Here is a 51,855-nt window from a genome sequence, read left to right on the forward strand (position 1 = left end):
GTAAACGTATTACCATCCAATGCCTCACCACTCTTGGTTTTTACAATAATCACCCCGAATGCAGCCCTAGAACCATAAATAGCGGAAGAGGCAGCATCTTTAAGAACGGATATATTATCTATATCATTAGGGTTGATATTGTTAAGGTCATTAGGGTTATCCAAAGGGATATCATCTACAATAACTAGAGGAGAACCGGTTCCTTGTAAGTTTCCAACTCCACGAATACTAATATTCATATTAGCACCTGGCTCACCTCCAGAGTTACCTACAGTTAGGGAAAGCCCTGGAGCAGCACCTTGCAGTCCCTGCATAACGTTGTTTACAGGTCTACTTTCTAGTTGCTCACCTGATACAGTACTTACAGATCCTGTTAAGTTCTCCTTTTTCTGCGTTCCATACCCAACTAGTACCACTTCTCCTAGCTCTTCTGCCTGTGGCTCTAAGGAAATATTTATTTGAGTTCTTCCATTTACGGCTATATTTCCTGTTGCATAGCCCAAATAGCTCACCACAAGGGTTGCATTCCTATCCACTTTAATCTCAAAGTCACCATCAAAGTCGCTCACCACTCCTCTGGTAGTCCCTTTTTCTACTACACTGGCCCCTGGAACGGGATCCCCGGTTTCCGCGTCAGACACCGTACCTCTTACGGTAATCGTTGGCTGCTGTGCAAATAGGTGCGCTTGCACCAATAATAAACAGCAATAAAATAAGATTTTCTTCATTTGAATTGTTTAGGTTAATTAATTAGTTAATCAAATAAAACTTCTTAAGCAGGAGCTAAAAAGTCATATTTCTGATTGCCAAATTAGCCAACGTTAAATGTATCTTAAAGTTTTAAGGGTATAAATTTAGGTTACATGGGGTTACAAACAGGTTACATGCACTCTTTATTTATTTGGTGAAAATCTTTGAAACCATCATGTTAATTAGGATGATTGAGGATATTTCCCTTTATTTGTTCCTCATAATATTAAGTTAACATATGAATAAATTTAAGTTAACATCTACGATTGTTTTATTAATACTCCATGTACTTGCATACACTCAAGAAAGAATACTCCCATTCCAAAATCTATCCTTTCAGGATGGGTTATCGGACAATAACGTGAGCACCATTCTACAGGATAGTGATGGTTTTATATGGTTGGGAACCAAATTAGGAATAGACAAATACGACGGACAAAACATAAAGACCTATTTCCTCCCCAATGAGAACAACCAAGTAAACTCCTTAGTACAGGATCATAGCGGTAGACTTTGGGCAACAACTACGGAAGGGTTATATTATTTTAATATAAAAAGCGATCAATTTGAACGCTATATCTCCTCACATCCCTCCATTGACAGCAGTTTGCAGGGATACATTCCCAATGTACTGGTACTGCAATCCGGAGCCCTGTGGTGCACCACCACCAATAATGAAATTGTTTCCCTATTTCCTTATGAGGACAAGGCCGATGAAATCATAAAAATGCCTGTGGAAGATGGTGAAGAGAATGCAGGTAGTGCAACGGACCTTTTACAGGATAATAATGGTGTTATATGGATAGGCACAAGTAACGGTAAGCTTTATAAGTATTTGGACTCCAAATTTACCCAGACTAACTTTCGAGGAAACGAGGCCCATATCAACTCCCTATCCATGGACCCATATGGCCTCTTATGGATTGGAACCAACGGCAATGGCTTGTTTAGCTACCACCCTAAAATCCAAACAACCCAACATTACGCTACCCAAGTAGAGGAATTAGACAAGCGCATATCCAATAATATTGTTCTGGATGTTATGGCAGATAGGGATAACAATATTTGGATAGGAACAGATGGAGGCGGACTAATTCTCTATGAATCCAAGAACAACAGATTCATTACTTTTAAACAAAACTCATATACCAATTACCCTATTGCGGACAATTCTATCTTGAGCATCCATCAGGGAGAAGACAACGTAATTTGGGTAGGTACAGTGCACGGTGGTGCCAGCTATTTTAAATATTATGCCACCATAAGTCATATTCCCGCTTCGGATTTAGCTTTTGACCAGATAGATGAGCAGAGCTCGCAAATATTAGAGGCTTCCAATGGAGATATATGGATTACGGCCGGTAGAAATGGATTGCGAAGATACAATCCAAGTAGTGGAAAAGTCACTGTATTTAAGGACGATCCTTCAAAGGACAACGACCTTAACGGAAATAATATTGTGTCCTTGCTTCAAGACAACCGAGATAGGATTTGGATTGGGACTTACAATGGTGGATTAAATATTTATGACCCCTACAACAATAGGTTTTTAGAGGCTGAGGATCGATTTAACAGCATTGCTATTTTTGCTATGGAGCAAGATTCCGAAGGAAATGTCTGGGTAGGAACCAATAATGGCATTCGGGTATATAATTCCGATTTAAAGATTGTGAATCACTTTAATTTAGACAATACCCCTAATCTCAACTCTAACTTTATTACCAGTTTATACGAAGATATAAAGGGCGATATGTGGGTAGGCACCAATTTAGGGCTGAACGTTTTTAAGCAAAATAAAGTACTCTCCTATATTTCAGATAAAAACAATCCCAACTCTCTTAGTGGCAATCGAATTAGATCTATCACGGAAGACGATGATCTTTCAGTACTTATTGGCACTTATGGCCATGGATTAAATAGGTATCATAGAACCAAGGATACGTTTACTAGGATTGGTAAGAAAGATGGATTGGAAGCCAGCATCATTGGGGGAATATTTTTAGATAAGGACAAAAACATATGGTGTAGCACCAACTTAGGGCTCAGCAAAATTTCTCCGGATGGTACCACAGCAAATTTTGGCCTTCGTCACGGAATCCAGGCTTATAGCGGTGGAAGTGCCATTATCAGCAAGGACAACCAAATACTAATGGGAGGCAGACTAGGGCTCACCTATTTAAATGCATCTGAATTTAAGGAAAACAATTCAGACGAACCTAAAAAAGTGTTTTTTACCACAGCAACCGTAGTTGGGGAAAACGGAACAGAGGAAATCAATTTGGCATCCAATGCAAGCAAGCATATTACGCTCTCCCCCCAAGACAAGCTTTTATCCATCCATTTTTCCAGTTCGGATTACTGGAGTCCCCAAAATAATAAATATGCCTATAAGTTGGTAGGATTAAATAACGAATGGCAAACCATTGGGAACCAACAAGTACTAACTTTTTCCAATTTAGATCCAGGCAAGTACTCTCTAATGGTTAAATGTGCAGATGCCATTTCTAACGAAGAAAGGTCTTTGGCTTCTATTTCCATAACTGTACTCCCCTCCTTCTGGCAAAAAGCCTGGGTAAGGGCATTGATTGTACTAATTGGCATCCTTCTTATACTGTTATTTATAAGGTGGCGGATATCGTCCATTAAAAAACAGCAGGAACAATTGGAATTGTTGGTTGCATCCAAAACCAAAGAGGTAAAGGCGCAGCAAGAGAAAGCGTATCAGAGTGAAATTGCTCTCTTAAACGTAGAAAAAGAAAATCAGAAGCTAAATCAGCAAAAACTGAGGGAAGAACTTAATTTTAAAACGGAGGAACTCACTAATTACACTTTACGAACCGTTCACAAAAACAACCTCTTGACCCAAATAAAGGATAGTTTGATCCATGAGACCAAAGCAAGTACCCCCAAAAAAGGTAATCTAAAAAAAATAGTACATCTTATTGACGACAGCTTAATACTAGATGAGGATTGGGATAATTTCTATCACCTTTTCAATCAGATCCACACCACCTTTATCAATAGCCTAAAAGATTATTGCCCTCAACTTAGCGATCGGGAAATTAGATTATGCGCTTTAATCAAGCTCAACTTTACTTCGCAACATATAGCCACCCTCTTTGGAATTTCATTGAGTTCTGTAAAGGTTGCGCGACATCGTCTACGGAAAAAATTGAATATTGCGGAAAACCAAAGTTATGAGGACTTTTTTGAAACCCTTACCTAATAAGGAGAAGACTCCCCTCTACGGTATTTGTTTAATAAGAATCACTAGGGCACTTCAACCAAAGGAAACAAAAAAACCTGCTTTAATTCAATAGGAATAAAGCAGGCCTTTAAAAATTACCTAACCAACGGTATGCACTCTAAATTTAATCTATTTCTCCTTGGGATTACTGTTTTTGAATATCAAACTAAACAGGTATCCAAAACCAAAACAGGAGGCCACCCCAATAAAGGAGTACATTAAAAAGTTAATGGAGGTGTATACGCTGATATACCATAATAATATACCACTCACCACTAATCCTAGCAGGGTCCCGGTGCTATTTGCACGTTTAGTTAGCATTCCCAAAAGGAACATTCCTCCCAAACCACCTGTAAACAAGCCTAAGAATCTATAAAACTGATCCCACAGCGATTTAATATTGGAATTCGCCATCCAAAGGGCCAACAAAACTCCAAATACTCCAACAAAAACGGTGACGATACGAGCTACTTTAAGCATTCCCACATCGTTTAATCTAGGATTGTACCGTTTGTACAAGTCATTACAGAAAGCCGTGGAGACCGAATTTAAGCTACTACTGATACTAGACATGGCTGCAGAAAAGATTCCCGCAATAAGCAATCCAGAAACTCCTACGGGCAATTCCTTAACAATATACCAAGGGAACAGGGAGTCGTTATTGGAAATGGCCGGCGAAAGTCGGTCTGGCATTTCAGTATAAAAAATATAAAGCAACGTACCTATACCAAAGAAAATGATAGTAGCTGGTAGTGTTAACAAGGCGTTGGTATATAAAGTCTTTTGAGAATTTTTCACACTAGTACTAGTTAGATACCGCTGCACAATGGTCTGATCCGTACCTTGGGTTACCATAGCCGATGCCAAACCTCCTATAAACACCACCCAGAAGGTAGAGTCTGTGAAATTAAAATTGAAATTTATGATATTAAACTTTTCATTTTCCGAAGCGTAGGCCATCATTTCCGGAACTGGGGTCTCTGTATGCAAGAGAACCCAAACAATGGCAACAATACTACCTCCCATTAGCACAACTACCTGTAATACATCCGTCCAAATAACAGCCTCTATACCACCAAATGCCGTATAGAGTACGCAGAGAATCCCCATCATCAGAATACAGGTTTCCACAGAAATACCGGTTACAATGGAAATTGCCAGCGAGGGCAGTAATAATACAATACCGATCCGACCTAACTGGAAAAGGATAAAAGAGATACTCCCAATAGCTCTAGCCAAGTAATTAAAACGTTTTTCCAAGTACTCATAGGCCGTGGAAATATGCAGCTTGTTAAAGAAAGGAATAAACAAAAATGCAATTAAGGGGGTAATTGCTATAGCCGCAATATTCAACATAAAGAACGACCAATCCGTTATAAATGCCTTTGCTGGGATAGCCATAAAAGTAATGGCACTCAATAAGGTCCCAAACACACTAAGACCTGATGCCCACCATGGAATACGACCACCTCCAATAAAATAATCGTCCGTAGACTTTTGTTTTCTGGCAAAATAAACTCCAATCAAAAGTGAAACCAAAAGATACAAGGCTAATACCGTATAGTTTAGAAATCCAAAGGAATGAGTAGGTTCGTCCACGCTAAATTGAAATACCTCTGGTGTTCTAATTCCTGGAGAGATTTCTCCGGAAACAATTACAAAGTCTTGATCTTTTTTTATTCCAAGGGTAGTAACCGGTAGCCCTTGGTCTAAGGTATCGTATACATACCACTGATCGGTTATGGTGTTAAACGCCAGGATTTCCTTGCTAAATCCAGGGTGATTGTTAAGAATAGAATCGCGCTTAGCTGTTAATTGCTTAACAATACTATCATTTTGGGCCTCGCTAATTTGCTTACCGAAGGTCTCCAACTGGGTAAAAAGCACTTCATCCGATCCGCCGTAGAGCATCACGTGCATGGACCCCATTGGTTCCGCAACCGCTCCCATGATTACTCTAGGCGTTCCATTGATGGTTAAATCCCCTTTATCTATCCATATCTTTTTATTGAGATCATAGGAAAGAAATTGAGATATGGGAGTGGATATACTTCCTTTAGTTTGGTTTCTTCCTCCAATCAGAAAAATATTCCTGGAATGGGGAGTATCCTGAACCACCATCGCATGAAGGGCTCGGGGTTCTCCTGGGAAATCTTCCAGTTTTTCCCAAGCTTTTCTTTCGCTTAAATTTAAACGATAAAATGAGTTGCTACTTTTTTCGGAATTCATCCCCCCAGCCACATAGACATAGTCATCTTCCACTACGGCCGAGGTATAGGCCAAGGCTTCTGGAAGATCTGGGTAGCTAACAATATCGATATCTTTCTTGGACTGATTGTAAGAAAGTAAGATAACGCTCTTACTTACCGTGTCTTTGTTATCACCACCAATAATTAAAACCCCTTTATCCGTAGAAACGGATGCTCCATAGCCCAAGGGCATTGGCAAGGTTTGGGCAGACAGTCTCCAACTGTTGTTTTCTAATATATAAATAGAATTATGCCACACTTTGGCACCCCCTTCCCATGGTAACCCATTAGGGAAATTAGCACCGCCGGCAACGATAAGCACCCCGTTGTGCACACCACCCATCATTCCAGCAAATCCCAGGGATTTGCCCCCTTGCTCTTGAGCTGGCAAGGAAGGTAGTTTGGACATTTTTATATTAGAGACATCTTGCCCTTGAAGCGCAGTGGTTAATAAAAATAACCAAACAAAATAGGAGAGAACTTTACGTATTTTCATTATACTACCGTTTATCAATACATTAAGGGCCACAAGATAACAAATCAAGTATTATGTATAACATATAGCCTTCTTTTTTATTACCAAAACCTCGAATTTAACATTATCAATCTGGACAGCCAAAAAAGAATCATACCTTAGATTAGCGGAAAGGAGTTACTGAGCGTACACATAGAAGGCTGACTTACAGTAGAGAAGACAAATACCCTTCATCTAAAAGCTATCCATGCTCCCCTTGCTTGGCGTATATAAAAATAATAGTGAAGTAGCGGCCATACACTACCCAGTCTTACTAGAAAACAAGCAACGCCTATCCAATATCCTTCTACATCGAATAACTAGGCATGAGAATCGCCAATAACCAATTAAACTTAGAGGGGATGTTTATTAGTCCCTAACCTATTGGAAATTGAAAAGAGGAGCTACATAGAAAAGCATCCTACACCAGGTTGAAACCCTCGGTATAGGACACTAAGTCCCATAAAAATAGCCCATACTTAATATTCAGTGAGGACTTTTTTAATGGCTGTTGCCATATTTTCAGCTCTTTCTCTCACCACTTCCTCTGTCCACCCCAGTTTTATAAGACAAGATATAGTACGCCCCACCCAATGATCCGATTGGGCAAAGTTGGTAGTGTTATAATCTAGCACCCCATCTTTAATATGGTCCGATACGGGGCTCAGGGATTTTAAATCTTTAAGATGCTCCCACTTCCTATGGTAGTGCCAATTATTATCATACCAATAAAAACAGGCATCCACTCCGTGTTCTGTTAAGGAGGTGATGGCTTTGCGGGCCAACTCTTCCGTAGGCAAGAAAAAACTGAGGAAGGAATAATTTTCCACCCCATTTGTTGGCACCCTTCTAAACGTTATTTCTGGAATGGATTCTAGGGCCGTACGCAGGATGGTGTAATGTTTTTTCTGAATATCTAAAAATTGATCTAACCTAGCAATCTGTGCCAGACCTACTGCAGCATGCAATTCTGAAATTCGATAGTTATACCCAAGGAAGGGGTGACTCTCTGCTCCCCTATCGTTCCCGATATGATCATGACCGTGATCGGAAAACTGATGGGCTGTGGTATAAAACTCCTCATTATTGGTGATAAGGGCACCTCCTTCACCACAGGTAATGGTTTTTACATAGTCGAAAGAAAAACATCCCAGATCCCCATAACTTCCCAAAGGCTTCCCTTCATAACTACCCCCTATGGCCTGGCAGGCATCCTCTATCATTAGTAGGCCATGTTGGTCACAAACAGCCTTAAGAGAAGCTAAATTGGCCATGGAGCCACACATATGCACGGGCATCACCACCTTAGTTTTCTCTGTGATCGCTTGTTCTACTGCTTTAGGGTCTAAGGTAAGGGTATCATCCACATCCACTAAAATTGGAGTGGCCCCTACGGATAGGACAGCTTCAAAACTAGCCACAAAGGTAAAAGTAGGTAGTATCACTTCGTCCCCTGCCCCAACCTTGGCACAGGCCAAAGCTACAGTGAGCGCTGCGGTACCACTACTTACCAAATGAGCGTGATTCACCTGCATTCGATTCTCGAGCGCTTTCTCTAGCTCCTTGGCTTTCCAATGTCCATTTCTCATTCCGTCAAAACCATAGCGCATAAGCACTCCTGATTCCAACACTTCATTCACCTGCGCTTTTTCTTGATCACCAAATAGTTCAAAACCTGGCATAAATCTATATTTTGTTTAGTTGAAATTAATTGTAATGGTAGTTAGGTAATATGCACTACACTATCCTTAAGGTTTTTGCGGACTTTTTTAAGGCTTGCAAACATATCATCATGGGCCCTATATCCAACGGGAAGTACCAGAACGGAGGTAAGCTTATCTTTTTCTAGCCCCAATAATTGGTCATAGGCAGAAGGATTAAAACCCTCCATAGGGCAAGAGTCTATTCCTTCCATGGCACAGACGGTTAATAAGGTCCCCAAGGCAAGATATGCTTGGTTGGTAGCCCATACCCGAACTTCTTGTCGCTCTTTTTTAGAAAAGTTATCTACCAAGGCCCCTTTAAACGGCTCTAAGATTTCATCTGCGGTATTGCGTATCTGTTTAACCCTATTAAAATAATTATGAATGAATTCCTTATCGATTTTCTTTTCGATACAAATGATAAATACGTGCGAAGCCTGCCCTACTTGTTCCTGACCGTAGCTGTGTTTTACCAGTTCCTGTTGCAGTTTTTTATTCTGTACCACTACCAGTTTAATGGGTTGCAAACCATAGGAGGAGGCCGTTAGATTAAAGGCCTGCTCTAAAATTTGTTGTTTTTCCTGGGTCAGCAACTGATCGGGGTCAAACTTTTTTACCGCATAACGCCATTGCAATTTCTTTATAACATCCAAATCACTCATTTTTATTTTCAAAACTTAATTAGGTGCAAGTACTATTGGGGCAATTACTTTTTCTTTTGCCCACCGCTGTTCTCCTAAGTTTTAGGGACATTTTTTTCCTTTCTCGTAAAAAAGTCAAAGTTAAGTTAATTATCCAATTCCACTAAGCATTGCCCAGCAAAAGTAGGGTGAGAATGGCATAAGATGATGATTACTAGCTGCTGACTAAACCGCAACCTAAGCTTAGGAATCCATTTTTAGGTTCTATAGAGTAGAAGATTATAGGATTTATCACTTTGAGTAAAAATAAAAAGCAAAAAACCTTTTATTAAGTTGAAAAGGTTTTTATATTTGCACCCGCTAAGGAGAAATGGCAGAGTGGTCGAATGCGGCGGTCTTGAAAACCGTTGAGGGTCACACCTCCGGGGGTTCGAATCCCTCTTTCTCCGCCAAAAGGAAACCCATAACGAGAGTTATGGGTTTTTTGTTTTCTGTAGCTTCCGAAGTTTACTTCAAAGAAGCGGAGGAAAACAAAAAAACAACAAGCGATAGCTTGTTATGGTTTCCATGATTGTAATGGATTCCCCATCTGGGATGCACGAAGTGAATCCCTTATTCTTAAAAACTTCCGAAGTTTACTTCAAAGAAGCGGAGGAAAACAAAAAACGGAATACGCGTAGCAGGTGATGGTTTCTATGATTGCCCAGGATACCCATCTGGGATGCACGAAGTGAATCCCTTATTCATAGAAACCTTCCGAAGTTTACTTCAAAGAAGCGGGGATCAAGATCAATTGTTGTGTTTATGCAAAAGATTTTAATCCCTATTACTCCAATTAGTGGCTTCCATTATCTTGTGAAAGATTTCAGTATTTTCATAGACTCCAGAAAATGCTTCAGATCCGGGGCCATAAGCAAACACAGGGATTAATGTTGCCGAATGCCCAGTGGTAGAAAAAGTCCCCGTAATTTCATTGTAATCACTATAAGATTTGCCTTCTTCAGTTTGCTTAGGAGTTGATGATAGGGTAAATCCTCCGGTTTCGTGATCCCCCGTTACTAGTACTAATGTATTCCCATCTTTCTCGGCAAAATCCAAGGCCACACCTATGGCGTCGTCAAAATCAATTAGCTCTGAAATAAGATAGTCCGCATCATTGGCATGACCACCCCAATCTATCTGAGAACCTTCTATCATGATGAAAAAATTAGAATGTTCTTCATCCTTATTAAGGAATTGTATTCCTAATTCGGTTGCTTTAGGTAAAAAGTCACCACGACCTTTCGCTACAGGATCCATACTATCTTCGGCCAATATATAGGCCATTTTTGAATATTGCTTAACTTCTTCAAAGTTACCTAGCGCCAAAGTATCTATTCCAAAACCTTTTGCTTCTAGGTCCCCCAATAAATTCTGCCCATCTTTTCGTTTATTAAAAAACTTTCTACCACCGCCTGCAAAAAAATCAATATCAGAATGGACCATATCCACCGCAATATCTTCATAGAGTCCCCTGTTTATTACGTGAGCATAGAAACTCGCGGGAGTAGCATGTTGTATGGATGACGTGGCAATCACACCAGTTTTAATGTTTTTCGGCGATACAATCTCAACCAAAGTTTTTACTTCACTCGAATCATTAGCCACACCAATGGCCCCATTATACGTCTTTATTCCTGAGGCAAATGCTGTTGCACCTGCGGCTGAATCCGTAATATTTTGTTGTGATGAAGAGGTATTAATAAGTCCTATGGAGTTAAAACGTGCAAAATTTGGACTGGTTTCTTTAAAATAAAAAGCCGATGATATCTGTGACAAACCTGTACCATCTCCAATTAAAAGAATCACATTCTTTGCCTTTTCGAGGTTTTCATCGGTATGCACTGTAGTTTTACAAGAGAGTAATGTTAATAATAGAAGAAATAAAATGGCGTTTTTATATATCATGATCTTGTGCTTATGTTTAGTGCCAACGGCCTTAAATAATATTACTTGGGAATTTTATGCGCCTAACATAGTAAATTTAATCTGATTAGTGGAATCGTAAGAGATTTCTTTAATCAATAAAGCTAACATCAACGATTAGTTTATAAGTTGTGCAACCCTGGTCTATTAGCCCCCCTACTCCACTTGGTCCCAGGTAGGTTTTCGCTCCCTAGAATTAAATAAGCTATAAGCCTTTTAAATACACTTGTAGCCTTCCCCTATTGCTTTAGGCTCCCCAGTTTATGGGATAGTTCCTGTTATTTTTTAATCTACCTAAAAAAGGATTCGAACATAGAATCAATTTGAAAATGCTTTACTCCTGCCACTTTCAGCCGATCTGCTCCTTCTTGGGCTTTTTCCATCACAGACTCTTCTTTAAAGGTCCACTCATTAACTACACCAACGGTTAAAATCCCATGACTTTTAGTCCATTCCACATCTTCTTTGGAAATATTCCCGGAAAACAAATAATAATTATTTGAATTAAAATCAGACTTCAACATATTTTCTTCTAACTGTTGGCGGGTACAGCTTAATTTTACTTTCCCTGTAAAGAATGGTGTAGATTCTTCTGTTCCGATCATCAGGGCATTTTCTAAAAGTTCATATTTCTCTAATAGCTCCACTACGCTACCAAATAATCGATCATCCTTCCCTCTTATTTTATTATCGACCATCACTTGTAGGTTGTTTTCTTGGCAGAATTTTAGCGCTTCTTCAAACGATAGTACCTTATTTCCAAATACGCCGTTCAACTCTTTGATTTCCTCCCATTCCATTTCCGAAACAGCTAGATCTACCCCAAAGTACCTTTTAAAATTTGAGTCGTGATGGATAATCAATACACTGTCCTTAGTAAGCCTCAAATCAATTTCGACCATCCAATATCCAGAGTTGGAAGCTTTTTTCAATGCTTCTATACTATTTTCGGCGGTATTACTATCTACAACCCCTCCCCTATGCGCTATTAAACGATATTCACTTTGTGCATCTTCTTTAATTTTTTGCCCATATATAGGACATAAGCAAAAGGCAAATACGATTACCAAGAGGTTAAATTTTAATATAGTTTCTTTCATTTCAGTTTTAATTTACGATACCAAATAGGAACAAAGCCTAGAATTGGAATATAGATGAACGATAAATGTATCCTACTAGGTAAAATACATTTATCGTATAATTTTTGCTCTTCTAACATCCTTAAACGCATCATATAACAAGCCTATCCACAATCTTTGGGGAGTGATGCATTAAACATTCCAATGGATTGCGAATCCTTGCGGTATCTATTGTTGCTAAAGGTTTTTGTAATTCCTCTCTTCAGAATTTTAATAATTTTCATTTTGGTTTAATACACCATTACTTTTATCAATTTCCACTTGAGGTAATGGAAAAAAGTAGTTTTTTGGGCTTTCAAAATCAATCCTATTAAAATCTGCATGATGAACAGCATCTGGATTGCTTAATAATTCGGCAATATTCACCCAACCTAAACGGTCCCACCTAACCAAATCAAAAAACCTTCTATTCTCCCCAGCCAGCTCTAATCTGCGTTCTTTTATTAGGTCATCTTTACCTGCATTGATTAAGGGTTCGGCTCCAGCTCTTTCCCTTACCATATTAATTTCGCTATCACCAGCCCCAATACCATTCTTCCTTATTTTAGCCTCAGCAACCAATAGATAAACATCGCTACTTCTCATTAAGGGTATAAGCAAATCAAAATTTAATTTACCATCAGCCGTAAAGGTGGTGTATTTATTAAAATGATATCCAGTTTCAGAAGTATTACCATCATACACTATGGTGCTATTTCCAAGATCTATTTCATCTCCATCAGCCCACAAGGTGGCCTCTCGTCTTTTATCCGCTCCAAATTCATCAAATAGACTTTTCATTGGGTGAAAGAAATTCCACCCTCCTAAATGGCGCGGACTAAAATAATAGATTGTAGCGCTATTTCGCCAATCGCTAGAAGATGCTACATACAGTAACATTTCTGGCGTAGCCGTGGTTTTTTGTCTGAAATTATCCTGGAAATTTGCACTTAGCTGATAATTGTTATTTCCAACTACCTTTTCTCCATTTTCAATAGCTAGGTCTAACTTATCCTCGTTACCTGGGTAGGAAGACCAATGCATGTATAATTGGGTTAAATAAGCATAGGCCGAACCTTTATTTACTCTACTAGCTGATGCAATTTCTGGAAGCAGATTAGCTGCCTCTTTCAGATCGTTTTCAATGTGAGCTAAAACTTCTTCTACAGAGGATTTAGGCTTATTATAATTTGCCGACACCACATCTTCTTCCATTATTAATGGGAATTCTCCATATGGAAGATATAGCCACCAATTAGCAAAGGCTCTAAAAAAATAAGCCTCCCCTAAACTTCTATTTTTTATATCGGAGGATATATTCTCCATCTGCTTTACATTTAACAGAATATTATTTGCCCTCGAAATCATTTCATACTTCCATTTCCATCCTTGGTTAATTTGAGGATTGGAAGCATCAAAAGTAAAGGTCTCAATGGCCTCATCTTCAGAATGATCTCCGGCACGGTAAACATCATCAGAACAAATATCCCAAGTGTAATCTGCATGTGCCACAAAATCTTCTGTAATTAAGATACCATATAAACCTGTTACAGCATCTACGACGGCCTTTTCGTTGGTAAAATAGTTTTCTTCCGTGTAGACTCCTTTAACATCAATTTCCAGCACTTCTTCACATGATAAAATCATTATGAAAACTGGTAGTAACATTAGTATTGTTATATATTTTTTCATTTTTTCTTTTTAAAAGGTGAATCTAAAGCCCAAGCTAAGTTTTCTACTAAATGGGTAGTTTGCGTAGTCCACTCCCCTTTGTAGGTTTCCGTCCGAGTATCCAATTTCCGGGTTATATCCAGAATAACCTGTAATCGTAAATAAGTTTTCGGCCATAATATAGACTGATAAGTCATCGAACAATATGCTATTCTTTGGTGTTATTTGGTAACCCAGTGTTAATGTTTTCAACTTTACAAAATCTCCACTCTCAATAAATAAATCGGACGTTCTGTGATTTAGATTTGTCCTTTGCGTACTCATTTTAGGAATACTGTTGCTGGTACCTTCACCATGCCATCTATTTAAAGTTTCCTCGTACATATTATAGGAATATGTGGGATCTAGGCCTTGCATACGATCGGCGTTATAGAGCTCGGCCCCAAAATTACCAACGAAATTGGCCGATAGTGAAAACTTTTTGTAATCTACTCCTAGCTGTAGTCCAACTATAGCGTTAGGGTTGGGGTCACCTAGATAGGTACGATCTTTTTCATCTATAACACCATCAGCATTAATATCCAAGAATCGTACATCTCCTGGAGTTATATCATCTCTGCGGGGATCATTTGAAATGTTTGGATCCGACGATACTTCCGCTTGATTCTGATAAATCCCATCTGTCTTCCATCCGAAAAATGAGGCAAGAGGCATAGATTCATAGGTCCTAGAAATCTCTTGGGACTGTCTCCCGTAGAAAACTGAACTTATATAATTGTTATTCCCGTACAACTTGGAAACCTCATTTTTAATTAAGGTTAGATTCATACCAACATTATAAGATAAAGACGATGGATAGGTTTTACGGTATCCAACTTCAATCTCCCATCCCCAGTTTCTTAGTTCTCCTATATTATAGTCTGGAATAGTTGCCCTACCGATAGAGCCCATCATCACAGAAGGAATCAACATATCCGTAGTTCGCTTATCAAACCATGTTATGTTTGTAAAGAGCGCATGATTAAAAAAAGAGGACTCAAGCCCGATATTGGTCATCGCAGTTTTTTCCCAGGTAATCATTGGGTTTCCCAAACTTGTTATTAAGGCACCACCAACTTTTTCTGTTCCGAACGTATACTTATTTCCGTAGTCAATATTACGTTGAATAAGGGTTAAGTATTGTAAATCGGCAACTTCTTGATTTCCCAATTTTCCCCATCCTCCTTTAACTTTTAAATCACTTAAAAAATCAACTTCATTAAGAAATTCTTCCTCTGAAAGCTTCCAACCCACTGAAAATCCCGGGAAATATCCCCATTGATTCCCTTTTGCAAATTTTGAAGAACCATCTGAGCGTAAAGTAGCGGTTAATAAGTATTTATTTTGATATGCGTAATTAACACGGCCAAACACAGAGGCCAATTTTTCAGGAACATTAAAATTACCTGTTATCGAATTCATAGTTGCGCCATTATCGAAAACTATTTGATTTAATGTCTCATCACCAAAACCGCGTTTAGAAGTATATTGATACTCTCCCTTACTACTTTGAGAGGATACTCCCGCAACAATTTCAAAGTTGTGATTTCCAACATATTTGGAATAATTTAAATACGCTTCCCCTAGTAGGGTGTAATTAGATTCTTGCGTAATGCTCAATTCAGCATCGTTTCTACGCCTCATCTGTTCGGTTACACTTGGAAAGAAATCCTTTGCCTTGTATAGATTTCCATCTAAACCTACATTTCCTTTGAGTATTAGATCATCCGAAACCTTATATTCCAAAGACAGTGAAGTTAAAAGATTATGGTTTCTCTTTGTATGATCCTCTGTAGTTAACTCATAAACCGGATTATTAATGTCTCCCAATTCATTGTTAGCAGCTGCTGACCCCCAAACACCATTCTCATCAATGGAGGGAATAGCCGGGTTAAATCTCAGCGCTTGCCATAAAACCCCAGAATAAACAGAACTAGTATTGGGGTTATACCAATTCTTATAGCTGTACTGAAAGTTTTGATTTATTTTAAGTCGATCAGAAAGGCGGTGAGTAGAATTGAATCTAGCGGATAATCTTTCAAATTTAGAGCTTAAAATTATTCCTTCCTCATTATAGTATCCCATACTTGTTAGATAGGATGATCTTTCGTTCCCTCCAGAAATTCCAAGGTCAACATTTTGAAAATGTCCTGTTTGAAATAAACTATTTTGCCAGTCAGTTCTATTAACTGTGTAGTAGTTATTGTTCCAGAATTCATTGGGTGTAATGCCATCATTTGCGTAGCGTTCCTTTTTAAGCATAACTAAGTCATTAGCCTTTAATAGGTTTAGCTTATTACTAACTTCTGAGATTCCTGAATAAACATTAAGATTAATCTTGGTATCTGTATTAAGTCTCCCGGATTTGGTGGTTACCAGAATCACTCCATTTGCAGCCCGAGTTCCATATATAGCAGCGGAGGAAGCATCCTTTAACACTTCAATTTGCTCAATGTCGTTCGGATTTATATCCGAGAGTTGGCCCGATGGTACCCCATCAATTACTATAAGTGGGTTTGAAGAGTTGATACTTCCTGTTCCTCTAATTTGAATCACTGGTGATGCACCAGGAGAACCTCCATCAGAAACAATTTCCATTCCACTAGCCAAGCCTTGCAATGAATTACTTACCTGACCGATGGGGGCTTTACTCAATTGATCGCTTTTTATACTGGCAACCGATCCAGTTACATCACTTCTACGCTGAGTACCATACCCTACTAAGACCACCTCATCCAATCCCGCTGCACTTTCTTCCAAGGTTATAGTAAGGATTGTTCCATCGGTTACCGGAATTTCCTTGGTAGAAAACCCAATATAAGAAACTACCAAAACCGAATTTTCACTGGCAACTTCTAAATTAAAATTCCCATCAAAATCGGTCTGCGTCCCATTGGTAGTCCCTTTTTCTACGATACTAGCACCTGGAAGGGGCTGCCCCTGATCATCGGACACCGTTCCCGTAACCTGAAGTTGCATCTCAACTAGCCCATGGGAAGGATTATCGGATACATCCTTAAGGCTTACTGGCTGTTTTTTTAAGAGGATTTTCCTATCATCTACTTCAAAGGAAATATGCATCCCTTTAAAAAGCTGCTTCAGCACCTCTTCTACAGACGCCTGTTTTACATTTATTTTTACCCGTTTCTTTAGGTCGACCGTCTTGGTATTGAAGAAAAATTTAAATTCGGTCTTCGTTTCAATTTCTTCCATCACAGCTTCTACCGTAGCAGTCTCCATATCCAGGGATATTTTGGTTTGCTGCGAATAGGTGGAATTTGCCTGCATTATAAAGGAAACGGTCAATAAAAATAGAAGTGACAACCTCATTTTTACTTTAAAATTTAAGCACCAAGGGAAATTCCCCCTCGATATTGGTGGTTTTTGCATAACTTTAGGTGTTTGTTAGTGGTTATATTTAAATTAATCACGTTTTCAAAGCGGGGAATGTTCCAGCATTTCCCGTTTTATTTCCATGATTTCTTATACTTTCACATATAGCTATATGTGCTTCGGTTTACATTAAACTGTTCATTTCATGGGCTTTATCATTATTTAATTACTATTTTATTTTCTACGATGATATAATCTATCTCATACACTTTATTAAAGTAATGGAGCACTTGCTCAATGGTTTCATGTTGTGTTTCAATAGTGGCATTAAAGGTTTCTTTGGCCAAATCTTTATTGTTATTGATGATTACCACATTGTAACTTCGCTCTAGCTTTTGTATGATCTTATCAAAGGAAAGGTCCCTAAATACTAAGTTTCCACTTTTCCATGAGGTATACTGGGAGGTGTTTACTTTCTCTTTTTCGACAGATCCCACTTCTTTATTAAAACTCCCTTTAAACCCAGGTTCTAAAAACACCTCCTCTTTTACCTCCTGGGAATTGGATGTACCTCTTAAACTCACCGAACCTTCAACAAGAACTACTTCGGTTGACTCGTCCTCCGGGTAATTGGCAATATTAAAACTGGTGCCATAAACCTTTACGTCTAACTGCCCCGTATTAACCACAAAGGGGATGTTGGGATCATGAGCCACCTCCATAAATGCTTCTCCGGTTAAAAAGACTTTCCGCTCTTCACCAGCTAAAAAGGTAGTAGGGTATTTTAAGGAACTTTCTGCATTTAGGTGTACTTCTGTGCCGTCTGCCAATTCAATATAAAACTGTTTCCCCTTGGGAACCCTTAGGGTATTATAACTTACTTCCTCACGGGTCCCTTGTTCTTCATAGACCAATTTCTGCCCTTTCTGCACTCCTAATACAGTCCCTTCTTCACTCAATACTTCTAAGGTCCCTTCTCCCGAGATTACTTTAATTTCTCCATTCCCGAGCTGTAGGGTTATAGCATCTATTTTTGGCGCTATATTTTCTTTAGTATCAGCCCCTGTCAATTCATTCTGTATAAAATAGCCTAGGCCAATGAATAAAATTGCCATGGCGGCATATTTAAAGACAGATTTAAACCTAGTCCTACTTTTATTTGTTTCGCTTTTTATCTCCTTTAGCAAATTTGTTCTCACCTCCTTTAGATCGGGATTGTTCATAGCCAAGGTAGTGGCGAAATGTGTTTTTACATATTCTTTAAAAACATCCTCATTATCTGCATCCTGAATCCAGGTATTCAGCCTATCCAACTCCTCAGCGCTTGCCGATTTAGAAAGGAATTTTATAATAAGATGTTCTACTTCTTGAGGAATCATTTTGTATTGTTCTTTATAGTAATACAGAGCAGATTTGCAACACCCTACCTTTTTTATGATTTTTTTTTAATTCATATAATTATTTATAGATTTACTTGCCAGATACCAACCAATCTATGAGGAAAATTGATAATGAAGATTTAACCGAACAGCTTATTCATGGAAATGAAAAAGCGTATATGACGTTGTTGGACACCTACCAGAGAAGACTCTATGCCTATGCACTAACATTATCTGGGGATGCAGATACTGCACAGGATATTGTTCAAAATGTATTTTTAAACACTTGGAGATCTCGAAAAACATTGAATCCAGATTTATCGCTTCAGAGCTTTCTGTATAAATCCGTTTACAACGCCTTTGTAAATCACTACCAGCAGCATAAAGCCAACATGATTTTACAAAACAAATATGTAGAGGCCCTAACGGAGGTAGTAGAGGAAACCAATGAGAATGACTTAGCGCGAATGATCAAGATCATGAACGATGAAATTGACAAACTACCCCCAAAATGCAGGGAAATTTTCATTCTCAGCAAAAAAGAAGGCCTCACCAATAAGGAAATAGCCCAACATCTAAATATCTCAATAAAAGCAGTAGAAGCTCAAATTACAAAGGCTTTTGGCGTGTTAAGAAGTAAATTGGGTGAGCGTTACAAGATGCTTTTATATGCATTTATAGGATTGGGCTGCAACAAGAGGTTGTAAGTTTGACCCTTAATTACGATTTGAGACTTAGCCCAATTTGTAAGGTTTTCTCCCCCTACTTACCCCTAATTATACCATTCTTCTGGCATTAATAATTGTCTTTCAGAGGTATCTTTTTGCCTTAAAAACAGTAAAACCTACCCATAACAATTCCTACTCGGGAATAAACTAAAGATTATTCCCATTCTTAGCCACTTCAGCTTTTAATTCAGCATTACTGCCCACATTTATTTCTAAGTTGGGTAAAGATTCTTTTAATTGGGCAAGACCGGAAACCGACAGTTGTGTGTCCCATACATAGAGAGTTTTAAGTTCTTTTAGCTCCTTTAAAACCGAAATACTCTCATCGCTAATGCTTGTACTATACGCTTTTAGCATTTTAAGCTGGGTAAGGCCTTTCAACTTTTTGAATTCAGCATCCGTTATGGGAGTACCATCTACTTCTAACCACTCCAAGTTATCACACAGGGCAACAAAATCTAGTTCCTTATTCCCAAGGGGGATACCACTCAGATCCAATTCAATGATATTTTTTGAAATCCGTTGTAGGTCCGTAATAGCTTTTGGGTCATACTCCGGCGGTAAATAAACGGAGACACTCAAACCCTTGGAATTACTGCTTATCCTGTGAATGGTGATATAATTAGAGGCCAGGTTTTGAAGGGTACTGTCCTGCACCATTGGCAACTTTATCCATTTTTCCGTGAGGTCTGGCTGCATCATTTTCTCTACATATCCCACTAGTGGATCGGTCCTTTTAATTTCGGCCAATCGGAGCGTGTCCGAGGCGCCAAGGGATATCCAGCGTTCTAGTATTCCAATTTCATCTTGCGTTAAAGGGGTTTTCCCTTCCGGCGGCATGTGTTCTTCATCTTGCATCGGTAGATGGAGTCGCCTAATAAGCTCGCTCTCTTCAGGCAACCCAGGAACCAGGGTATTTCCGCTTTCCCCTCCTTTAAGCAGCGCTGCAAGACTCGTCATCACCAGTTCTCCTTTCCGCTTGTTGGGGTTATGACAGCTAACACATTTATTCTCCAAAATTCGGGTAACAACATCCGTATAGATAATGGGGTTTTCAGGGATTTTTATGGGTCTTTTTTTGGTGGGCAGCGCTAAAAACCCTTCCCCATGGGTCACCATACCTCCATAATGCCCTGTGGCAACAACAAGCCCTACCAATACTACTTGCAAGCCTTTGGTATATATATTATTACTCAGCTGCACCTGTGTAAGGGCATACCATAGGGCTGCTAACAAAGCAACCCCTGCACCCAACCATTGATGCCTAAATAACAAGTCTCCTTTTACCGCGACCTCCTTGCCTAGAAAGAATCCGGAAATCGCCGTTAAAAGAGCGGAGAGCACTGCAACCGTCAATAATTGATAAGGTACTTTCTTTCCTGTTAACCCCAAAAATAGGGCCATCAATAAAAGAACAATAGGGAAATGGAGCACTAAGGGATGCCATCTTCCCATCCAAGAAACTAGGCTTGGAAGTACGATGTACGATTCAAATAAGAGGCAGAAAATAAGGAATACCGAAAGGCCTAAAACAACATAGTCTACCCATTTATTTTTTGAAGAGTGCGCCATTAAATTATATTAAAAGATCTTTTACGACATTACCGGCAACATCGGTTAATCTAAATCGACGACCTTGGTGCTTGTAGACCAATTGTTCGTGGTCTAGGCCCATCACATGCATCATGGTAGCATGGAAATCGTTTATATGCACGGGGTTCTCTATCACGTTGTATCCAAATTCATCGGTCTTCCCATAGGTAAGTCCGGGTTTAATGCCCCCTCCTGCCATCCAGATACTAAAGGCCCTTGGGTGATGATCGCGCCCATAACTCTCTGGGTTAAAATGACCCTGACAGAAATTAGTACGACCAAATTCGCCCCCCCAAACTACCAGGGTATCCTCTAACATCCCCCGTTGTTTTAAGTCAAGCACCAAGGCCGCCGAAGCCCTATCCACATCCTTGGCCTGCCCTGCCATTTCGTTGGGCAAGTTGCCATGCTGGTCCCAGCCCTGATGGTAGAGTTGTATAAATCGCACCCCATTTTCTGCCAGTCTTCGCGCCTGCAAGGCATTGGCAGCGTAGGTACCAGGAACCTGACAATCTTCCCCGTACATTTTGATGATAGATTCCGGTTCTTTGGAAATATCCATCACGTTGGGGACCGACATCTGCATGCGGTAGGCCATTTCGTATTGTGCGATCCGGGATTCGATCTCATCGTCCCCCGTTTCAACGTGATGTAGTTTATTCAATGAAGATACATGGTCTAATAAATGTCTTTTATCCGAGCGGGAAATCCCCTCGGGATCGTTCAGGTACAGCACGGGATCTTTGCCGGACCGCAAAAGCACCCCTTGGTGTTTGGAGTCTAAAAATCCGCTAGACCATAATTTTGAGTACAAGCCTTGGCTATTCCCCTTTCCCCTGGAGGTTAAGACCACAAAAGAAGGCAGGTTCTTATTCTCATTTCCAAGGCCGTAGCTTAACCAAGACCCCATACTGGGTCGGCCAGAAATCTGACTGCCCGTTTGGAAAAAGGTAATGGCCGGATCGTGATTAATGGCCTCGGTCTGCATACTTCTAATGACGGTAATTTCATCTGCTATCTTAGCGATATGAGGAAAATAGTCACTAATCCATTTTCCACTTTCCCCATATTGGTGGAACTTTGCTGCGGAAGGCATTAAGGGAAAGCTATCTTGCCCAGAGGTCATCCCTGTTAATCGCTGCCCCCCTCTTACCGAATCGGGCAAGTCTTCCCCCATCCGCTTCTGAAGGGTTGGCTTATAATCAAAAGACTCTAACTGAGAAGGTCCCCCAGCCTGGAACAGGTAAATAATGCGTTTCGCCTTCGGTGCAAAATGAGGAATTCCCAATGGTTGGGATGCCAATTGTTTTACATCTCCCTTAAAGAGATCGGGAATCAAAAGAGACCCCAATGCCAAGGATCCTATACCCACGCTCAGTTGAGAAAAAAAATGGCGACGGTTCACCTTTAAAGGGTTTTCTTCCTTGTTCCCATGTTCTTCCATAGTCCTATTCTTTGGTAATTGTTTCATCTAAATTATAAATGGTCTGCACGGTCAGCATAAGAGCGGCAGTTTTTGCGGGGTCTGTCTCCAATTGCTCATAGGCTCCTACGGCCACTAATTTTTCGGCATCCACTAAATTGGTCTTATAAAGCGCTAACGCATCTTGGTAATAGTTATTTAGAATTTTAAGTTCCTCCTCCTTAGGAGAACGCACCAAAATTCGTTTAAAAACATCCGCTACAACATCCTGATTATCGGGATCATGCAAAATGGTTCGCTGTGCCAATACGCGTGCCGCTTCCAGTACTTGCACATCATTTTGGAGCACCAATGCCTGTAAGGGAGTGTTGGTTTTTTGCCGGCGCACCTCGGACAGGTCCCTGTTGGGTGCATCAAATATGGTCATATTGGGCGGTGGCAGGGTTCGTTTCCAAAAGGTATATAAGGAACGCCTATACAGGTCGTCCCCTTCATCCGGGGTGTAGGTAGTTAAAATTCCACGATCGCCTCCCGCATTGGTTTCCTCCCATAGTCCAGCAGGCTGGTACGGCTTTACACTAGGTCCGCCTAACTCACGATTAAGCAAGCCGCTAGTTGCTAGGATATAGTCACGTATCATTTCACCACTCATTCTAAAACGCGCTGCACGGGCCAATAGCCTATTCTCTGGGTCGGCCTTTTTTAGCTCCGGTCTCATGTCGGATTTTTGTTGATAGGTAGCAGAGCGCATTATTTTTTTTAGCAGGTACTTGGTATCCCAACCGTTCTCCATAAAATCCACCGCCAACCAGTCTAATAGGTCTGGGTGGGTCGGTAAGCTCCCTTGCACCCCAAAGTCTTCGGCAGTTTCCACAATACCCTTTCCAAACAACATGGCCCAAATACGATTTACGTAGACCCTTGCGGTTAGGGGATTCTTGGTATCGGTTAACCACTGTGCAAGTCCAAGTCTATTTTTAGGAAGCGTTTCAGAAAAAGCATAGATGGCTTTGGGCGTTGCTGGTTGTACCGAGTCCGTAGGCTGGTCGTAGGCACCCCTATTAAGGATATAGGTAGTCTTGGGGGCCGAATCGTTCATGACCATTACCTTAATTTCGGGAGTTTTTTTCATATTGATAAAAGAGAGCACGCCGGTGCTATCCTCTTGGGAAATTTCCATATAGGGAGGGTCTGCGTAGAATTTTTGATTTTTGGCTTGTACGGCATCCATCTGTATCCCTTTTTCGTCTACTTGATTAAAAAAGGCGAAAAACTCGAAGTAGTTCCTTTGTGAAATGGCGTCGTACTTATGGTCATGGCACTGGGCACACTCTAAGGTAATCCCCAAAACTCCCTTCCCTAGGGTATTGGTTCTGTCTAGCACATAATTGGTGCGGTATTCCTCCTGGATAACACCCCCTTCTTGGGTGATGGGATGATTACGGTTAAATCCGGTTGCCAATAGCTGCTCTTTGGTAGCGTTGGGCAATAAATCGCCCGCCATTTGCCAGGTCAGGAACTGGTCGTAGGGCAGGTTCTTGTTAAAGGCATGGATCACCCAATCTCTCCAGGGCCACATGGTGCGATAACTATCGTCCTGGTAGCCGTGGGAATCGGCATAGCGAGACACATCTAGCCAAGTTTGGGCCATACGTTCCCCATAGGCTGGGGAGGCTAAAAATTGATCTATCATATTTGCTATCTGCCCTTCAGAACTATCATTAAGGAAATGCGCTACCTGTTCTGGGGTGGGTGGGAGCCCTGTTAAGTCTAAACTAATTCTACGTAGTAGGGTTTCCATAGGAGCCCTTTCTGATGGCTGTAAATTAAAATCTTCCAGCTTTTTTAATACAAAACCATCTATTTCATTCTGCACCCAATCCGTTCTTTCGGTCTTGGGAGGTTCATTTTTCTTTGGCGGAATATAGGCCCAGTGTTTCTCAAATTTAGCGCCTTGTTCTATCCATTTTTTAATGAGTCTTTTTTCGTAGGAGTTAAGTGACAGCTTAGAGTTGGGGGGCGGCATCTGCATATCTGGATCGTCTGATGTGATTGCTTTATATACCTTACTCCTTTGTGGTTTTCTAGGTACTAGGGGGAATTCTCCCGGACTTTCCGGAAGTTCGGACAGTGCCGTCTCCTCCAAATCTAGTCGTAGTTTAGCTTTCCGCTTATTGGCATCGGGTCCGTGGCAGGTGTAGCAATTATCGGAAAGGATGGGCTGAATATGAAAGTTATAATCCACCACCTCTGGTAGTTTCAGGGATGAATACTCGTCTTTATCAGGATGGAACACTCCCGTAGTGAAGGCATATAAGACCCCTAGGAGAACTGCAATCATCGATAAGAGTAATATCTTCTGTTTCATTGGGGAAGGAACTAATGATGCCTTTATTTGCAAGTTTCTGCAATGTACACTCCGGTATTAACGGATTACTAAAAATGAATAATTTAATTTGACTAGCTACTACTTAATAGTCTAAAATAATAAACTATTGCAAATAAAACGACTCAAACCTTATGAATAACACCGTTATTGATCTTTTAATTTTAAAAATAACCAATGAACTACGCCAATGGTGGTTGCTCTTAAAAAATCCTGTGTCTTTTTATTTTAAAAAACACTTATAAAGTATTCCCAAATTAGCGCCTAATATTGTATAAATTTTGAAGAATGGATACTTACAACTCGGATCACATTTTCTGGTATCATTTCTTGAACTGATTCTTTGCTTTACAGTTGGCAACACTCTCTTCCGTTAGAATAGATTCCTTTAGAATGTTACCAAAATGTTAGGGTTAGTTAAGGTAGGGGAATATATAAGATTTAAAATTTAATTTTGTCGGAAATTTTTGATTCCCATTATATCGGGGTATCTTAGTAATTGAGCTGTATATTTTGAATATCACTACATTTTCATAGCCATAATACCGTATTGTTGGCTATACATTTTTAGTACATCATTTTATAATCGTCCCCATGTCCCTAAATTTCACCTATTTACTTCCCTCCTATACCCGACTGGAAATACCTCAGGATAGCTATGAAAATATTGTTCGCTTAGCATCAAATTTAATGGGTAGTGAAGCAACTAATAGTGCCCTAATGGTTACTAGTGCTAATGATAACAATCAAAATATATTTCCTCTACCCGCAAAAACTTGGTTGGAGAAAAAAATATCCGAACACTTTTCCAATCTGCCAACTGAACTTCTTCAGCTTCAAAACCTTCAATCAACCAATAAAAAAAATAGAGGCGAAGCAAGTATTAAGACCGAATTCCCCGACGCGCTCGTAGTAGCTCCTCTCAAGAGCAAGGATGATTCAGCCTTTGGTTTTCTATTTATTTCCAAAACAACATCTACCGATATCACCAAAGTTCAAAAAGAAGGGATCGCGCACATCACCCAATTAGCTAGCACCCTATGGATTAATGCCATAAAGAGCACTAAATCAAATCAAAACACCAAAATTGCTACTATAGACTCAAAACTTTTATTCAACCTCAGCCCTATTCCCAAATACCTATTAGACCTTAAAAGTCTTACTATAGTAAAGGTAAATGTAAAGATGTCCAATCATTTTGGCTACCAGAAATCGGCTTTAATAGGTAAGAAGGTAACAGAGCTGCTAAAAAAGGAAGAAGTCGCCTATTTTTTAAAATCGATAAAACAATATAAAGGAAGCACTACATCCATAAATTTTGGGGTTTTTACCCATATTGATATGGAGGGAAAATCTTCTCGTTTAGAATTAATTGGGCATTACCTAGGAATAGCGCATTCCGAAACCATCCTATTTGCTTGTAATGATATTACTGAGAAAGAAAAAAGTTTTTTAGAACTGCGGCATTCCCAACATCAACTAAAAACTGCTGCTTCCATTGCCAAAATTGGATATTGGAGTCTTGATCTAACTGCTAATACCATCACACTTTCCGATGACTCCTACGCTATTTGGGGAAGGACAAATAATGAAGGTCCGCTCCCCTATGCAAGCTTTCTAAAGACCATTCACCCACTGGATCAACAATTTTTTCAGCTTCCAAATACCTTGCCCCCAAAAGAACAGCAACTGGATATAACTTTTAGAATTATCCTACCGGATACTTCCATAAAGTGGATTCGGAGTTTGCGTTTAATTGAACTAGGTGACAATAACAACCCCCAGTATATAGAAGGAGTTTTTCAGGATATCACCAATAAAAAGAAACTGATTCTACAAAAAGAACTGAGCTCCGGAATTAGTAGAATATTTAATCAAGAGCATCAACTAACACCTTGTTTACGAAAGGTGCTACGCTATGTGGCTAGTTTTGGTGGCTACACCTTTGCCGAAATCTGGTTGCCCAACTCGGAAAACGGCCACCTAACCTTATCCGCAAAGTATGCATCGGATGAAGTGGGAACAGCATTTCATCACGATACTATAGGTACCCAAACCATACCCCATGGACACGGACTTCCAGGAGCAGTTTTTCAAAATCGACTTAGAAATGAATGGGACCCTACAGATATAGGGGTCGACTTTAAAAGAAGGGATGCCGCAAAGAAGACGGGGATTAAAAAAACCATAGGGGTTCCTTTATGCCATCATAAAGAACTTATTGGAGTATTGGTTCTTGGGGAGTCTAAAGAACAACAAGCCCCAATCCACAACCATCTGTTTTTTGAAACCTTGGAAAGGTATTTAGGCTCGGAGTTACAACGAAAATTAAATGAATTGGAGCTATCGGAGATTTTTAATAGTATTCCGGACTTATTGGCAATTATAGATACAGAGGGGAATATTAAGAAAATTAATGCTGCTTCGGTTAACCTAATCGGGTATTCCGCGCAAGAATTACTGAAGATACCCATCACACAACTACTACATCCGGACGATTTGAACGAGGTCCTGGAAAACATCCAAATGGTACAAGATGAGCAAGAGATGCTGGAGGATGTTAATGAAGAGATGAAGTTTCCCATCCATGAAATTACTAGCCGTTATATCACCAAGAATGGCGAAGTTAAATCGTTACGATGGCGATTTACAGGAGCGCTTCAAAAAGGACTTATTTTAGCGATAGGAAAGGATATTAGCGAAGAAATTAGGTTGAATTCCCAATTGGAAATGGTGAATACCCTAGCCCAAATAGGCAGTTGGGAAATGCATGTGGCTACTCAAAAAGTAAATTGGTGTCCCATTACACGATCTATTTACGAAGTAGATGACGATTTTGAACCCAGCATGACTAATTACGGACTGTTTACCAAACACGATCGCGATTTACAACAGCTTATTTCCTTATTCAATAAATGTATTAGTGGGGAGATTCCACATTTCGATTACCAATTGCCCATTATCACTGCAAAGGGTAACAAATGCTGGGTCCGTGCTATTGGAAGGGCCGAATTCCTAAACGAAAAATGTACGCGCATTTATGGGAAATTACAAAACATCCATCAGTTTAAGATGACCGAATTGGCCTTTCAAAATGCCTATAAGGAAAAAAATAGAATCCTCAATAGTATACAGGATGCTTTTATCTCGGTGGATAGCAATTGGAAAATTACGTATTGGAACAAAAGTGCCGAGAAACTCATGAGTATAAGTAGTAGGGAAGCGATGAAAAGAAACTTATGGGACATATTCCCTAATGTGAAGAAGCAGTTTGACCGCTTGCATAAGCCAGATGCATCCCTTTATAAACTTGAAGATAAGTATTTTGAAATATACAATGATACGATAGGAAAATGGTTAGAGGTTGCGGCTTATCCAACTCCGAATGGCATGTCCTTTTATATTAGGGATATTAGTAGTCGAATTGCCGCTAGGAAAAAATTGGAGGAAGCCAACGAGCGCTTTGAAAAAGCTTCGGAAGCATCCAATGACGTTATTTATGACCGATACCTTACCAGTAACTACCATTACATGGGTAAGGATTTTAAAAAATTATTTGGTCATGACTTAGATTCAGTATCTGGAAATATTACGTTTTGGGAAGACCATATTCATGAAAATGACCGATCATCCATTCTAGACAGCTTAAATAAAGCCTACCAAAATCCTGAAATAAAGGAATGGAAAGCGGAGTACCGGTTTTTAAAAGCCAATAAAGAATATGCCCATGTATTGGATACCTGTTTAATTCTCCGAAAGAAGGACGGCGTCCCATTCCGGATCATTGGATCAATGGCCGATATCACCCAGCAGAAGAAGTACGAGCAGTCCTTGGTAGATTTAAATAGAAAATTAAAGGAATACAGTAACCAGGTAGAAATACAGAATACGCAACTAAGGGACATAGCGTGGACCCAGTCTCACATTGTGCGCGCTCCTGTAGCCAGGATATTGGGTTTAGTGGATTTAATGAGAGGAGAACTGTTAGATGAAACTGAAAAAGGTGAGATGCTAGGCCATATAGAAACCTCTACCATGGAATTAGACGAGATTATAAAAAAGATTGTCACTAAAACAGAACCCATCACTCCTATTGACAAGAACGAATATGGGTTGTAATAGAAGTCGATACCTAGCACCAATAATATAGCAAACTAGATTACTCTGGATATTTGGGTATGAAAAATACCCAAGGTTGCTTCGCCATATCATAATGGTTAAAAAAAGTGCCCTTAGCCACAGCTTACGAACTTTTAATCCTTAGTTTCCGGAAACATATTTAGCCATTTTTGGGCATTGTGCAGATAGATTTTATCTACTACCTCTTTGGGAAGTTTCAATCCTCTGAATCCCTCGTTAATCAGGTCGCTTTCCATTTGGTCGTCCGTAACAAAGAACCGCCAGTCTTCCATCCATGTTTCATGCATGTATTTTTGTAGGTCCTTGGGGTCACCCTTCCCACTATCGGCCAAATCGGTGGCGTAGAGGATCCTATCCTGATATTTAATAAAGAAATTGCGCACCTTTTCCCTGTTTTCTGCCGTCTGATAGTAAACTTGTCCCATTCTGGCTGCCAGGTCGATCGCCATATTGGGGAACTTGTCCAACCGCTTGGCTAGTTCCTCCACGCTCCACTCCAAACTCCCCATATGGGCCCCCACAAACGTCAAGTTAGAATGTTTTTCCAGTATGGCGTCCCGGGCCGCTATCTGCTCCTCGTAGGAAGGTAGTTCTGGGTGTTTGTACATATGGTATTGAGGATTTTTTGAAAAGTAGTCCCGATCGTTATTGGTAGTCATTTCCTCTAGTGGCAACCAACAGTTAAGTGGTTCTCCCAAATGCCCAATTAATGGAATCTTTTTAGTGGCCAAATAATTAAAAATAGTATCCAACTTGGGATGGTCTACCATAATCAATTGATTTTCTGCATCGCGAAAGACCATGCCTATGTTTTTCCAAATTTTTACGGCAATGGCCCCCTCCGAAAAGTTTTTATCTAACCAGGCGATGGTATTTTTTGTGAAGTCTGGATTATCCCAATCTTCTATAGAGAAGGAGGTAGCCACCTCAAATTCTGCCGGATGCGCGCTCTTCTGCTCCACAGCGTATTGGTACTGTTCCTTTATGAGTTCCCCACTATTGGAATGATCTACCAGAATATTGAGCAAGCGAAAATTATCTTTTGCTGCTTGCTCTACAAAGCTGTTCCGATCTGCAAAAACATGAATGTGGGTGTCAATTTTTTCCACCATCTCAAAATCGTCCACGGTATAATAATCATTGTTTTCCATACAAGAGGTTGTTAGTAGTACTAGCAATGCACTCCACCCTATTTTCATCTGTTTTTTTTTAAAAGGATTAAGGCTACCAAGGAATTAGCGCTTATAAGTTAAAAAAAATGCAATATAAATGGTCGGATAATTTTGTTTAATGCGATTTTTTAATGGTTCGGAACTACTTAATATCGAGGGGATTCCAAGGAAAAGTGGGGAGGTGAGGTGATACTCATCCACAATAATATATAAAATTCACGTTATTTATCTGTAAGAATTATAGTATAATTACACTAAGTTTATTATGTTAGCTACCCAAACCAAATGTAATTCTTCTCTTACAACTATTTTTAGTAGTTGGAGAAGTCTTACCAAATAATAACCAACCAAACTTTTAAACCTTATGAATTACTACTGTGAGTACTGCGGAACCAAAAGCTCCAGCGCTGCGAATCTAGCAGCAAATTCCTGTCACCGACATCCATCTGGTAGTGGCCAAGGCAAACACAAATTATATGAAGGAAGTGAGAAAAGCAGTTACAATTGTAAGTATTGTGGAACAACAGCGTCATCGATAGTTGCCTTAACCGGAAATTCTTGCCATAGGCATCCTGCGGGGAAGGGGAAACATGCACCGTCATTGTAGGTAGTAGATTTCATAGAAAACGAAGGAATCATCCGATAATAGAGCTGACAATTTATGATAAAGCGGCTGGGCTTTTAAATGACCTACCTGTGAATTTTAAATATATAAAATTGCAGGAATTGTGATGCATTGAGGGTCTGTGAATTAACAAGTTTGTAAAAACACATTTAGCATTCAACTACTTTATCTGTTCGCTTAAATCACAATCATTAGAAAACCTAAGAAACAAGAAATAATATTTATAACTGTTAATGTGACTTAAGCTATAAAAAGTGCACTTTGTTTATTTAACAATCTGATAAAAATTGAACTTAACATTAAAAGCAAATTGGAATAAGACTATGATTAATACAGAAATATTAGAAAATATTATCGCGGTGCTTGAGCAAAAAAAAGGACAAGATGGTTGGACTGATTTAGCCCGTATAGGAAAACCTTTAGCTGATATAGGCATAAACCCAAAAGCCCTTGGTCACATAAAACTTACAGAATTGCTTGAAGAATATGACGAATTCATCGAAATACGAAGGGATAGTACTTCATATAAAGTTCCAGTTTTATATGCGAAACAAAAAAATAATGGACAAAAATTAATAGGAACTAAACCAAAAGTTCAGGTTTCAAGAGACTATTCAGGAAAAGCGGTAAATAACTTAATGCAATGGGCTTGGATGGGTGATTTTAGTCAAGTAATAAATGACTTGAAAAACATGGCGCTAAAAGAAAGGTGGTATTATAAAATTCAAAATCCAGATTTCCCATTCCCTATTTTATCTAAGTATTTGACTTATACCTTTTATAGGCTTTTAAAAGAATCAGATAAAATTAAAATTAGTAATCAATATGCCTCTTTTAACACCGGTCTTGTAAATAAGCTATATGAACCGATTTATGCACTATTTGAAAGGAATAAAGTTCAAGGAAAGCAAGAATGGTATTTTCATGAATTTTGTATCTCAGGTGTTGGAAAAGCCGGAAAAATATTGGCAAGAAATTTTAATCCATTACCAGAAAGGGCAAATTATTTTAGTAACCCCAGCGAATTAATCTATGACAGTAACGCTCCTGAACCACAATTAAACTGGAATCATATAATTCTGGATAATGTGTCAAGACTTCCGCTAGAGTTTTTAGAAGATAATAAACCTGAAGGATTTAATTTCAGAGATACTTCAGACATGACAACTATACAAAAGTCTGATTATTATTCAGCCCTAGCATCTGCAATTGAAAGTGATAGTAGGAAATTTAGAGCAATTAAAAATCGTTTTTCGGATAGCTTAAATTTAGCTTTAAAACGAGTTGAATGGAATTTTAAGACTGCAATTCCAATGTATTATCCTGCATATAATAAAATGTCTTTATTGCTTCCGATGTCTCTTGTTGATGATGATACCATAGACTTGGCGTTAGTAACAGAAAAAACTCAATCAGGAAATTATCTTGGACATACAATTCTCCCTCTAAATTGGGCTTATAGTAATGCACGTTTAATAACAAGACCAGATAGTGATTGGCTTGTAGCAGACAGAATTGAAACCGAATCAGATTCGGAAATTGATGATACTGAAGAGTAATATTGTCCAAAATCGCGAACAAGTAATGGCAGGTATAGTGCTAATCATCAAATTTTATAGCTCGCACATCCTTAGTAGTGATTTGAAAAGGGCCTACCACATAATCCGCAACTACACCTACAATTTACCGTTATCCACAATACTAAAAAACTTTAATTTAAAATTTATATATAAATGGCAGAAAATATTGGAAAAATCATTGAAGATGCAATCAACAAGGCTTTGAAAGATAGAGGAGAAATAAATATATTAATTGCTGGGAAAACTGGGGTTGGAAAGTCAACATTAATAAATGCTGTCTTTCAAGGTAATTTTGCGACCACAGGTCAGGGCAAACCCGTAACGAAAAAAACAAGAGAAATTAAAAAAGAAGGAATTCCATTAAAACTTTTCGACACAAGAGGTTTGGAATTAAAAGAATATAAGGAGACTTTTAGGGAACTTGAATCCTTCGTCAAAATGAAAAATGAGGATTCTAATCCTAGTAATCACATTCATATGGCTTGGATTTGTGTAGAGGAAAGTCCAAAAAGGATTGAAGATGCAGAAATTGAACTTTGCAGCCTACTTTCTAATCATATGCCAGTAATTGGGGTAATTACAAAAGCAATATCTGATGAAGGGTTTAGAGATAAAGTGCAAAGTCATTTAATTCAAGCAAAAAATATAGTAAGAGTTAATTCAATTCCTAAAAAGTTAGATAATGGTTATATTATACAGCCATCTGGACTTGAGGAGCTTGTTGAATTAGCAATGGAAATAGTACCTGAAGGACAAAAAAATGCCTTTGCTGCAGCTCAAAGAGTAAGCATAAAACAGAAACAGAATAAATCACACGCAATTGTCGCAGCTTCTGCCGTAACTGCGGGAGGTACTGCTGCAGTCCCTATTCCTTTTTCAGATGCTGTTGCGTTAGTTCCAATACAAGTGGCCATGCTCGCAGGTATTACAACAGTGTATGGTTTCGAATTAAAAAAAGCATTTTTATCAACTTTAGTTTCCTCTACAATAACCGGAGCAGGTGCAACTTTAATAGGGAAAACAATTGTTTCTAATTTACTAAAGATGTTTCCTGGGATTGGTAGTGTAGCCGGTGGACTTATCGCGGCATCAACGGCTTCTGCTTTAACAATTGCTTTCGGGGAGGCTTATATTGCTACACTAACTTATTTGATTAAAAACAAAGATATTTCAGAGATTAGCGAAGCAGACATCCTTGCCGAATTTAAAAAAAGGCACTCAAAATAGTAGGTAGCATCTCAATAAGTGTGTAAAGTTTAAAAATCGGGGCTGTAACCACTATGTATTTATTTAAATTAAATCTACTAATAACGTTAACATATTTTCAAACAATTCAAGACAGGGGAAGAATTTACCTCCTTTTTAAAAGCTATTCAAAAACTATCATTTAAACTCCTGAATAAAAAAAGCGGGAAATCTATCAAAAGATTTCCCGCTTTTAAAAATTGGCAAAATGATACTAACCAATTATTCAATTCCAAAGACTTGTACTTCGGCTAAAGATAAATTGGTTGTTCCTGTCAATTGTACCCTGATATACCTACCTGTTCTACTAACCGGAATTGCTGTTTCATAACCGGCTACACCCTCATGGAAAAAGCTTAGAACATTATCTTGCATTAAAATATCAGCTACAGAATCTGATTCAAACGGTTCGTCCGAAACGAACACATAAATTAGGTATAAGATTATTCCACATTAATAAAAAAATGAAAAATCTGGTCTTAAAATGTGTTGTACTCCTACATTGGACTTAAATACGGATTCAATTTTGTCGGATACCTTATGTGGATTGAACTCATTGTTCTTAATTACCGTCTTTAAAAAACTGTCGTAAGTATCCAGCCCTTCGTACTTCTTTACCTCAATCTGTTCTATCCTGAACTCTCCAGTGGTATAATGGTTATTTATATTCCACGAGTTTAATTCTTCCGGTAACTGGGGCAATACCACTTCATTTGTAGTTTGACTGTTAAAAAGAATGCTCCAAGTATAATAGGAATTATCTTCTGCTAAATCCATCGTTATTTTCCCTACATTATGTGTTGCACCAGACTTGTTAAGGGTGAATGTCTTGTTAGTGCTTGAATAGGTATAATCAATAGTCCAATCAGGTGCATTATAATATTCAAGGGGCTCACCAATAGCTTCAATATGATAATTTTCCATCGTTGCTTTATAGCTATAATCATAGAAGTTTGTATTGAAAGCGTATCTATAACCAGGTCCATTCATTATCATGACATTTTGATTTCCATATCCCCAAATTCGATGTTTTATGTCGTTCTCGAAATCAGTAGCATTAAGATATCCATATAAAGTTAGGTCAGAAAACTTGTTGGGATCTTGAATAGAGGAACTATTGTAATATCTTGTTTCCACACCATTTACAATAAAGTTGTTGTAGTCTAGATAAAAGTCAGTTGCCATGGGCTTATCCACAAGCTGGTAAGCATAATTGTTGTTCGCCGTATTATGTTGGTAAATGTAGTATTGATTTGATTCTGCATTCGAAAATTCAAGATCATAATCTTCTAAATAATACTCAGTTCCAGAGTTATAGGTGGAATTGTAATCCGATCCCTCACCTACAATAGACGTTCCATTAGGCATTTCTGATACTTGATAAGTATTGTATGTTGAAATTCGTTTCCGTTCAGGTACCTTAAGCTCGATTCTCTCTAAGGATGAGCGTTTAATATTTTGAATGGTTTTGATTATAGAAGTTTGTCCAACACCACTGTATAAATATGCAAAATTCAGCATGAATTCCGACTCGGGTAACACGTCGTCTAGGGTATTCAGTTTGATGAGTGAGGTGTTAAACTCCAACTTTTGAATAGCTAATAATCCGCCTGTATTGTCTGAAGCAAATACGTAAAACTTAGATACTGATGGATCTAAAAAGTCAGTGGGAATAGCAATTTTCATCAATAACCTTTTTATAATAAAACTCACTTCCTGGGTAGTTTCATTCCCTAAAATATCCGTAGCGTTTACTTTCAGCGTGGTGTTTCCTGTTATGAATTCGTCAGGATTTAAGTCCAAAGTTAGATCAGCTACTTCAGAAGTTGAAATTAGGGAGTCGTTAATGAATATAGTAAGGGACGCAATATCAGAATGTTGATCTTCGGCAAGAATGTAGAGCGCGATACGTTCATCAACCACGACAGTATCTTCCAATGATAGACCTTCCAAGGAAATTTCCGGCCCCGTATTGTCTACTAAAAAAGGCAGGTTGTAAGTTGCTATATTGCCCGCCTGGTCCAAAGCCGTAATACTTAATTTGTTCAGACCATCTTCTAACTCAAAGCTATTGATATTGACTACATGCGTAATACTGTCCATGGCGGTAGCTTCTTTATCTACCTCATTAATTTTAACTTCTAACAAAACAGTACCTTCATTGTCACTGGCTTGGAAAGTAACTTTATTGTCATCACCTGCGATAATAGTATTGTTTTCCAAGGAAACCTCGGTAATTGTGGGTGTTTCGTTATCCACAATAATCTTCTGTTCTATAGAACTAATATTGCCAGACAGATCGGTAGCAGAAACTTTTAGGTTGTATTGCGTACGCGTTTTACTTACAACAGTTCCTTTACCACTTAATTTATGGGTATACTGTGTGAGGTCTATGGCTATTCTAAACGGAGCCTCAGTATCTTCTCCGACTTTTGTATCATCTAAAAAAGCTTCAACATTATGTATCCCTTTTGCATCTTGCGCGTTAATTACAATTTCAATGGTGTTTCCTACTATTGGGGGTTCTTCAGAATCATTTTGCGATAAACCTTTAATGGAAAAATTCACCGTAGGCGGGGTAGTATCGGGGGCTTCTTCATTGTCGGTACTACATGAAACACATAGAATAAATAATAGAAGTACGACAATAGATATAAAACTTTTAATCATTTTGGTGGGTGGTTTTGGCTACTTGGTTTGTTTTTTATAAATATAGACAAAACTTTATTGGCATCCCTGGAACTATTTTATTTTTAGGTTTTTTACTATATTCACCTTGGTGCAAGATAGAGAGATGGTCATAACAAGGTAAATCGCAAAGCATATTGGTGCATGTAGACCTTTCACCTGCTGTCCCGGTTAGGCGAAGCACCAGTATATAGAAATTGAGTAAAACGATCGCAATGAGATTACCAGTGCGCTATTAAAATATTCCGAATTGAATACATTAACCAGGGTGATGGTTTACGTGTTTTTAAGTGTGATATTATGTTATCCTTTTAATTTGAATCATTGGATCCTGAACCTTTCAAATCATAAGCACCTAACCTACCTTTCTTTCACTCCATGCTGACGAACCTTCCATATATGGATCCATCCCTTCTTTTTGAGCTTGATCTATTCTAGTGCACACTATAACAAACTAGAATACAATACCAATTAAATGCATGTTTGTAAAATCGCTAAAATGATAATTTCTTGATCAGTCTAACAACTGCGTTTCAGGCTTTATTCTAAAGCATTGTTCTTCTCCTAAATAAAGCGGGTTCCCGTGTTTTTCCGACCAAAAGCCATCTAAGACATCCTTAGTTAAACACCGATAGACCGCAACCCCTTTGTATATCCAATTATCCTCACCTTGGTAATTAAAATTTATCACCAATATATTATCCTTAAAAAAGCCAGTTCCGTTTTGTTCTTGATTAGAGTTTATCAGCCATTTGGCAATTATTCTATTGTTCTCATCCAAGGATAAGGATAGAATTTCTTTATAAGAATTATCAGTATCATCTTGATTTGCACCTATTATGGAATAGTCGCCTACTAATTGTTGTAGTGTCATTTATAATGCTTTTCCATCCAAGGATGGTTTAATAATTAATATGGTAAGTTGTGTTTTGCAAACATACATTTTTCACCAAAATAATTATGGTTTAGAAAAAAATCATCGTTTACATATTCCTTTTAACCCATATATGCTATAAGGTTATGGACTCTTTGAATATCTCGGTTCGTTTTGTGCTAAGCATATCGGTTCAAATTGTGCCAATTCTGGCTGTGCGTTGAACCTATAATGGTTCGTTTTGTGTCACTTTGAAGGGTTAAGAAATATCTTATTGAACGATCGCGATAAGATATGGCCAATATTTTTACTTCTTGCTCGTTTACTTAAGGATCACCAAATAAAATTCCTATTTTCAACTCCTAAAAGGTGGTTGAGAGACGACTACCATTGTTCACTTGAAAATGTGAACCATATATCATTTAAAATGACAATTAATAAAATCTGAATAACCGAACGTGAAATCAATTGCTTTCATTGATACCGAGATTGAACCGAAGAGCCGAAAGATTCTTGATATTGGGGGTATCAGGGGTGATGGAAATTCCTTTCACAACTCATCGGTTGCCGACTTTATCCATTTTCTGAAGGGAACACAATACATATGCGGACACAACATTTTAAACCACGATATTAAGTATGTGGGCAAAGCGCTCAATGACGCAGGTATTAATTCTTCCAACATCATTGATACGCTGTTTCTTTCTCCCCTTCTTTTTCCGACAAAGCCTTATCATGCTTTATTAAAGGACGATAAATTACAAACGGAAGAAATAAACAATCCATTGAATGATTCCATTAAAGCAAAAGATTTGTTCTATGATGAAGTTGCAGCGTTCAATGAGTTCGACCAAACAATGAAGCAAATTATTTATTTGCTACTAAATGACAAACGCGAATTCCAGTCCTTTTTCCGTTACATAGGATTCCAGATCCAACCCATAAACCTAGAAAACCTGATTCGCCAAAAATTTGCAAATGAAATTTGCGAACAAGTTGACCTTAACAAAATAATTTCAAAGCACCCTATTGAACTTGCCTACAGTTTATCACTAATAAGCTCTTTCATTGAACACAAAAAAATTCATTCCATAACACCGCCTTGGGTCCTGAAAAATTATCCGGAAGTTGAAAGAATCATGTTTCAATTGCGAAACCAACCTTGTGTTAGTGGGTGTGAATATTGCAACCATGCCTTAGACATCCATAAAGGTTTGAAAAGATTTTTTGGCTTTGATTCGTTTAGAACTTACGGAGACGAACCACTTCAGGAAAATGCGGTTAAAGCAGCTATTAACGGCAAGTCATTACTTGCCGTTTTCCCGACTGGCGGAGGTAAATCCATCACCTTCCAAGTTCCTGCATTAATGAGTGGTGAAGCTGCCCGGGGCTTAACGGTAGTGATTTCCCCCTTGCAGTCTTTAATGAAAGACCAAGTTGACAACCTTGAAGAAATTGGGATTACAGATGCTGTAACTATAAATGGTTTACTTGACCCTATTGAAAGAGCCAAATCATTTGAACGGGTGAAAGATGGTGCAGCGACCATTCTTTATATCTCACCAGAATCGCTTCGTTCAAAGACCATTGAGCGATTAATTTTAGGGAGAAAGGTTGTCCGTTTTGTTATTGACGAGGCCCACTGCTTTTCTTCCTGGGGACAAGATTTTAGAGTTGACTACCTATACATAGGTGATTTCATTAAGCGACTTCAGGAGCTGAAAAATCTTGAAGATGGAATTCCAGTTTCTTGTTTTACGGCTACTGCCAAGCAAAAAGTCATAGAGGATATTCGCGATTACTTCAAGGAAAAGCTCTCTCTAGACCTGGAACTCTACACTTCCAAAACATCTAGGACAAATCTTCAATATCAAGTAGTTGAAAAGGGTGACGAGGAAGAAAAGTATCAGGCCACAAGGGATTTGATTGAGGGGAAGAATTGTCCTACCATCATTTATGTTTCAAGAACCAGAAAGGCCTACCTGCTTGCAGACCGATTATCCAAGGATGGTTTTAATGCCAAGCCCTATCATGGAAAGATGGACAAGCAAGAAAAGTCCGACAACCAAGATTCGTTTATCAACGGTGAAACTCAAATTATGGTTGCAACCTCTGCTTTTGGAATGGGAGTTGATAAAAAGGATGTTGGCATGGTGATTCATTATGAAATTTCCGATTCACTTGAAAACTACATTCAAGAAGCAGGGAGAGCCGGCAGAGATGAAAATATTGTTGCTGACTGTTTTGTGTTGTTCAACGAAGAAGACTTAAGTAAACATTTCATTCTATTAAATCAAACGAAGCTTTCCATAAAAGAAATTCAGCAAATATGGAAAGCAATAAAAAATATTACCAGATTCCGGTCAAAAGTTTCAAACTCCGCCTTGGAAATTGCAAGAAGAGCTGGTTGGGACGATAATGTTATTGAAATTGAAACCAGGGTAACCACAGCTATTGCAGCCTTAGAAGAAGCAGGATACTTAAAGCGCGGGCAGAATATGCCTAGAATTTTTGCCAACAGTATTCTTTCAAAGAATGCGCAAGAAGCTATTGAGAAAATCAATGCTTCGGAAAGGTTTCAAGAAAGGCAGAAAGAGCAAGGTGTCCGAATCATAAAAAAACTTTTTTCAAGCAAAAGTAGAAAGCAATCCAGTGAAGATCCGGCTGAATCAAGAATCGATTATATCAGTGATCATCTGGGAATTGTAAAAGAAGAAGTGATAAACATTGTGAATCTTCTACGTGAAGAAAAGGTCTTAGCCGATGCAAAAGATTTGACCGCCTTTATCAAAAGGGGTGAAAACAAAAATCGGTCCCTCAAAATTGTAGAATCGTTCGGCAAAATTGAAAACTTTCTTCTATCAGTTTTTGAAGAACAGGAAAAAACATTTCACGTCAAAGCATTGAATGAAGAAGCCGAACAGCAAGGTTGTCATGACGTTTCCCCAAATAAGATTAAAACTGTTGTCAACTTTTGGGCAATCAAGAATTGGATTAAGCGAGAGAGCCTTCAATATTCTAAGAACCATTTTGCTGCTGTTTCACTTCATCCGAGGGAATTGCTGAAGGAGAAATTAGAAAAACGTCACGAGTTAGCAACCTTTATTATAGAATTTCTTCATGAGAAAAGTAATCTGATAGTAACCGAAGAACAAGTTGAAAAAGATGAGGTTTTGGTGGAGTTTTCAGTTCATGAATTAAAAGCAGCATATGAAAACCACCAAAGTCTTTTCAAGCTTAAAATTAGTATCGATGATATTGAGGATACCCTCTTTTATCTTTCAAGGATTGAGGCTATCAAAATTGAGGGTGGCTTCCTTGTAGTTTATAACCGACTTACCATTGAACGAATTGAGCAAGACAACAAAATACGCTATAAAGTTGAGGATTATCAAAAACTGAATCAGTTTTATGAAAGCAAAGTCCAGCAAATTCATATTGTTGGTGAGTATGCCAAAAAAATGATAAGCGATTATAAGGACGCTTTGCAATTTGTAGATGATTATTTTCAGCTCAACTATCAGTCCTTTCTCAATAAATATTTTAAAGGCAGCCGTCAGAATGACATTAAGCGTAATCTAACCCCCGCTAAATTCAGACAGCTTTTTGGAGAACTTTCAGCAACGCAATTGAAAATCATAAATGACAAGGAGACGAAGTATATGGTTGTCGCTGCCGGGCCCGGTAGCGGAAAAACAAGAGTACTGGTTCACAAACTTGCCTCATTGCTTTTAATGGAAGATGTTAAGCATGAGCAGTTGCTTATGGTAACATTTTCTAGAGCAGCAGCAACAGAATTTAAAAAGCGTTTACTAAAACTAATAGGCAATGCTGCAAACTATATTGAAATTAAGACTTTTCACTCTTATTGCTTTGATTTATTGGGCAAGGTCGGCAGCTTGGAAAAGTCTGATGCGATTTTAAAAAAGACCATTGAAAAAATTAAAAGTAGGGAAGTTGAAACCAGTAGAATTACAAAGACCGTATTGGTGATTGACGAAGCACAGGATATGGACGAAGATGAGTTCAATCTTATAATTGCTTTGATGGAACAAAATGAGGAAATGAGAGTGATTGCAGTGGGCGATGACGATCAGAATATCTACGAATTCAGGGGGGCAAGTTCAAAATATCTTGAAAGATTTATTAATATAAAAAAAGCAGCGAAGCATGAATTGATTGAGAACTTCAGAAGCAAGAGTAATCTTGTCCATTTCACGAATCAGTATGTGAAACGGATCCGGCATCGACTGAAAGAGATCCCCATAATACCTATTCAATCTAACAATGGAAGCATAAAACTAGTTCGCTACCAAAGTGGCCATCTCATTACTCCGCTTGTGCAGGACCTACTCGAGACTGAACTTACGGGTACCACCTGTGTGCTTACAATAACCAACGAAGAAGCACTCCAAATCACAGGACTGCTCTTGAGAAACAAAATGGCAGCTAGATTAATCCAAACCAATGACGGATTCAGTTTGTATAATCTTTTAGAAGTCAGGTTCTTTTTAAGTCATCTAAATTTGGCTGATGATGTTTTCCTCATCAGTGAAGGTGTTTGGACAAATGCCAAACGGAAACTAAAAAGTAAATTTAGCCATTCCACAAAGTTGGAAATATGCATGAACATCCTTAAGGATTTTGAGGCGACCCACCCTAAGAAGAAATACAAATCTGACTTGGAAATCTTTATTCGCGAATCTAAATTTGAGGATTTTTTCAACGAGAATAGTGAAATAATATTCGTTTCAACCATTCATAAAGCCAAAGGTAGAGAGTTTGATAATGTTCTCCTGATGCTCGAAAACTTTAATGCTGCCAAAGACGAAGCCAAGAGACTGTTATATGTTGCTATGACAAGAGCAAAAAAGAATTTGACAGTGCATCTTAACTCTAATTTTCTTGACGATATTACCGTGGATAACTTAGAACGTGTTGAGGATAATCAACAGTATTTACCATCAAAAGAGTTGGCAATGCACTTGACCTATAAGGATATTTGGCTGGACTATTTCATAAAAAGACAAAATATAATTTCACAACTCTGCAGTGGCGATGTTTTGACTTTGAACCAGGATGGATCTTTGAACTCAAACGGACAATCTGTTTTGAAATTTTCTCAGCATTTTTTGAGACAAATTGAGCGCTTAAAAGGTAAAAACTACCAACTAAAAAGTGCAAAAGTGAACTTCATTGTTTACTGGTTAAAAGAAGGAACAGAAAACGAAGTGAAAATTGTATTACCAGAGCTTTACTTTGAAAAACAAGAGAATGAAGAAAAACAGCTCAATACCCAATTCGAGTACATTAGTCCCCAATAAGTGCGGAGTGATATTCGTAGAGCCAAATGTCAACTTAAGAAACTTCTTTAATACACCAAAAACCCTTAACTGTCAGGCGAAATCGTAACTAACTAGTCATATATTTCAATGTGGAGATTAGATACTTGTTTAAAATCTCCCCTAGCCCGTCATTCCTTCAATAAAGACCTGGACATACTGCTTCATTTTGGAGAGAATCCGCTCCCCTATTTCTCGGGCTTTCAAAATACTGGGTCTGTTGTCTAAACACTTAAAAACGTCGTCTTTTATGGGTTCGTGGCCGCTGTAAACATAGGCGTCTATCAAGGCTTTAAACTGGGCCTGATCCAAATTCTCTTCCTCACATAATTTCCCCAAGGCCAATACCTTCTCATCTTGCCAATAGGCTTCAAACTCCTCTTCTATAGCATCTACATCATCGATCTTGGGAAGGTTTTCCTCAATAAATTTCTCTATCAGTTCGCGTTTGCTGCGCAGCATCACATCTCCACCCAGTAGATCTATGATCGCCTTTTTCTGGACTTTTGCTTCAGTGGCATTGGCTCCCTTCATTTTGGCCAATAGCTTTAGAATATAGGCCACATTTATCTGGTCCCTATGGATCAGTTCCAGTTCAAAATCGATGTCATTCAGAATTGAAACCTTTTGTTTTTTGGAATCCCGTTTTACTTTTTCGTACAAGTCCAGGTACTTGCTTTTATAATTTTCAAACTCCTGCGCCTCTATCGGAAGATCGTCCCAATCAAAATCGGTGTACGATTGTAAGACATTCATATTCCGCATCAGTCTTCTAAATGCCTGTACAAAAGCTGCTTCGTCCTCTTCGCTATTCAAATCATCTACGGCCTGATAAGTAGGGGTAATTTCCCGTAAGTTATTTAAGGCTTCTTCAAATTTCTCGGCAATCACCTCATAATCTGGCATGGTCACTACCTCTATGGCCTCCTTGTTAGAGAACAGGGTGATGGCATCATCCGTAGCCTTTTTAAGGTTGCGAAAGCACAGTATGTTTCCCTGCGATTTCTGCTCCCCTAAAATCCTGTTGGTACGGGAAAAGGCCTGAATTAAGCCATGTTGCCTTAGGTTCTTATCTACATAGAGGGTGTTTACCTTTTTGGCATCAAATCCGGTCAACATCATATTTACCACCAATACAATATCTAGCCTATCCTTTTCATCATTAAAGGTATCTTTCTCCCGTTCCTTTAATCGCTTACTAATGTCCTTAAAGTAATTCTCGAATTGCTGACTGTCCTTGGTGGTAAAACTGGTATTGTACATTTGGTTGTAGTCGGCGATATAACGCTCCAACTTATCCCTTGTGTGACTGCTATTATACGCCACTGCTGGTTCTGCTGCATGCAGCATCTCATCCCCCGGCAAAAAATCCTGGGCATCCTCATTGTCTTCGTTCGCTCCATAGGTAAATATGGTAGCGATACGCAAATTATGTTCTCCTGCTTCCTTCTTCTGTTTAAAAATATCGTAATACGCAATTACATTGTCAATACTACTCACGGCAAAAAGGGCCGAGTAGTCCTTATTGAAGGTTTTCTGATCGTGGTGGGCGATAATGTAGTCCACAATTTTATTCAATCGCATAGGGGAATCCAACACCTCCTTTCTATCGATATCCTCAACTTCAATATCGATAAAAGTGTTACTCTTATTCCGGTATTTCCCGATATACTCAATACCGAATTTCAGTACGTTCTCATCGCTAATGGCGTCTGTGATGACGTATTTATGTAAGCACGTCCCAAACAAATCGCGCGTTGTACGCTTCCCTAAATCGTTTTTAGAGGCATTCTCCGCAAAAATAGGGGTTCCGGTGAACCCAAATAACTGACTTTTAGAAAAGAACTCGGTTATACGGGCATGGGTATCCCCAAACTGACTCCGGTGGCACTCATCAAAAATAAACACGAAACGTTCCTCTTTTAAATGGGCCAATTTATTGCGATAGTGACCCGATATGGCATTGTTTAATTTTTGAATGGTAGTGATAATTAGATCCGAATCTTTTCGCACCCCTTTTTTATCTTTAAATTTTCCCAGGAACTGTTGTACCAAACTGTGGGTATTGTCGGTAGAATCTACACTCCCCTCTTTAAAGGCATTGAACTCCTTCATAGTTTGATAGTCTAGATCTTTACGGTCTACCACAAAAACTACCTTGTTTACATTGGGAACATCCATTAGAATCTGACTTGCCTTAAAGGACGTTAAGGTTTTGCCAGAGCCCGTAGTATGCCAAATATACCCGTTTTCCCTACTTGTTTTTACTTGATGGATAATAGCCTCGGTAGCATAGTATTGATACGGACGAAGCACCATCAATATCTTATGGGTTTCGTTGAGCACAATATAATGTGCTATCATCTTCCCTAAGTGGTCCGGGTTTAAGAAAGCAGCCGCAAAATCGGTTAACTCGGTAATGTTCTTATTGTTTTTGTCTGCCCAAAAGAAGGTCTGCTTTACGGATTGCAGTTTGTTATTGGCCAAATACTTCGTATTTACTCCGTTGCTAATGACAAAGAGTTGTACGTACTGAAACAGGCCGTGGTTGCTCCAAAAAGAATGTAGTTGATACCGATTTATTTGATTGAAGGCCTCCTTAATTTCCAGTCCACGGCGCTTGAGTTCTATTTGCACCAGGGGTAAGCCGTTCACCAATATAGTTACATCATACCGGTTGAGATAAGATCCCGTCTGTTGCACCTGATGGGTTACCTGAAAGAAGTTATTGTTCCAGTTTTCCGAATCAAAAAACTGCACATATACCACCTCGCCATCTTCCCTAGCAAAGCTATAACGATCTCTTAGGGTTTTGGCCTTTTCAAACACATTGCCCTTTGCCAAGTGGTTAAGGATTCCATCAAACTCTTTATCTGTGTAGCTAGCTTTGTTAAAGACTTCCAACTGCGATTTTAAGTTGGAAAGCAAGGCGCCGCCGTCCTGTACGTTAACAGAAGTATAGCCTAAGCCAACGAGTTGTTGAATTAGGTTGTGTTCTAGTATGGCTTCTGGTTGGGTGGTCATTTTATTTTACTTTTTTGTGTTAGCACAATTGGTTAATTCATGCATCTATTCAACAGTTTGCCGCGCTTCATTGCGTTCCGCTCGCAAAGACTAATTGCGAGGCTGTCATTGCGAGGCTGTCATTGCCATAATGGTTCTTGCTGCCAATTTGGTTTCATCCCTAACGCATCTGAATCTACATTAGGATAGGCGGTAAACAAATTATCCAATTGTTGCATAAATGTATTATTAGGTTGAATGACGTTTAATAAATATTTCATTAAACACATGTGTACATATAGTTTTTGAAATTCATGCTGTTTAGGAATATTCTCTAAATTCCGAATCCACGGATTTGGTGGTTTAGGAAGTAGTTTTACGGTTCCAGGTAAATTTCTATTCCATAATCTGGAATGATGAGCGCAAAAATTACGGATTTGTGCTATAGATTGCAACCAACTAGGTAAGTAGGTATGGTTAACTGCTCCTAATTCTTTCGCGATAACATCTTTTGACTTTACTGTTGGCTTTAAATTTCCATAAAGCTTGGATAAAGCGCCAAAACTAGTTTGTTCCAACGACTTCCAGGATGGTGGAAAACGCAAGTCATCCTTGTGCTTTTTCTTATGATTCTTAATAGATTCATCTTTTGTCCTTGATAACTCTTCCTGCAAATTCGATAACGTTTTCACCAAGGCCATGCTATCAGTGAAAAGTGTGAAATTCTGGAACCACCAAGGATCAATCTCATGGGATAGGTGATAAATAAGTTTTGTACGTAGGCTAATTTCAATTTTCTCAATTATCCCAAATAGTAAGATTCTCAATTCAGCATCAAAATTATACAGAGCTACAACATCGGTGAAATTGCTATTTGGTTTAAAAATATGATTCTCCTTATCAGATTGCATCACATACCAATATTCACCTAACCTATAATAACTTATATGCGAAAGGTATGCCGTCGCTAAAGCCTCATTGGAAATGATTAAACCTCTTTTTTTAAGTTGGTTTATTTGCTGTGATATGGTTAATGCCTGCTTGTTAAACATAGGCACTATTTTTTAAAGGGAAGGTATAAAAAGCAAAAGACACACCCTGGGACGCTGTTCTAACGGGTAGCGTGGTGTGTACTGTTAATACAAATCTACAATTTCTATACCATATTGCCATATCTATTAACATTTATTTGTTTATTCTCTTATATCTGATATTCCTATCCCGTATTCCGTAGTGCAATACAAGGGTTAAGGATCTAGCCAACTGACACGGCAATCAGCCGAAGCAATCTGTCGCTTGTTCTGACAAATCCTCCCATCCTGGATTCTCCTTCTCTATCAATACTACTTTCCTGGCCCTATTCCCTGCTTTTAATTGTTTCTCCCTTCCTATGGCTTCTCCTATGTCTTGAAAGGCTTCATAATATACCAACTTATCTACATTGTAACGCGCGGAGAACGATTTCTTATAGTGCTTGTCTTTATGTTGTTGTATACGCCTTCCCAAATTGGACGTCACCCCCACGTACAGTGTGGTGTTGTTCTTATTCGCCAATATGTACACATATCCTGGTTTCATGTCATTGCGAGTTAAACGAAGCAATCGCCCCATTGTACGGTCATTGCGAGGCTGTCATTGCGAGGAGGAACGACGCGGCAATCAGCCGAAGCAATCTGCCTAATCCATGCTCCTTGCCACGCTTCACTCCGTTTCGCTCGCAATGACGACAGCTTGCCGCGCTCTGCCTACCTAACGGCAGGCACGCTCGCAAAGACCCTCATTACACAAACATCTGCTGCAACAACCCCTTCTTAAACTCCTGCGTTTTTTCTATTTGCTGGTTAACCGCTTCTATTTTAGTATCTATGGCCGACAGGTAATTGGCTATTTTTTGTTGTTCTTCATTACTTGGCAATTTAAGTTTCAAATTCGCAACTCTTCCAGTTGATAAACTTAAAACTTTTGTCCCTTGAGCGATAATCATTATCTGTTTTCGCATACTCCAAGATTTAAGTAGGTAACTAAAAAACCCAATTACGGTTTTTGATGTTTTGGGACGTGCCAAAAAAGTATGGAGACCAGCTAATACCTTCTCACCTTTCAAATCTATTAATTCTATTGTCTTTCCTATGTCTGCATAATCTTCGGATGCATCGGCGATAACTAAATCACCATTCTTACAATATGATTCTGATTTAATTCTTGAGAGATCAATATCATTATTTATAAAAGGAACAAACTCGTCCCTTAAATAAAATGCTGTTTTAAATTTAGTATGAATATCACCATAGTGAATATTGTATACAGTGCCAGACTCATAATTCAATTTATCTCGGGATAGTGAATTGGTTGAATGAAATGAATACAAATCTCCAAATTTCTTTTCCTCCCAATCCGGATAGTTCGCAGCCATATCGATCATCATACCTTTTTCAAATTTCTCTTCAAAATCGTCCAAGGTGGGTGTAAAGCGTATTTTTTGAGAAAACAATTGCTGCATCACCCCTTTTTTATAGTCCTCCAACAATTCCTTCTTTTTGGTGAGCTGCTGTATTTTTTTGTCTACCGCAGCTAAAAAGGAGGCTATTTTTTGTTGTTCGGGGAGGGAGGGGATATATGTCTTTAACGTTGCAATTTCGTTAGGTGATAAATTTGGTGGGTCAGTTCCAGCTATTCTATTTTCAATCCTACTAATCAAAGACTTTTGTTGTAACATGCAATACATGTACTCCAAGTCATTTTTTGAAACTAACTTCCCGACTCTTTGATTGAGTAGGGACCCGTCAAAGTCATCATTTATTTTTGCGATTTTCAACTTACCTCCCAAGATTGGTCGTGTCAATGCAACAACATAATCGCCTTTTTGTAAGAGAAATTTAGAATGCTTTTCTTTGAATTCTTCCGGCAAGTAGGACTGTGCCTCCAATTTCATCTCATTAATTCCAACATCAGCAATTTTCACCCATCTAATTCCTTTTTCACGTGAATCCTTGCTTGAAAAAGCATAACCGTTGAAGAGGTTCAACTCATTGCCAAGTTTAGATTTTACATATTCCCCTTCAAACTCTTTAAAGCGGAGGGTGGGGGTGCGGGGTTCCTTTGATGCGGGGTTCCGTTTAGCTTCAGCAGTTTGCTTCGGGTCGGCGCGTCGTTCCGCCTCGCCATTCCCTCGCAAAGACGGCGTTGTTTGGGTTTCAGAAGTTTGCTTCGGGTTGCCGCGTCGTTCCTCCTCGCAATTCCCTCGCAAAGATGTGTTTTGTGCTGCCATTAGAAAGGGGTTTCTATGTTTAACTGCTTACAGAAATCGGCTATGGTGGCGTCTGTGTCGGCAATTTCCTTGTTGAGGGCCTTTAATTGGGCCGACACCGCTGATAAGTCCACCGGCTCCTCTTCTTCAAACGTATCTACATACCTTGGAATGTTTAGGTTGTAGTCGTTTTCCTTTATCTCATGCAAGCTGGCTACATAGCTGTATTTGTCTTCTGTGGTACGCGCCTTATAGGTGTCAATTATTTTATTAATGTCTTCTTCGCGCAGCATGTTCTGCGTCTTCACCTTTTCAAAATGCTGACTGGCATCTATGAACAAAACGTCTTCTTTATGCTCTCTATTCTTCTTCAATACTAATATACAGGTGGGAATACTGGTACCGTAAAAGATATTCGCAGGCAAGCCTATTACCGCATCCAGATAATTACGGTCTTTTATAAGGTACTTACGGATGTGTCCTTCGGCAGCGCCCCTAAACAATACCCCGTGTGGTAACACTACCGCCATGGTACCGTTATCATCCAGCTGATGCACCATGTGTTGTACAAAGGCGAAGTCGGCCTTAGAACTGGGTGCCAATTTCCCATAGGCCGAAAATCGGTCGTCGCTCATAAACAAGGGACTCGCGCTCCACTTTGCCGAGAAGGGCGGATTGGCTACAATGGCCTCAAACCGTAAGTCTAGATGTTGGGGTCGCTCTAGGGTGTCTTCATTCTTTATATCGAACCGCTTGTAATGCACATCGTGCATAATCATGTTCATTCGGCACAAGTTATAAGTAGTAGGATTCATCTCCTGCCCGTAATAGGCACCCACACTCTTTACCTCCTTGGCCACACGCAACAATAGCGAGCCAGAACCACAGGTAGGATCGTACACATTTCTCAGTTGCTCCTTACCAACTGTCACTAACTGTGCCAACACATTAGATACTTGTTGCGGGGTATAGAACTCCCCGGCCTTTTTACCAGCGCCACTGGCAAACTGCCCTATTAAATACTCATAGGCATCCCCTAGGACATCGCTCTCCGTGTTTTCCAGGTCGAAATCTACCTCATCTAAATGCGTAAGGACTTTTACAATAAGCTCGTTCTTATCATTTTCAGATTTTCCTAACTTGGAGCTGGTGAGGTCCAAATCTTCAAATAAGTTTCCAAAATCCTCTTCACTTTCAGACCCCATGGTACTTTGCTCTATATGAGTAAGCACTTTAGCCAAATCTCCCAGAATAAACTGGTGCTTTCCACCGCCATTACCTCTTTTTGCCAATTCACTAAACAAGTCGGACGGTCTTAAAAAATACCCCAAGCGGTCTAAGGCAGCATCTTTAATAGCAGCCATATATTCGGCTTCCTGGGGATGTCCTTCAATTTCTTGAAAAGTGAGTCCGTCTGGTTTTAATATTTTATTGGCATACAGGTTCATTTTTGTACTTAAGTACTTATAAAAAATGAAGCCCAATATATAATCGCGGAATTCATCGGCATTCATTTTACCTCGTAGGGTATTGGCAATGTTCCAGAGTTGTTGCTCTAGTTTTGCTTTCTGTTCTGTCATTGATGTGGTGGGTGTAATTTTATTAAGCCTTAAAGATATCCAATTATCTTAAATTTCCTATCTAGACCTTTGAACTTAAAGCATGATTAAACCTTTATCATAGATCGTACTTGTGCTTTTATTTAAAAAAGTTTACCGCTTTTTGGTATCGCCTTTGGGATATATACTTATTATGAAAGAGCACACATTGGAATCAATTATAGCAAGTTAAAAACCAAGTCTAGGGAGGTGCTTCAAAATTTATAATGCAATAAAACTTTTTGACAGACGTTTCCTATTAAAATAATCGACTAATCTTTATACTGAAAACAATGACTATAGATGGTGAATTTTTATTTGACAATCAATTGATTGCAGCGGTTGAGAACATAATTAGAACTTCCAAGAATGAATTATTATTAATATCACCTTTCCTCGACTTAGATAAGAGGATTGAGGATGCACTACGAGAAAAAATAGGTAAACCCGATTTTAGGCTAAGGGTCCTATTTGGCAAGAATGAAAACAACATTTATAAAAGTATAAAAAAAGACAGTTTAGAATTTTTAAAATCATTCCCCAACGTAGAGATTAGATATAATGAAAGGTTACATGCTAAGTTCTTCCAGAATGACACACACTTTATGTTAACCAGTCTAAATCTATATGACTATTCCTTAGCTAACAATATTGAATCTGGATTTTTAGTGCATTACGCATCTACAGGAATACTGGGCAAGGTAATAGACGGTGCTGATTCCTTAATATCACAAGGAGTATCAACCGTTAAGAATAATGTTTTTGGATTAAATAACAATGAAACCGATCCCTTAGAAAAATTCAATAAAATATTTGAGGGTTCTGAATTGAAGTTTAAAAGCGAACCTATATTAAAAGAAAGTAAGGGTTTAAGTGGGTTAATAGGATCTAAAAAACTAGAAGGAATAAAAATTGTAATAGATGATCTTACTCCAGTAGAAAAAAAGAACAAACAAAATCCAAAACCATCCAAGACAAACAGCAGAGTTAGAACAATGGACAGCCGCATATACTCGGCTTCTAAAATTTCCAAAATCTTAGGTTTAAAACAAGCTGAGTTTATTGATTTAATGGAAAATGATGGTCTCATTAACGGTGATGAAATTACTGACAAAGGATTGGCAAAAGGCTTGTGTATGAAAAATTATATGGGTCGAGATTATATTGCCTATCCTGAACACATTATGGAAGAAGTAAAGGTTAAATAGCGTAATACACAAAGAGTAGGGAGAAATGAACGCTACTCCTTGTTAAGATACTATAGACCTATTTAAATATAGAATCTTACTAAGTATGCTTTTTTTCCTAAAAATGATATGAATATTATGGTTTCTTCCTAATTTTCGCACTGGTCACAACTAGTGTATTTGGGCCATTCCCCCCTTAAAATCGAACCGTATACACCACCTTCATGGCGGCACCCTTCTGGGTGGTGATCAGTCTTCTATTGACTTCATGGTTATCTAACCAATTGTGGTTATACACAAAAAAGATATCGGTTCCTGGCGTAATGATCCATCTAAAGCGGGTATTGGTTCCCAAAAGATTGCTTACATCATCCTTTAGACTTGCATAAGTATATTTATCTCAAGTTTAACCGTA

28 protein-coding genes and 1 tRNA gene (1 of these 29 cut by a window edge) are annotated in these 51,855 nt (G+C 38.8%); 8 read left to right on the plus strand and 21 right to left on the minus strand.

The window, feature by feature from the left end:
- Nucleotides 1-728 carry the 5' portion of a SusC/RagA family TonB-linked outer membrane protein gene (locus BV214_RS07810; protein WP_086476946.1) on the minus strand. Its footprint begins 2,386 nt before the window's first position, so only the first 728 of its 3,114 coding nucleotides appear in the window; its start codon is at nt 726-728; the stop codon falls past the left edge of the window.
- 260 nt (nt 729-988) lie between these two features.
- On the opposite strand from BV214_RS07810, the gene BV214_RS07815 reads away from it, so the two are divergent.
- The gene (locus BV214_RS07815; RefSeq protein WP_086476947.1) at nt 989-3,976 is read left to right on the plus strand and encodes a ligand-binding sensor domain-containing protein; all 2,988 of its coding nucleotides are present in this window, start codon (nt 989-991) and stop codon (nt 3,974-3,976) included.
- 150 nt (nt 3,977-4,126) lie between these two features.
- Here the strand turns inward: BV214_RS07815 and BV214_RS07820 are convergent, their stop codons facing one another.
- The 3 genes from BV214_RS07820 to BV214_RS07830 form a co-directional block, all read right to left on the minus strand.
- Nucleotides 4,127-6,742 (minus strand): sodium:solute symporter family transporter, encoded by a 2,616-nt coding sequence (locus BV214_RS07820; protein WP_086476948.1) that lies wholly within the window; start codon nt 6,740-6,742, stop codon nt 4,127-4,129.
- A 497-nt stretch (nt 6,743-7,239) separates the two neighbouring features.
- On the minus strand, nt 7,240-8,442 hold the full coding sequence (locus BV214_RS07825; RefSeq protein WP_086476949.1) for a DegT/DnrJ/EryC1/StrS family aminotransferase: 1,203 nt from the start codon (nt 8,440-8,442) through the stop codon (nt 7,240-7,242).
- Nucleotides 8,443-8,483: 41 nt separating this feature from the next.
- Nucleotides 8,484-9,125 carry an NAD(P)H-dependent oxidoreductase gene (locus BV214_RS07830; RefSeq protein WP_394334923.1) on the minus strand — a complete coding sequence of 214 codons (642 nt, stop codon included), beginning with the start codon at nt 9,123-9,125 and terminating at the stop codon, nt 8,484-8,486.
- A gap of 343 nt (nt 9,126-9,468) precedes the next feature.
- Between BV214_RS07830 and BV214_RS07835 the strand changes: the two genes are divergently transcribed.
- Nucleotides 9,469-9,556: transfer RNA gene (locus tag BV214_RS07835), tRNA-Ser, on the plus strand.
- 364 nt (nt 9,557-9,920) lie between these two features.
- On the opposite strand, the gene BV214_RS07840 is transcribed toward BV214_RS07835, so the two are convergent.
- The 5 genes from BV214_RS07840 to BV214_RS07860 form a co-directional block, all read right to left on the minus strand.
- On the minus strand, nt 9,921-11,051 hold the full coding sequence (locus BV214_RS07840; RefSeq protein ID WP_086476950.1) for an alkaline phosphatase: 1,131 nt from the start codon (nt 11,049-11,051) through the stop codon (nt 9,921-9,923).
- Nucleotides 11,052-11,359: 308 nt separating this feature from the next.
- Entirely contained in the window at nt 11,360-12,169 is an 810-nt protein-coding gene (locus BV214_RS07845; RefSeq protein ID WP_086476951.1) for a glycerophosphodiester phosphodiesterase, read from the minus strand.
- 249 nt (nt 12,170-12,418) lie between these two features.
- Nucleotides 12,419-13,879, minus strand: a complete 1,461-nt coding sequence (locus BV214_RS07850) for a RagB/SusD family nutrient uptake outer membrane protein (protein WP_086476952.1) — start codon at nt 13,877-13,879, stop codon at nt 12,419-12,421.
- A gap of 9 nt (nt 13,880-13,888) precedes the next feature.
- Nucleotides 13,889-17,227 carry a TonB-dependent receptor gene (locus BV214_RS07855; RefSeq protein ID WP_176328480.1) on the minus strand — a complete coding sequence of 1,113 codons (3,339 nt, stop codon included), beginning with the start codon at nt 17,225-17,227 and terminating at the stop codon, nt 13,889-13,891.
- A 221-nt stretch (nt 17,228-17,448) separates the two neighbouring features.
- A complete protein-coding gene (locus BV214_RS07860; protein ID WP_086476954.1) occupies nt 17,449-18,609 on the minus strand; it encodes a FecR family protein in 1,161 nt (386 codons plus the stop codon).
- Nucleotides 18,610-18,725: 116 nt separating this feature from the next.
- On the opposite strand from BV214_RS07860, the gene BV214_RS07865 reads away from it, so the two are divergent.
- Nucleotides 18,726-19,316 (plus strand): RNA polymerase sigma factor, encoded by a 591-nt coding sequence (locus tag BV214_RS07865; RefSeq protein WP_086476955.1) that lies wholly within the window; start codon nt 18,726-18,728, stop codon nt 19,314-19,316.
- 168 nt (nt 19,317-19,484) lie between these two features.
- Here BV214_RS07865 and BV214_RS07870 read toward each other — a convergent pair whose 3' ends face one another.
- Genes BV214_RS07870 through BV214_RS07880 form a run of 3 tightly spaced genes read right to left on the minus strand, consistent with a single transcriptional unit; the run spans nt 19,485 to nt 24,721 of the window.
- Nucleotides 19,485-20,909: a c-type cytochrome domain-containing protein gene (locus BV214_RS07870; protein WP_086476956.1), complete on the minus strand. Its 1,425-nt coding sequence runs from the start codon at nt 20,907-20,909 to the stop codon at nt 19,485-19,487.
- Between the two features lie 4 nt (nt 20,910-20,913).
- Complete coding sequence (locus BV214_RS07875; protein WP_245806761.1) at nt 20,914-22,401, minus strand: DUF1501 domain-containing protein; 1,488 nt, start codon at nt 22,399-22,401, stop codon at nt 20,914-20,916.
- Nucleotides 22,379-24,721, minus strand: coding sequence for a PSD1 and planctomycete cytochrome C domain-containing protein (locus BV214_RS07880; protein ID WP_086476957.1), 2,343 nt, complete (start codon nt 24,719-24,721; stop codon nt 22,379-22,381). The genes BV214_RS07875 and BV214_RS07880 overlap by 23 nt, the downstream gene beginning before the upstream one ends.
- Before the next feature lie 612 nt (nt 24,722-25,333).
- On the opposite strand from BV214_RS07880, the gene BV214_RS07885 reads away from it, so the two are divergent.
- Nucleotides 25,334-28,858, plus strand: coding sequence for a PAS domain S-box protein (locus tag BV214_RS07885; RefSeq protein ID WP_086476958.1), 3,525 nt, complete (start codon nt 25,334-25,336; stop codon nt 28,856-28,858).
- 134 nt (nt 28,859-28,992) lie between these two features.
- Here the strand turns inward: BV214_RS07885 and BV214_RS07890 are convergent, their stop codons facing one another.
- Nucleotides 28,993-30,078: an amidohydrolase family protein gene (locus BV214_RS07890; protein ID WP_086476959.1), complete on the minus strand. Its 1,086-nt coding sequence runs from the start codon at nt 30,076-30,078 to the stop codon at nt 28,993-28,995.
- 921 nt (nt 30,079-30,999) lie between these two features.
- On the opposite strand from BV214_RS07890, the gene BV214_RS07900 reads away from it, so the two are divergent.
- Nucleotides 31,000-32,235: a DUF3825 domain-containing protein gene (locus BV214_RS07900; protein WP_086476961.1), complete on the plus strand. Its 1,236-nt coding sequence runs from the start codon at nt 31,000-31,002 to the stop codon at nt 32,233-32,235.
- A gap of 174 nt (nt 32,236-32,409) precedes the next feature.
- Nucleotides 32,410-33,483, plus strand: a complete 1,074-nt coding sequence (locus BV214_RS07905; RefSeq protein WP_217868674.1) for a YcjF family protein — start codon at nt 32,410-32,412, stop codon at nt 33,481-33,483.
- Nucleotides 33,484-33,954: 471 nt separating this feature from the next.
- Here the strand turns inward: BV214_RS07905 and BV214_RS07910 are convergent, their stop codons facing one another.
- On the minus strand, nt 33,955-36,171 hold the full coding sequence (locus BV214_RS07910) for an Ig-like domain-containing protein (RefSeq protein ID WP_086476962.1): 2,217 nt from the start codon (nt 36,169-36,171) through the stop codon (nt 33,955-33,957).
- A gap of 532 nt (nt 36,172-36,703) precedes the next feature.
- The gene (locus BV214_RS07915) at nt 36,704-37,063 is read right to left on the minus strand and encodes a hypothetical protein (RefSeq protein WP_086476963.1); all 360 of its coding nucleotides are present in this window, start codon (nt 37,061-37,063) and stop codon (nt 36,704-36,706) included.
- Between the two features lie 458 nt (nt 37,064-37,521).
- Here BV214_RS07915 and BV214_RS07920 point away from each other — a divergent pair, with 458 nt between their 5' ends.
- Nucleotides 37,522-42,387, plus strand: a complete 4,866-nt coding sequence (locus tag BV214_RS07920) for a RecQ family ATP-dependent DNA helicase (RefSeq protein WP_086476964.1) — start codon at nt 37,522-37,524, stop codon at nt 42,385-42,387.
- Nucleotides 42,388-42,528: 141 nt separating this feature from the next.
- Here BV214_RS07920 and BV214_RS07925 read toward each other — a convergent pair whose 3' ends face one another.
- From BV214_RS07925 to BV214_RS07945, 5 genes are all read right to left on the minus strand, one after another.
- Nucleotides 42,529-45,429: a type I restriction endonuclease subunit R gene (locus BV214_RS07925; RefSeq protein ID WP_086476965.1), complete on the minus strand. Its 2,901-nt coding sequence runs from the start codon at nt 45,427-45,429 to the stop codon at nt 42,529-42,531.
- A gap of 119 nt (nt 45,430-45,548) precedes the next feature.
- On the minus strand, nt 45,549-46,460 hold the full coding sequence (locus BV214_RS07930) for an Abi family protein (protein ID WP_086476966.1): 912 nt from the start codon (nt 46,458-46,460) through the stop codon (nt 45,549-45,551).
- Nucleotides 46,461-46,683: 223 nt separating this feature from the next.
- Nucleotides 46,684-46,986, minus strand: a complete 303-nt coding sequence (locus BV214_RS07935) for a GIY-YIG nuclease family protein (RefSeq protein WP_086476967.1) — start codon at nt 46,984-46,986, stop codon at nt 46,684-46,686.
- Nucleotides 46,987-47,188: 202 nt separating this feature from the next.
- Nucleotides 47,189-48,676: a restriction endonuclease subunit S gene (locus BV214_RS07940; RefSeq protein WP_086476968.1), complete on the minus strand. Its 1,488-nt coding sequence runs from the start codon at nt 48,674-48,676 to the stop codon at nt 47,189-47,191.
- Nucleotides 48,676-50,235, minus strand: a complete 1,560-nt coding sequence (locus tag BV214_RS07945) for a type I restriction-modification system subunit M (RefSeq protein WP_086476969.1) — start codon at nt 50,233-50,235, stop codon at nt 48,676-48,678. The genes BV214_RS07940 and BV214_RS07945 overlap by 1 nt, the downstream gene beginning before the upstream one ends.
- A gap of 311 nt (nt 50,236-50,546) precedes the next feature.
- Here BV214_RS07945 and BV214_RS07950 point away from each other — a divergent pair, with 311 nt between their 5' ends.
- Nucleotides 50,547-51,461, plus strand: a complete 915-nt coding sequence (locus BV214_RS07950) for a phospholipase D-like domain-containing protein (RefSeq protein WP_086476970.1) — start codon at nt 50,547-50,549, stop codon at nt 51,459-51,461.
- A 175-nt stretch (nt 51,462-51,636) separates the two neighbouring features.
- Here the strand turns inward: BV214_RS07950 and BV214_RS16760 are convergent, their stop codons facing one another.
- On the minus strand, nt 51,637-51,795 hold the full coding sequence (locus BV214_RS16760) for a hypothetical protein (RefSeq protein ID WP_176328481.1): 159 nt from the start codon (nt 51,793-51,795) through the stop codon (nt 51,637-51,639).
- Between the last annotated feature and the right edge of the window lie 60 nt (nt 51,796-51,855).

The sequence above is a fragment of the Arenibacter amylolyticus genome, assembly GCF_002150785.1.
Lineage (GTDB): Bacteria > Bacteroidota > Bacteroidia > Flavobacteriales > Flavobacteriaceae > Arenibacter > Arenibacter amylolyticus.

Bases quoted from the DNA above. Each gene is read 5' to 3' on its own strand.
- BV214_RS07905 (WP_217868674.1), top strand. From the start codon at position 32,410: ATGGCAGAAAATATTGGAAAAATCATTGAAGATGCAATCAACAAGGCT.
- BV214_RS07910 (WP_086476962.1), bottom strand. From the start codon at position 36,171: ATGATTAAAAGTTTTATATCTATTGTCGTACTTCTATTATTTATTCTA.
- BV214_RS07900 (WP_086476961.1), top strand. From the start codon at position 31,000: ATGATTAATACAGAAATATTAGAAAATATTATCGCGGTGCTTGAGCAA.
- BV214_RS07815 (WP_086476947.1), top strand. From the start codon at position 989: ATGAATAAATTTAAGTTAACATCTACGATTGTTTTATTAATACTCCAT.
- BV214_RS07880 (WP_086476957.1), bottom strand. From the start codon at position 24,721: ATGAAACAGAAGATATTACTCTTATCGATGATTGCAGTTCTCCTAGGG.
- BV214_RS07845 (WP_086476951.1), bottom strand. From the start codon at position 12,169: ATGAAAGAAACTATATTAAAATTTAACCTCTTGGTAATCGTATTTGCC.
- BV214_RS07870 (WP_086476956.1), bottom strand. From the start codon at position 20,909: ATGGCGCACTCTTCAAAAAATAAATGGGTAGACTATGTTGTTTTAGGC.
- BV214_RS07860 (WP_086476954.1), bottom strand. From the start codon at position 18,609: ATGATTCCTCAAGAAGTAGAACATCTTATTATAAAATTCCTTTCTAAA.
- BV214_RS07875 (WP_245806761.1), bottom strand. From the start codon at position 22,401: ATGAAACAATTACCAAAGAATAGGACTATGGAAGAACATGGGAACAAG.
- BV214_RS07950 (WP_086476970.1), top strand. From the start codon at position 50,547: ATGACTATAGATGGTGAATTTTTATTTGACAATCAATTGATTGCAGCG.
- BV214_RS07945 (WP_086476969.1), bottom strand. From the start codon at position 50,235: ATGACAGAACAGAAAGCAAAACTAGAGCAACAACTCTGGAACATTGCC.
- BV214_RS07840 (WP_086476950.1), bottom strand. From the start codon at position 11,051: ATGATATATAAAAACGCCATTTTATTTCTTCTATTATTAACATTACTC.
- BV214_RS07885 (WP_086476958.1), top strand. From the start codon at position 25,334: ATGTCCCTAAATTTCACCTATTTACTTCCCTCCTATACCCGACTGGAA.
- BV214_RS07935 (WP_086476967.1), bottom strand. From the start codon at position 46,986: ATGAAACCAGGATATGTGTACATATTGGCGAATAAGAACAACACCACA.
- BV214_RS07890 (WP_086476959.1), bottom strand. From the start codon at position 30,078: ATGAAAATAGGGTGGAGTGCATTGCTAGTACTACTAACAACCTCTTGT.
- BV214_RS07850 (WP_086476952.1), bottom strand. From the start codon at position 13,879: ATGAAAAAATATATAACAATACTAATGTTACTACCAGTTTTCATAATG.
- BV214_RS07940 (WP_086476968.1), bottom strand. From the start codon at position 48,676: ATGGCAGCACAAAACACATCTTTGCGAGGGAATTGCGAGGAGGAACGA.
- BV214_RS07830 (WP_394334923.1), bottom strand. From the start codon at position 9,125: ATGAGTGATTTGGATGTTATAAAGAAATTGCAATGGCGTTATGCGGTA.
- BV214_RS07915 (WP_086476963.1), bottom strand. From the start codon at position 37,063: ATGACACTACAACAATTAGTAGGCGACTATTCCATAATAGGTGCAAAT.
- BV214_RS07930 (WP_086476966.1), bottom strand. From the start codon at position 46,460: ATGTTTAACAAGCAGGCATTAACCATATCACAGCAAATAAACCAACTT.
- BV214_RS07825 (WP_086476949.1), bottom strand. From the start codon at position 8,442: ATGCCAGGTTTTGAACTATTTGGTGATCAAGAAAAAGCGCAGGTGAAT.
- BV214_RS07865 (WP_086476955.1), top strand. From the start codon at position 18,726: ATGAGGAAAATTGATAATGAAGATTTAACCGAACAGCTTATTCATGGA.
- BV214_RS07925 (WP_086476965.1), bottom strand. From the start codon at position 45,429: ATGACCACCCAACCAGAAGCCATACTAGAACACAACCTAATTCAACAA.
- BV214_RS07855 (WP_176328480.1), bottom strand. From the start codon at position 17,227: ATGAGGTTGTCACTTCTATTTTTATTGACCGTTTCCTTTATAATGCAG.
- BV214_RS07820 (WP_086476948.1), bottom strand. From the start codon at position 6,742: ATGAAAATACGTAAAGTTCTCTCCTATTTTGTTTGGTTATTTTTATTA.